Origin of the sequence: Rhodanobacter glycinis, from assembly GCF_006438785.1 — a bacterium.
GTDB lineage: Bacteria > Pseudomonadota > Gammaproteobacteria > Xanthomonadales > Rhodanobacteraceae > Rhodanobacter > Rhodanobacter glycinis_A.
The window spans coordinates 55,705-113,375 of record NZ_RCZB01000006.1 but is presented as its reverse complement, the minus strand read 5'-3'; the positions used below and the strand labels follow the sequence as shown (position 1 = coordinate 113,375).

The window sequence follows — 57,671 nt, the reverse complement described above, 5'->3', positions numbered from 1 at the left end:
CAGCACGCCACGCCAGTCCTGCTCGGGCGGACGATCCAGCCACTGCACGCGGGCGTTGAGTTCGACTGGGAGATTCGCGTGCAGCCGTTCGCGCTGACGCTCGCGCAGGTCGGCGCTGGGTTCGAGAATCAGATACTGCCGCGGCAGCGTGCCACCGGCCGCCAGCGCCTTGAGCGCCGCCTCGGCGAACGCGCCACTGCCACCGCCCAGCTCCAGAAAATCCGCGTCGTCGCCCAGCATCGCCAGGGTCGGCTGTACGGCATTGATCACGCATTGCGCGAACAATTCGCCCAGCTCCGGTGCGGTGACGAAGTCGCCGGCCGCACCGAACTTGGTGCGGCCGGCGCTGTAGTAACCCAGCCCCGGTGCGTACAGGCAACGCTCCATGTATTGCGAAAACGGCAACGGCCCGTGCGAGGCGATCAGCTCACGCAGCAATTGCAGCAGGTGATCGGAATGCGCGCGCTCGTCGGCGCCGGGTTCGGGGAGTCGCGATGGCATCGGTCTTGCCGGTAGTGAAAGAAGCGCGGCAAGCATAACGGATGGTATTTGGACGGGTTGCTCGCGAAGGCGCTTTGGTTGAGCTCCAGGCGAGCGCCCGCCCCTCATCCCAACCTTCTCCCCCATGGGAGAAGGAGGAGTCGCGCCTTCAGAAATCCTTCTGCACGCTCAGGTATACACCGCGACGCGGACCGAACTGCGGCGCGCCGACGCCGATGCCGCTGCCATCGCGAAGCTCGTAGCTGCGATCGAGCACGTTGAGTACGGCCAGCTGGGTGTGCAGCTTGCCGAAACGGTCGAAGGCGAAGTCGTGCGACAGGTTGAGATTCAGCTGGAAGTACGCCGGCAGCGAGGCACCGTTCGGCACCGCGCCGTCCTTGCGCAGACCACTGCCAAACAGGAAATCGGCACCGAGCCTGGTGTTGCTGTCCAGCGCATAGTTGATGCCGCCGGACGAAGTCAGTTTCTGGTCGTGGTCGAGGAAGATGTAATGGTTCTGGATATAGGCCAGGTCCTCCGGAGCGAAGTTGTACTGGCTGGTAATGATGCGCTCGCCGATGGCCTTGCCGATCGACGCGTTGAAGTAGGCCGACAACGGGCCCTGCGCATAGTTGGCAGTGAACTCCAGCCCTTTCACGCGGCCCTGCGCGTAGTTGAAGGTGGAGTAGACCAGCGCCGAGCCGAACTGACCCTCGTCCTGCAGACGCCGCACCTTGCGGTAGTAGGCATCCACGCCGACCGTCCAGGCAGAGCCTAGGCTCTGCGAGATGCCGGCATCGAAGTAGTCCGAACGCTCGGCCAGCGGCGTGTTGTTGCCCATGTCCGACACCGCATTGGTGGTGCCGTCGAATTTGGCGATATTGGCGCTGGCGATCATCTCGGTCGCCGGCGGCGTGAAGTAGCGCGAATAACCGGCGTGCACGGTGGTGCTGTCGGTCGCCTGCCAGACCAGACCGAGACGCGGGCTCAGCTGGCTTTCGGTGCGCGCCAGCTGGTACTGGTCACCGCGCAGGCCGTAGTTCAGCGTCCACTTGTCGCCGATGCTCCATTCGTCCTGCACATAGGCCGACCAGGTCTTCGCGGTGAGGCGGTTGTTGTCGAAGATGTTGATCGGTGTGGTGCCGGTCTGCTTGCCATCGGCATTGGCCGGGAACACCCATGCATCGTTGCCGCTGGCGGCGCGTTCGAAGCTGCCGTAAATGCCGTAGCGCAAGGTGTGGCTGCCGCCCATCGGCGTGGCGAAATCCGCCTGCACCGTGCTGGCGCGATTGCCGCGGGTGACGTTCGAGGCGACGCCGTTGAACATCAGCTCACCGATCTCGTCGGGCGCGTAGGCGACGCTGCTGTAACGCTGGCCTACCGACACCTGGTAGTCGGTCTGGCCCAGCTTGCCCTGCAGCGCCAGCACGCCGAAGCGGGTGTTCTCGCGCTGATTCGAGTTCAGGTCGGCGGAGTTGAAGTCGACCGTGTCGAGGTAGCCGAACTGCGGTGTCTGGCCCGGATTATTGGGAATCTGGAAGCGGTTGTTGGCCATGCCGAACAGCAAGCTCAAACGGGTGTCGTCGTTGATCAGATAGCTGATGTCGCCGAAGCTTTTCACCTGATTGGTGTGATCGTGGTTCGGTTTCCTGCTGGCCGTCGGGTTCTCGATGCCAGCGTCGCTTTCCAGATAATTGGCGGTGAGGAAGTAACTCCAGCGATCGTCGCTACCCCAGATCGACGCATTCGGATTGAGCGCGCCGAACGAGCCACTGGTAATGCCGACGCTGCCGCCATTGCCGAGGTCATGGCCGCTCTTGGTGGTGATGTCGACCACGGCCGCTGTACGCAAACCGTACTGGGCCGGCAGCGCGCCATCGAGCAGTTTCACGTTATCGATCATGCGCGCATCGAGACTTTGCCCGAAGCCGCCGATCGACTCGGGAATGATCACACCATTGATGCGGTATTGCAGGTTCGCGTGGTCGCCGCGCACATGCAGGCCGCCGTAGGAATCCTGCACCACACCGGGTGCCTGCAGCAGCACCTGGTTCATGGGTGTCGAGGCGCCCAGCGGCAGTTGCGTGATGGCTTTGTGGTCGATCACGTACTGGCTGCTGCCGGTGTCCGGCGACAGCGCGTTGCGCGCCTGGTCCAACTTGGCGGATACGTCGATCGCGCTCAGATTCTTGGTCACGGGCTGATCGTCGCCGGTGCCGCTGTCCGCCGGAACATCCATGCCGGTGACGGCAGCGGCTGTCGCCACCGGTGTATCGGTGGCTTGAACGGTGGTCGCGGCCAGCGCAGCGGCAAGACTCAGGGCGAGCAGGGTCAGCTTCATCAGTGGCTCCAGCAAGGGACGATGGGGAGGTAGTTTATGTAATGTTATAACATTACTAATCATTCGTCCCACGCACCAGCGCCGGAAGTCATGCTCGAGGTGAAACCCGCTGCCGACGGGCCTGCGCCAGCCATTGAGGTCGGCTTCACATGGCTCATCTAAACTGCAGGAACACACGCCGGTTCGCGGCGGCGATCCACGGAGCAGCGCATGGCCAAGCACAGCGAGCACGTTCCGGCCGTCATCGCACCGGTCGAGCACAACCGGGTGACCCAGGCGATCCTCGATTTCGTCAGCAAGGTGCCGGACAGCAAGGTCGGCAGCAGCAACGATCCCGCCAGCGAGGCACGCCGATTGGCCAATCGCGCGGCACAGCGCGCCGCACTCACCGCCGGTTCGCTGGCGCTGCCGCCGGGACCGCTGGGCTGGTTGACCCTGTTGCCGGAGCTAATCGCGATCTGGAAGATCCAGGGTCAGATGGTCAGCGACATTGCCGCCGCCTACGGCCGCAATCACACCCTCGGTCGCGAACAGATGCTGTGGTGCCTGTTTCGCCACACCGCCGCACAGGCGTTCCGCGACCTGGTCGTGCAGATGGGCGATCGATTGGTGTTCCGCCGCATGTCCTACGGCGTCGCACAGCGCGTGGCGAAACAGGTCGGTGTGAAATTGACCCAGCGAACGGTGAGCGAAGGTCTATCGCGCTGGCTGCCGGTGATCGGCGCACTCGGCGTCGGCGCCTACGCGTATTACGACACCGGGCAAGTCGCCAGTACCGCGATCGCGCTGTTCAGTGGCGATGTCGTGATGACCGACGAGGGCGATGAGGTTGCCACGGAAACCGTCAAACCGGCACCGCGCAAGAAAGCGTCGCCGGTGCGTCGTGCAATGGACAAACTGGTGGACAAGGCGACAACCGACGCCGCTCGCAAGGTGGCCCATGCCGCGCGCAAGGCCGCGAGCAGGAAACCGCGCAAGCCGAAGTCGGACTGATCGCTCGCCAGCGGATGACGCACTGCATGCTTTGCGGCAAGCTGTCCGCTGGACCGCCGCAGGAACCGACGCATGAAGCCACGCCATGATCGACCCGTCGCGCTGATCACCGGTGCCGGTCGCCGCGTCGGCGCGGTGATAGCACACACGTTGCATGCAGCCGGCTACGACCTGGCATTGCACTACCGGCGTTCCATCGACGACGCGCGCACGCTGGCCGACGAACTGGAGCAGCAACGCAGCGGCAGTACCTTGCTGCTGCAGGCCGAACTGGCCGAGCTGGCGTCGCTGCCGGTCATGATCGAGCAGCTGCTGGCGCACTATGGCCGGCTCGATGCACTGGTCAACAATGCCTCGGCGTTCTATCCCACGCCGCTGGGCACCGCGACAACGCAACAATGGAACGAGCTGTTCGCCTCCAACGCGCAGGCACCGTTCTTCCTCAGCCAGGCGGCGATTCCGGCCCTGCGCGAAACGCGCGGCGGCATCGTCAACATGATCGACATCTACGCCGAACGACCACTGGCGGAACACCCGTTGTATTGCATGGCCAAGGCGGCGCTCGCCGCGATGACCCGCTCACTCGCGCTGGACCTGGGTCCGGACATACGCGTCAACGGTGTAGCTCCCGGCGCCGTGATGTGGCCCAGCGACGGCAAGCCATATGCCGACCAGCAGGCGATGCTGACGCGCACGCCGCTGCAACGCGCAGGCACGCCGGACGATGTGGCCGGCGCGGTGTTGTGGCTGCTGCGCGATGCGCCGTTCGTCACCGGTCAGATCATCCGCATCGACGGCGGGCGCACGCTGTCGGTGTGACTGTCTCCCCTGCACGGGGAGGCAGTCCATCAGGTCACTTCTTCTGCTTGCTGCGGAACGCCTGTTCCAGCAACGCCTGATCGAAACCGACACTGGCCTCGCCCGATTCCGCGTAACGATACAGCGCGGCCGCGTAGATGCCCTGCAGCGACGACTGGATCAGGCCAAGCAGGATGAATCCCAGCACCACCAAGGTCACCGCCAGCACGATCGCCACGACCGACTGCAGCGCGAACGCGCCGCCGATCAGCACCGCGCCTGCCAGCACGGCCACGAGCATCAGCAAACCGAACACCACGCCGATGCCACCGTTGCCGATCAGGTTCTCGCCCCAGCTGCGCTTGAGCAGCTCCACGCTGCGCTTGACCGCATCGACCGGACCCACATCCTGGCTGGCCAGGATCGGCACCACCAGAAACGTCGCCACGGTCCACGCCAGTCCGAGGAAGCCGACTACCAGCCGGCCGATCAGGCCTAGGCGTTCCTGCACCATCCGCAGCACCAGGCCGACGGTGGCCGCAATCAGCGCGTAGCCAAAGATGTGCGGCAACCGTGAACGCGCCAGCGCAAACCCCGCTGCCACGCTGGTCGGTTCGCCACGCAGATGCATCAGCGCCACGCCGGTCAGCGCGGTCTGGAAGAAGATGATCACGAAGTACTGCACCAGATAGAACGCGAACATCAGCAGATACGTACCCGCCGACATGCGTTGATGGAAATCCTGCCCGGCATGCTCGCCACCGATCACCATCACCGCGAGCGGGATCAGGAAGCTCGCCGCCACCAGCAGCGTGCACAACCCCGACAGCAACGGAAAGACCAGCAATGACTTGTCCGAGCGCAATACCGTCGCACTCGCCTTCATCAAGGCCCAACTGCGTGCAAATTTCCCAGCCATGTGTCGCCCCCGCGTCCGTGGATTGCAAGGATGCCTTTCTAGCACCAGCCATCCACGCGCGACAGTGCAGGCCCTTCAGTCCGGCAGCGGCTCGACGGTCAGAGGCTCGTGCTCCGCCGGAAACGCGGCCCACAGCTCGGCCATGCTGAGGCCGCCCAGCGGGTGCCGGAACGCCGGCGCGATATCCGCGATCGGCCGCAGCACGAACGCATGTTGCAACTCCTTGCGCGGGATCTGCAGGTGCCACGGCCCATCAAGCACCAGTGCGTCATAGAACACGATGTCGATATCCAGCGTGCGGTCGGAATAGCGCGGCACATCCCGACGACGACCGTGACGATCCTCCAGCGCATGCAGCCAGTCGTTCAGCGCCTCGGGCGACAGCTCGGTATCCAGTCCCACCGCCAGATTGACGAAATCCGCACCGTCGAAGCCCACCGACTTGCTGCGATACGCCGGCGACACCGTGATCGCGCCGAAGCGCTCGCGCAGCGCGGCAATCGCTGCGGACAGGTAGCGCCGCGGTTCCAGGTTGGAGCCCAAGCTCAGATAGACGCGCGCCATCAGTCCGGCCATGTGCCGCGTTCGATCCGCACGCCCACCGCCTTCGCACCGCGCACCGCGCCAGGCTTGGACAGTTTCAGGCGCACCCAGCTGACCCCGAACTCCTCGCGGATGATTGCCGCGCAGCGCTCGGCCAGTGTTTCGACCAGGCCGAAGCTCGACTCGCTCACGTAGCCGACCAGGCGCTTGGACACGTCCTTGTAGTTCAGCGTGAGCGCGATGTCATCGCTGGCGGCCGGCACGGTGTTGTCGAACGCCATCTCGATATCGAACGACAGCGTCTGCCGCACGCGGCGCTCCCAGTCGTAGATGCCGATGACGGCGTCGATGCGCAGATCTTCGATGAAAACGATATCCATGGCGGTGATCACTGGGGCGGTAGCCGTACAGGGTCGCCGCGCCGGCGCGCGGATGCAAGTCTGTGGTTCGATGGCCGCCATGCGATCATGTGCGGATGACAACGTTCAACACGCTCCCGCTCAAACCCACCCTGCTCGCCAGCGTGGAAACGCTCGGCTACACCACGATGACGCCGGTGCAGGCACAAAGCCTGCCGCCGATGCTGGAGGGCCGCGACGTGATCGCGCAGGCGCAGACCGGCAGCGGCAAGACCGCGGCGTTCGGGCTGAGCCTGTTGCAATCGATCGATGTGGACACGATCCGGCTGCAGGCGCTGGTGCTGTGCCCCACCCGCGAGCTGGCCGACCAGGTCAGCAAGGCGATCCGCAAGCTGGCGGCGAACATACCGAACGTGAAACTGCTGACCCTGTGCGGCGGCATGCCGCTGGGGCCGCAGCTGGCGTCGCTCACGCACGACCCGCACATCGTGGTCGGCACACCCGGTCGCGTGCAGGAACACCTGAAGCGGGAGAGCCTGCATGGCGGCGGCATCAAGGTGCTGGTGCTGGACGAGGCCGACCGCATGCTCGACATGGGCTTCACCGAGGCGATCGACGACATCATCGGACGCATCGCCAAGCATCATCAGACATTGCTGTTCTCGGCGACGTATCCGGACGAGATTCGCGCGGTGAGCCAGCGCGTGCAGAAAAATCCGGTCGAAGTGACGGTGGACGCGCCGGTCGACGAGCAGCCGGCGATCGAGCAGCGTTTCCACGAAGTGGAGCCGGCGCAGAAACCCGACGCGCTGGCGCAATTGTTGAGCGGCGCGCACGCGGAGCATGCGCTGGTGTTCTGCAATATGCGCCGCGAAGTGGATGCGGTGGCGCAGGAACTGGATCGCCGTGGCTTTTCCGCGCTGGCGCTGCACGGTGACATGGAGCAGCGTGACCGCGACGAAGTGCTGGTGCGTTTCGCCAATCGCAGTTGCGCCGTGCTGGTCGCCACCGACGTGGCCGCGCGCGGGCTCGACATCGTGGCGCTGCCGCTGGTGGTGAGCTACGACATCGCCCACGATCCGGAAACCCACACCCATCGCATCGGCCGCACCGGTCGCGCCGGCCAGACCGGCCTGGCGATCACGCTGTGCACGCCGCGCGAGCGGCCGAAGGCGGCGAATATCGAGGAACTCAACGGCACACCGTTGCCGTGGCGTCCGCTGAAAGTCGCGCCGTCGCGCGGCAAGACCCTGCATCTGGCACCGATGAAGACCCTGGTGATCGACGCCGGTCGGCAGGACAAGCTGCGCCCCGGCGACATCCTCGGCGCGCTCACCGGCGACGCCGGGCTCGACGCCAAGGACATCGGCAAGATCGATGTGTTCGCCACGCGCGCCTATGTGGCGATCAGCCGCGCGCTGGCGAACAAGGCGCTCGAGCGCTTGCGCGCCGGCAAGATCAAGGGCCGCAATTTCCGCGTGCGCCCGTTGGACTGACCGCCACCGCACATTCTCAACCCTGCAAAAGTTGAACCGATGACCCGATTGCCTGGCCTCACCTCGACCTTCGCTCTCATCCTGCTGCTGGGCAGTGCCGCCGCACAGGCGGCCATACCCGTCTACGGCTACAAGGTCGTGCGCACGTATCCGCACGATACCGGCGCGTACACCGAAGGCCTGTTCTACAAGGACGGCTATCTCTATGAAAGCACCGGCCAGGCCGGCACCTCGACGGTGCGCAAGGTCGAACTGCAGAGCGGCGAGACGGTGCAGCGCTACAACGTGCCGTCGCAGTATTTCGGCGAGGGCATCGTGGACTGGAAAGACCGGCTGGTGCAGCTCACCTGGCAAACCCAGACCGGCTTCGTCTACGACCTGGCCAGCTTCAAGCTGCAGCGCACGTTTACCTATCCAGGCGAAGGCTGGGCGCTGACCCGCGACGAGCACCACCTCTACATGAGCGACGGATCGGCGGTGCTGCGCATACTGGATTCCGAATCGCTGGCCTCGACCGGCAGCATCCTGGTGACGGCCGAGGGCTCGCCGGTCACCAACCTCAACGAGCTGGAGTGGATCAAGGGCGAGATCTACGCCAACGTGTGGCTGACCAATCGCATCGCGCGGATCGATCCCGCGAACGGTCATGTCGTCGGCTGGATCGATCTCGACGGGCTGTTCGACATCAACCAGCTGCCGGATCCCGGCAACGACGTACTCAACGGCATCGCCTACGACGCCGCGCACGATCGCCTGTTCGTCACTGGCAAGCGCTGGCCGACATTGTTCGAGATCAAGCTTGTAAAGCAGCCCACGCCGTAGTGCCGCATCACGGGCATCGCCGGCGTCACCAGCTGCTGAGGTAAGCCGACAATGCCTGCACGTCGTCATCGCTCAGCGTCTGCGCCACACCATGCATCACCTTGGCGTTGCTGCTGCCGCCACGCATGCCGTGCTTGAAATCACCCAGCTCCTTCGTCAGATACAGGCCGGACTGGCCGCGCAGATGCGGAAACGTGGCCCATGGCGGTTGCGGAGCGCTGCTCGGATGCGGCTGCGGCCCAAGCCCTGCCGGGCCGTGGCAGCCCTGACAAGGCGGGATGCCTTGCGCGGGATCGCCAGTCAGATACAACTGCGCGCCGCGCGAACTGGCATCGGCTTGCCCTGCCGGCTTCGGCGCCAGCGAGGCGTAGTAGCTGGCCAGGTCGCGCATGTCGCCATCGCTCAACGCGGCGGCCTGGCCGGTCATCACCGGATCGCTGCGCTGGCCATCGTGGAATTCTTTCAACTGCGCGTAGAGATAGCTCGCCGACTGCCCGGCCAGATTCGGGAAGTTCGGCGCGACCGCCACACCCTGCGCACCATGGCACGCCGCACATACCGCGGCCTTGCCGGCGCCAACCCGGGCATCCCCGCTGATCGGCTGCATGCGGCGCTGGTCCAGCACGCTGGCCGGCGCCGCGGCCGTGGTGGCGGCGGGTTGCTGTGCGGCGACGTCGAGTGCGGCGGTCGACATCAGCAGGCAAGCCAACAGGAGACTGCTGCGATACGTCATCACGGCTCCTACAACTTCAAGTTCAACATGACGCCGACCAGGCTCACGCTGTAGTGCAGCTGGCCACCTTTGTCGGTATAGAGGCGGTGGTCGTAGCTGAGCGTGTTGTCGAGCCCGGCGTAATGCCAGTCGCTGAAGGCGCCGGTCTCGTAGCGGCCGTACAGGCGCACGCCGACGTTGCGATTGACGCGGAAACTCAGGCCCAGGTCGAGCGTATTGGTGCGGTACTTGTTGTCGGGAAAACCGGCGTTGGCCGCGGCCACGCCGGCGGGATCGCGATAGGCCAGCGCACCGATGGTGGCGTAGTTGTAGCCGGCGTGACCGAACGAGCCGGTGTAGTTGTAGCTGATGTCGGCGCGCGCGCGACCGAAGTCGTGACTGAAGCTCAAGCCCGCATTGCGATTGCTCTCGCGATCGAACTCCCACCACTGGTTGGCGTACGGATACAGCGGTCCACCGAGATTGGGGTTGGTCTGGCCGGGCGTGCCGAAGATGGCGCCGTTGTCCGGTCCATCCGCGTCGTTGACGTTGGAGATGCCCATGCGCGAGCTTTCCGCGCCGAGGTAGGCGTTCATCGTGGTTGCCGGGGTCGGCTGCCAGTCCCATTGCAGCGTGGTGCCGGTGGTGCGGGTGTTCTGCCGGCCGATCAACGCGTCGTACTGATCGCGGTTGCCGTAGAAGGTGGCCGACAGCGTGGCCGAGTCGCCCCACGGGTAGGTGACGATCGCACGCGCCTTGCTCTCGGTACGATTGGACAGGTCGTACTTGCGCATGTCGGCAACGGTGTGTGCCGGCAGGCCGGTAACCGGATCGACGAAGCCAGGCAGCGACTCGGAGAAGAACGGCACGTACGGGTCGTAGTTGTACTTGTCGCCGTCGCGCCTGGCGTACTCCCAGCTCAGCCGCACGGTGGCACCGATGACGTCACGACTGACCCAGTCGAACTTGATGCGCTGGTCGTCGACGCGCTTGCGCTCGCGGTACTTCGGCTGGTTGTGGTCGTAGGTGTAGGTGACGCCGAGCGAGGTCTTGCGCCCGAGCTGCCAGTCCGCGCCCAGTTCGAGGATCGAGTCGGTGTAGCCGAACGGCACGTTGCGTACGGTGACGTTGCGCGACCAGTACAGCGGATTGGTCGGATCGAAGATGCCGGTCTCGCCTGGCACCACGCTGCCCTGCGAGCCGTTCTCGGAGATGTAGCCGTACTGGCCGGTGAGCGGGTTGTAGGCGAGGTAGCGGGTCTTGTTGTCCTCGCGATACCAGCGCAGGCCGGCATGCCAGCCGAACGCGGGCGTGGGATGGAAGGTGACCCGCGCATCGAGCAGGCCGGTGTCGATGCGCGCATTCGCGCTCTTCTGCGACAGCGCCGCGGTGGTGTTCCAGTTCGCGCACTGAAAGGTGTAGTCGGCCGGCGGCGCGATGAAGATGCCGCCGATGCCGGTGCAGGTAGTCGGCGGCAGCAGCGCATCGTTCTGGCGCATCGTGCCCCAGGCGCCGGCCACGGTGAACTGGCCGTTCCATTTCAGTTCGCGCGACAGGTCCAGTCGGATGTTGTGGTAGTCGTTGTCCGGCTCGAGCGAGAACTGGCCGTCCTTGATGTCGGCCACCTGTGGCGTGCCCGCCACGTTGTACAGGGCGAACGGGCTTTCGAAATTCAGGTGGTCCTTGTGGTTGCGGAAGAACGAGCCGTTGTAGGTGGCGAGGAAGTGCCACAGCTTGCCGACGTTGCGCACACTGAGGTTGATGTCGGTGGTGCGGAAGTCGATCGGCCGCACCGTTTCCAGAATGCCGCCGTTGTCGGGGAACGGGTAGTTGAAGAACATCGAGCCGCCCCACAGGCGGGTGCCGCTGCGCTTCTCGTTGGTGATCGCGGCGGAGCCGATCCAGTTGCGATACAGCACGCCTTCGTAGCTGAGCCCCTCGCGCGTGCGGGTGAGCCCGATGTTGCGCCGGGGCGTGGCCGCCGACACGGCAGCCACCTGGGCCGGTGTGCTGGCGCCGGCGACCAGTGGCGCGGGCAGGGTCAGGTCGGTGCTGCCCACACCATTCCAGATCGGGTAGGCGCTGGTCGACACGGTATGCGGCATGTCGCGGTAGAACGCTTCTATTCGGTAACTTCCGTAGCGTCCGCCGCGCAGGCGATAGAACTGGTCGTCGCGGCTCAGCCGACTGCCACGGAACTCGACGTAGCTGCCGGTCTTGCGGTTGTCGAGCTGGAGTGCGAACAGACCCAGCACGGCGCCACTTTTCCAGTCGGCATATTGGCGGAAGTATTCCGCGTTGCGGTCGCCGCCGACATGCAGGTAACCGAACTCGACCAGCCCGGCATAAGTCCAGTCGCCCTGTCCCATGGGCTTGCCGGCGTCGACCATCGGCGGATACGGATACAGCGCGCCGGTGGGCGTGCGCAGCATGCCGGCGTGCAGATACGACATGCCGTCGGGATCGGCCGGGTGCAGCATCGGTGTCCATCCGCGCAGGTCGAGCGCATTGCCGAACTGCATGTCGCCCACCCGCATGGTGCCGCTGGTATCACCCGCCAGCACATCCGGGGTGCCGAACAGTCCCAGCAACAGGCCCAGCGCCAGGGCTGTCGGCGTCGTGCGATTTCCTGTCAGCGCAAGCATCGTCCGCCTCCGTCACTTGTGGAACTTCGGTCCGGAAGGATTGTTCGAGCCGTGGATATTGCTGTGGCAAGTCAGGCAGCCGCGCCCGATCAGTCGCTCGTCCGGATGCGGGCCGGTGCCGAGTCCGGCCGGTGTCTGCAGATCGTTCGGGTGCAGCGTCATGGTGTGGCATTGCTGGCACAGCATCGGGATCGGTGCGACCAGCAGGGTCTGCTGGTTGGAACCGTGCACGTCATGGCAGTTGAGGCAGTTCGCTCGCACCGGCGCGTGCTCGAACAGGAACGGCCCGCGCTTCTCGGCGTGGCAGGTGTAGCAGGTCTCGTTGACCGTGTCGGTCTTCAGTAGCGGCTTGGTGATGCTGCCGTGCGGGTTGTGGCAATCGGTGCAGGCCATCTGCCCTTCCGGCAGCGGCATGTGCGAGCGGCGGTTGAACTTGGCGCGGATGTCCTGGTGGCAGGTCGCGCAGACCTCGTTGATCGACGACTTCGCCAGCACGCCTTCGGGCGACAGCCGCACCATCGGGTTGTGGCAATCGGTGCAGGATAGCCCGCGGTTCTGGTGGATCGAACCGATCCAGTGCTGTCGCGCCCCGCCGGCATGGCAACCGAGGCACACACCGGCCTGGACTTGCGGTGGAGTCTTCGCGTCATGAGTGAACGCGATGATCGAGCCCGGCGCGGTCGGATTTTTCGCATGTTCGGAACCTGGCCCATGGCAACTTTCACAGGCAGCCTGTGGGCCGCTGTTCGCCGCACCGGCGCGGAACGAGGCCACGTGCAGCGTATGCGACGCCTGCATGTTTTCCTGTGCGTGACAGGCCACGCAGGTCTTCGCACCGATCGCGTCGGCATTCGGCGCCAGCGGATTGACCGGAATCGGGGCGGCGTCGAACGGCGTGGCGGCGCTGTCGTTTATCGGAGGCAGATGGGGGTTGTTCTGGCGCGCTGCGTTCGCGCCCATGTCGGTCGCCGGCAACATCTTCGCGATATCGCTCTGACTGAGTCCGCTGGAAGGGCTGTGCCGGGCGTCCGTCGTGCTGGAGCTGCCTGCAGCTGCCTGCCGGGCCTGGACACCGTGCGAACTCAGCAACATGCCGCCGACGCCCAGTGCTGCGCTCAACAAGGCCGCAAGAAACAACGAAATCACACGCATGGCTTGGAACCCCTTGGCTAGCGTGAACCAGCAATCGTCACCGGCCGGCACCGGTTCCGTTCGGTGCGCGCTCCCTTGGCGCATCTAGCCTTGTCCCGACCCGGAGTATTCACCTTGGGGCGGAAGCTTGATAAGCCCTTGGCATTGCGTTAAATGTCCATGATCAGCGAACAATTCCGTGCGATTGCGCGCTGCAGCAAGACATTGCGGCGCATCGCGCTAGCCTGACCCGGACCACCGGGGACATACCGTGCAGGATCTCACCGACATCTACTATTTTGTGCAGGTGGTGGAACTGGGTTCCTTCACCGATGCCAGCAAGGCGCTCGGTGTGGCCAAGTCGCAACTGAGTTTCCGCGTGGCGCGGCTGGAAGCCAGCCTGGGCGTACGCCTGATCCAGCGCACCACACGGCGCTCGCACGTCAGCGAGATCGGCCGGCGCTATTACGAGCAATGCCGGCTGTTGCTGGCTGCCGCCGAGCAGACCCAGCGCGTCATCGACGACGCCCAGGCCGCGCCACGTGGACGCATCCATGTGGCCTGTCCGGTGCTGTTCGCACAGTTGCTGCTGGCGCCGATCCTGGTCGACTTCCTCAGGCAGCACCCCGACGTGCAGATCGACCTCGATATCTGCCATCACCAGGTCGACGTGATCGCCGGCGGCTACGACATCGCGTTCCGGGTGCGTGATTCGATCAAGGACTCCAGCTTGATCATGCGCAGTTACGGTATGGACCCGCAGATGCTGGTGGCCAGTCCCGACCTGCTGCGCCGCCAGGGTCAGCCGCTACAGCCGATCGATCTCAAGCGTCTTTCCAGCGTCGGCGTGATCAACGCCGACGGCCGGCATTTCTGGCACCTGCAGGCCAGCGACGGCCGCACCCAGCAGATCGAACACCATCCGAGCCTGGTCAGCGATGACCTGCAGGTGTTGTATCAGGCGGTGATTGGTGGCGTCGGCATGGCGCAGTTGCCGCAGTTCGTCTGCCACGGGCCGATCGCCGAAGGACGGCTGATTCCTCTGTTGCCGGCGTGGTCGCTGCCGGCGGGCAACGTCCACGCGGTGTATCCATCCCGCCACGGCCATACCCCGGCGCTGCGCAGCTTCATCGAGTTCGTCGCGCAGCACATGCCGCAGGTATTGCGCCGTACACAGCTGGGCGTGCTGGCCGAGAACGTGCAGCCCGTGGTGCAGGAGAGTCTGCTCGCCGGCTGAAGCCGGAGCTTCTACGCGCGCAGCCAGCGCGCCGCGCCGCGGCCGGCAATCAGCCCGCTGGCGAAACAGGCGGTCAGCAGGTAGCCGCCGGTCGGTGCTTCCCAATCCAGCATTTCACCGGCACAGAACACGCCGGGTCGCTGGCGCAGCATGAGGTTCTCATCCAGCGCTTCCAGCCGCACGCCGCCGGCCGTGCTGATCGCTTCGGCCACCGGTCGCGGCGCGCGCAGCCTGAGTGGCAAGGCCTTGAGCTGCGCCGCCAGCGCCAGCGGATCGGCCAGCGTGGGCTTGTCGGTGAGCTCGAACACCAGCGCGCATTTGGCCGGATCGAGCCCGGCGCGACGGCGCAGCCAGTCACCGATGCTGTGCTTGCCGCGCGGCACGGCAAGGCGTTCGGCGAGTACCGGCTGGGTGTAACCGGGCACCAGATCCAGCTTCAACATGGCCTCGCCGCGCGCGGCAATCTGCTCACGCAACTCGGCGCCGATCGCGTAGATCAGGCTGCCTTCGATGCCATATTCGCTGAGCACGAATTCGCCCTGGCGCGAATGCGCAGCGCCGTCGCGGTCGATCCAGTGCGCCACCACCGGTTTGAGTGGAGCACCACCGAAGCGGCTGGACAGGTACTCGCTCCATGCCAGCTCGAAACCGCAGTTCGCCGGCTGCAGCGGCGCGATATCGACCCCCACCTCCTGCAGCGGTTTCACCCAGCCGCCATTGGATCCCAGTTGCGGCCAGCTGGCACCACCGAGCGCGAAAATCACCGCCTTGGCCGGCACCGCACGCTCGCCCTGCGGTGTGGCGAAATGCAGGGTGTCATGCGCCTGCCAGCCCAGCCAGCGGTGATGCATGTGAAACGTCACGCCGGATTCGCGCAGGCGCCGCAGCCAGCTGCGCAGCAACGGCGCCGCTTTCAGATCCGTCGGGAACACCCGGCCGGAGCTGCCGGCAAAGGTCTCCACGCCGAGCCCGCGCGCCCAGGCACGCAACGCGTCCGCATCGAACGCATCGAGCCAGCGCTGGATCTCCCGCTCGCGCGGGCCGTAGCGCTCGGCAAAGCGTGCCGGCGGCTCGGCGTGGGTCAGGTTGAGACCGCCCTTGCCGGCCAGCAGGAATTTTCTGCCGACCGAGCCCATCGCGTCGTACAGGTCAACGGTCAACCCCGCCGCGCAGGCAGCCTCCGCCGCCATCAGGCCAGCCGGGCCGCCGCCGATGATGGCCAATGGGGATGTGGCGGAATGAGTCATCCATGCATGGTCGCACGCCGGCGCGACCGGATGAGCCGATCACGACCATCGTCCGGTCGCGCTTTGACTCGTGCAGCGCAGATCATCGAGCACACATCCTGCGCCGAGATTTCCCCATAACGGCAGCCATCTGTTTGGGGGAATGCAGTGAACCCATGCATTCACTTCGCCGGAACCTCCTCTCGCAGCATGGTGATAACACCGTCATGAAAATGGACCTGCAATACCTTTCGCTGTCATTTTTTATAATATCGATCAAAACTCAATTAATTACGTTCGATGCAAAATATTGCTGGACACGTTTACGGATACAAAAAGCATCCTGCTGCCGTCGATTCATAATCCACCGTAGGAGCCATGCAAGTCATTTGTCGGCTTGTTTCCATGCGCCATATCGACAGCCATGAACCGAGCTGCCAAGCCATCCATGCATGTTCACGAGGGCACCCGAAAACATTCCTATACGCGAAAGTAATTGCGCCGGCGGCGTGCCTTGGATAATCCGTCGAATATGTGATGACAATCACCGGTAGCGCGAAAAAATCCTATTGACGGTTTTCAGGCATAAACCCTACCGTCAACTGGTTCGTCAATTGGGAGCTTGACGAATGATCCTGTGACAACGTCATGCCATTCAATCCATTCACCTCGACGTTGGCTTGAGTGCGAAAAAAACTGCGCGCCGCCCTTACGGATGCATGGGGGAGGATCGGCCGCCGTACGCACGGGATCGCCGGGCAATCCAGAAAACTGCCAGTGCCGTGGTGTCCACGGCACTGATTCCATGAGGTCCACGCGGTCTCAGCGGCTTCGTTCGCCTCGAAAAAACTTTGGGAGTTCCAAATGCCAAGCCATTTTCGTCTCAAGTTACTGGTCGCCGCCATCGGCATGACCGCCGCCATGTCGGTCAGCGCCACTACGACCGGCAGCGTGATCAGCAGCAATGCCTTCGTCGTGCTGACCCCGCACGCCACCCCGCTGCGCCAGGGTGATGTTGTCAGCGGCGCGCTGGCAACCTCGCAGCCGATCCATATCGAGGTTGCACTCAAGCTGCGCAATCCGGACCAGCTGCATACCTTCCTGACCACCGCCAAGACCTCGACGCTGTCGATGGTGCAGCACAAGATGTCGACCGAACAGTTCGTCAGCGCGTATTCGCCGACCTCCGATCAGGCCAACAAGGTGGCGGCCTGGCTGACCTCGGCCGGCTTCACCAACGTCAGCATCGCGCCCAATCGCCTGATGGTCTCGGCGGACGGTCGTGCGGATACCGCGCAGGCGACGTTCAAGACCACGTTCGCCCGGGTCAAGACCCGCGAAGGTCGTACGGCCTTCATGAACAACGGCAGCGTGCAGATTCCGGCCGCGCTGCAGGACAGCGTGCTGTCGGTGATCGGCCTGCAGAGCGTGCACCAGGCGCACACTTTCGCCAAACCCGTACAAGCGGGTTACACCACGCAGGCGGTTACCGGGCATAACCCGACCGAGTTCTCGTCGATCTATGGCGGCAGTGGCCTGCCCACCGCGGCTGGCGTCACCGTGGGTATCGTCACCCAGGGCAAGATCACCCAGACGATCACCGACCTGAACACGTTCACCTCGCAGAATGGCCTGGCCACGGTAACCACCCAGACGGTCAACACCAATGGCACCAGCACCGACGCCAGCGGCGTGGGCGAGTGGAACCTGGACAGCCAGGACGTCGTCGGCATGGCCGGTGGCCAGGTCGGCAAGATCATTTTCTACAACATTCCCACCCTGTCCAACGCCGACCTCACGGCCGACTTCAACACGATCGTGTCGGCCAATGCGACCAAGATCATCAACGTCTCGCTGGGCGAGTGCGAAACCTCGGCGCAGCAGGATGGCTCGGCCGCCGCGGACGACCAGATCTTCCAGCAGGCGATTGCGCAGGGACAGACCTTCTCGGTTTCCACCGGTGACTCCGGTGCCGACGAGTGCGGTGATGGCGGCACCACCCCGAGCGACCCGGCCAGCTCGCCGTACGTGGTGGCCGTGGGTGGTACGACGCTGAACGCCTCGACCACCACCTACACCAGCGAGTCCGTCTGGAGCGGTGGCGGCGGCAGCATCAGCAAGTTCGAACCCAAGCCGACCTGGCAGGCCGGCGTGCTCTCCGGCAACTTCCGTGGCGTGCCCGATATCGCGTTCGATGCCGATCCGAACAGCGGCTCGAAGATCATCCTCAACGGCGCCATCGCCCAGTACGGCGGCACCAGCCTGGCCGCCCCGCTGTTCGCCGGCGCCTGGGCGCGCCTGCTGGCCACCCACCCGACGCTCGGCTTTGCCGCACCGTACCTGTACCAGACCCTGACCGCCGCGGATTACCACGACGTCACCACCGGCAACAACGGCGGTGAGACCGCCACGGTCGGCTGGGATCTCGCCACCGGCTTCGGCAGCTTCAAGCTCGCCTCGGTGGCCGCCGACATCGGTGGTGGCGGCACCGGCAACGTGCCGCCGGTCGCGAACTTCAGCGACACGGTCAATGGTCTGGTGGTGAGCTTCACCGACAGCTCCAGCGACAGCGACGGCACGATCGCCTCGCGCTCGTGGAACTTCGGCGACGGCAGCACCTCCACCACCACCAGCCCGAGCCACACCTACGCCGCTTCCGGCACCTACAGCGTTTCGCTGACGGTCACCGACAACAGCGGCGCGACCAACACCAAGACGGCATCGGTGACGGTCTCCGGCGGCGGCGGTGGCGGCAACGTGCTGCAGAACGGCGTGGCCCTGACCGGCCAGGCTGCCGCGACCGGTGCCCAGCTCGCCTACACGGTGGTGATCCCGGCCGGCGCCAGCAACCTGGTGATCTCCGAGTCCGGCGGTACGGGCGACGCGGATCTCTACACCAAGTTCGGCTCAGCACCGACGCTGACCAGCTATGACTGCCGTCCGTACGTCACCGGCAACAACGAGAGCTGCAGCGTCGCCTCGCCGCAGGCCGGCACCTACTACGTCATGTTGAACGGCTATGCCGCGTTCTCCGGTGTCAGCGTCAAGGCAACCTGGAGCACCGGTGGCACGGGTGGTGGCAGCGTGTTGCAGAACGGCACGCCGGTCACCGGTTTGCACGCAACCACCGGCAACGCCGTGAACTACACGATGGTTGTGCCGTCCGGCGCCACCAGCCTCAAGTTCGCGATCTCCGGCGGTACCGGTGATGCCGACATGTATGTGAAGCGCGGTTCGGCGCCGACCACCAGCAGCTACGACTGCCGCCCGTACGTGGCCGGCAACAGCGAAACCTGCAACATCTCGCCGTCCACGGCCGGCACCTACTACATCATGGTGCGTGCCTATAGCGGTTACACCGGTGTCACGCTGACCGGCAGCTACACGCCGTAAGCCGCGCCGTCGCAGCACCGGCGCGCATGGAAGCGCACCGGCCATTCTGCAGGAGCCCAAGGCCCGGTCGGCAACGACCGGGCCTTTCTGCATCTGGACGTCTGGACGTCCACATACCTGTGATCCCCAAGCACGCAAGTCACCCGTCTGATGGTGCTTCCGCACGCCTGCCCACAACGTCAATCGAGCGGCACACCCAGGATACCCAGCTGGCGCAAGCCACCGGCGCCGGGTTGCAGGGCGCGGCCATGCGGCAGCGGGCGCAACCAGCCGGCCCGCAGCATCGCCGTGGTCAGCATCACCCCGAGCGGGCCACCCAGATGCATGCGACGCTCGGTCCAGTCCAGACAGCTGCGGCCATACAGCGACGGCACATCGGTCAGTTCCAGCCCGCTGGCGGTCAGTGCCGCTGCGCCATCGGGCCGCAGGAAAAGGCCGCGCGATCCGGTCTGCAACCAGTCGCGCCGCAGCAGCGTGGCGCAGAATGCAACGCCGAGCGCTCCGGCCAGATGCCGATAGCAGCAACGCGCCCGCCGCAGTTGCGCATCGGCCTTGGTCGGCCACGCACGCGGCGCGGTTGCACGCGCCAGCGAGAGCGACTCCAGCATCGCCGCGACCCGTTCATCGGCCAGCCGATAGTAGCGATGGCGACCCTGCGCGTACGCGGCCAGCAGGCCGCCATCGAGCAATCGGCGCAGATGCGCGCTGGCGGTGGCCGGCGTGATGCCGGCGGCATGGGCCAGCTCACCGGCCGGCCGGGCCGTGCCGTCGACCAGCGCCAGCAGCATCGCCGCACGCGCTGGTTCGGCCAGCAGGCTGCCCAGCTCGGCCAGCTGATATCGATTGAGGGGCGCGGCATCGTCCATGCGCGCAGTCTAGTCAAGCCGACGCGCGCACGCTTCGTCAGGCGGCGAAGCATTCGCGACAGCATGCACCGACACCATGACTGGTCACTGCTCGCGACACTTTCAATCGCGCTGGAACGCGGCCAACTCGGGATGGTGCAGGCTGAAGCCCTGCACGCGATTGACCCCAAGCAACATCAGCGCCTGCACGGTCTCCATGTCGGTCACCCATTCGGCGACCACCTCAAGGCCGAGTCGGTGGCCAATGTCGGTAACGGCCTTGACCATCAAATGGCTGACCGGATCGGTGAGCATGTCGCGCACGAAGCTGCCGTCGATCTTTATGATGTCCAGCGGAAGGTTCTTCAAATAGGTGAACGAGGACATGCCGGCACCGAAATCGTCCAGCGCAATGCGACAGCCCGCCGTACGCAATTGCTCCATGAAACGCACGACGTGGGACAGGTTGCGCACTGCCACGGTCTCGGTGATCTCGAAACAGACCCTCGACGGCTCAACCTTATATTGCTGCAGCCAGCCGACGATCAGCCCCGCCAGCGCCTCATCCTCGACACTGGCGCCGGAAAGGTTGATCGCCACCATGTGCAGGCCGGCACCGGCCGGATGCAGCCGGTCGAAGTGGGCCAGCGTGGTTTGGACCACCCAGCGATCGACTACCGGCATCAAGCCGTAGCGCTCGGCCGCCGGCATGAACACGCCCGGCACCACCAGCTGGCCGGACTCGTCGCGAAAGCGCAGCAGTACCTCGATGTCGGGCTCGCCACCGGCCACCAGCGGCAACGGCCAGATCTCTTGATACATCAGCACCAGGCGATGTTCGTCGACCGCCCAGCGCAGCCGGTTGGCCCACTCCATCTCGCCGTGCCGCCGCACGGTTTCGTCGTCGCGCTCGGAGTAGAAATGCACCCGGTTACGACCCATTTCCTTGGCCATGTAACAGGCGGTATCGGCATGCGTAAGCAGATCCTTCACCAGAATGTCCGGGCGATCGATCATCACGCCGCCAATGCTGGCGCTGATGGTGTAGCTGCGCTGCTCCCAGATGAACACATAGCCGTCGATGCACCGGCGCATGCGTTCGGCGATCTGTTCGGCGTCGGCGCGGTCGGCCACATCGGCAACCAGAACGCCGAATTCGTCACCGCCGAGCCGCGCCAGCACATCGGTGCCACCCAGTTGCTTGCGCATGACGATGGCCAGCTGTGCCAGCAACTGATCGCCGGCCAGATGGCCGGACGTGTCATTGATCAGCTTGAACTGATCGAGATCGAGGTACAGCAGGACCGCGGGCGGCGTGGCGCTATCGGTCAACGCCAGCGCGGCCTGCAGCCGACGCTCGAACTCGCGCCGGTTGTACAGCTCGGTCAAGGCGTCATGGCTGGCCTGGTGGCTCAGCAACTCGGTGAGCTGGCGCTGCTCGCTGATGTCGTTGGCCACCATCAGCAGCTTGTCGTGGCCGCTCAGCACGATCCGCGAGATCGCCACACTGGCCCAGAAGCTGGCCCCCTCGCCAAGGCGCAACTGCGCCTCGAGCCGGCCGCAGCCGCGGGTATCCGGGCCACGTAATCGCGTGCGCAGATTCCGATCCTCGAACAGGTCGGGCATGTCCCGTTCGTCCACACGTCCACCGAGACGATCGCGCGCCGCCTGGTTTGCGTAGGTGATCCGCCCGCTCTCAACCTCGGCCAGCAGCACCAGCACCGGCAGCAGGTCGTTCAGCGCGCGAAAGCGTTCCTCGCTCTCGCGGTAACGACGACTCATCTGCCAGCCCAGATCGAGTGCCCGCTGGCGCGTGCTGACGACGGAAAAAACCAGCATCGCCAGCAGCACGCTCACCAGCAGGCCGGCGGGCAAGGCAGACCGGCTCCATTCGATCGGCGCCGCACCGGAGTCGAGCGGCTGCATCACGATGTCCCACGCGCGGCCGCCATACACCAGCCGGCGTTCGAAGCGATATCCGCTCGCCGGGGCAGCCAGACCCGGCTGCGAATCGAATAGCAGCTGCGCGCCCGGATCGGTGGCGTCGGTGATCTTCAGATGCAGTTCGCGGGTCAGTCGATCCGGGAGTGCATCGCCGATCAGGTGGCTCACCCGAAACGACATCGCGATCGAACCGCGCATGCGCTCACGCCGCTCGTTGACTGTTTGTGGCGGGCGGCCCGAACTGAAGATGGGCAGCCGCATCGTGATGCCGTCGTCCGGCGCGCTGGACATGGCCTGCTGCACCGGGTGGAACGGGGCCGACAAGGTGACCCGGTCGCTGTCACGCGAGGCGAGCAGGCCCGCCAGGTTGCGTGGCTGCGCACCGACGTCGAGCCCAGCCACCGCCTCGTTCCCCGGCAGCGGGTCAACCCAGCGGGTTATGTAATGTTCGCCGTCGGGCCACACCTCGCGTTGCGCATAGGCCAGCGCAAGCAGGCTGGGAAATTGTTCGCGCGGGCGCATGTTGAGGTAGAAGCTGCCGAACTCTGCCGCGGTGACTTCATCCGAGGCGAGAAAAAGGGTCTGCACGGCACGCAGCAGCGCCTCGGCCGAATGCAACTTCGCCTGCAGGGCCGCATAGCTCTTGTTGGCCAGTTCATTGCGGACAAAGGTCCTTTCGGCTTTGTGGCGCTGCTCCTGCTGGTCGTGGACGACCAGTGTCACCGCGAGTCCCACCAACAGCGCCAGCAGGCTCCACAGATATGCCGCCAGGTGGCGCCGCGGAGACGCCGGAATCGCGGAATCGATCTCGTTGTGCCGCTCCGCCGTCGCAGCAAGGGGATTATTGAAATCCTGTTTCTCTGGCAAGGGAACCACCGCGCGACGCCGTTGCAGCCAAGGGTACACAAACACGCGGCGGGTATGGCAGGCGTGACGTGGGGCTTCCGATCAGGCCGGGCCACGCGGCACGGATCAATGCCGCGGACGCGGCCTGGCCCGGTGCGTGGGCGTGGCGGTCCATGGATCGTCCGGCCATGGATGGCGCGGGTAGCGCCCCTTCAATTCCTTTCTCACTTCCGGATACGTGCGCTCCCAGAAACCCTTCAGGTCCTGGGTTACCTGGATCGGCCGACCCGCCGGCGACAACAGGTGCAGGGTGACCGGGATGCGCCCGCCGCCGACACGCGGGGTGTCGGCGAGACCGAACAACTCCTGCAGCTTGACCGCCAGCACCGGTGGTTCGCCATCGGGGTATTCGAGTCGTCGTGACTGACCGCTTGGTACGATGAGGCTTTCCGGCGCCTGCGCGTCCAGCACGCGGCGCTGCTCGTGATCGAGTCGCGCCGCCAACGCCTGCGACAGCTCCTCCGGTTTCAACGCATCCAGCCGATGCTTGCCATCCAGGTAGGGCGCCAGCCAGTCGTCCAGGGTGGCCAGCAGTGCCGCATCGGACACATCAACCAGGCCCAGCTCCGGCATCCACGCGCGCAAGGCCAGCATGCGCGCGCGCAACCGCCGCGTCTGGTCGCTCCAGGGCAACACATCGATACCCTTGGTGCGCACAGCGCTCAGCAAGGCTGGGAGCGCATCCTGCGGCTGCACCGGCACGCTGCGACGTTCCAGCACGATCGCGCCGAAGCGCCGCTCTTCGAATGCCTCGGCCGCGGCGCGGTCGTCGTTCCAGCGCAGTGTGCGTTCGCGCGTGAACTGCGCAGGGTAGTCGCGTTCCAGCACGCGCGGATCGAGCGGTGCCGCCGCCAGGATCAGACTGTCGCGGGTGTCATAGCGCAGGTCCAGCGCGACCAGCCATGGTTCGCCATGCAGGGCGGTGTTTTCGTGCAGCCGCGCGCCGCGGCCGTTGGCCAGCGTGTAGCGCAGCGGGTTGCTGTCGTCGCGACGTGCCACGCGATCGGGAAACGCATGCAGCAGCAGTTCGCCCACGCGGTGACTGTCCGGCACCCCGCTGGCTGCGGTACGGACGTCCAGACGTCTGCGCCAACCCTTGCTGACCTGCTCGATCGCGGCCAGTGCGCCGGTGTCCACCTCGCCCCGCGTGGTTGCACCGCGGCGATCGCGCCAGGCGTGCAGCGCGGCCAGCCGCACGCGGAAATCGTCGCTGCGCGCCTGTTCGCCACGCAGCGGCGAGCGCGCTTCCATCAGCGCCAGCAGGTCGGCGATCAGCGCGCGCAGTTCAATCGGTGCACGCAAAGCCGCCGCGGCCAGCCGCGGGCTGGCGCCCAGCTCCAGCATCCGGCGGCCCAGCGCGGTGATGCGGCCGTCGGCGTCCAGGGCCGCGAGCCGGATCAGCAGTTCGCGCGCCTGCGCCAGCGCGCCGGCCGGTGGCGGCTCCAGCCAGCGCATGGCGGCAGTGCCATCTGCCGGCACGCCCCAGGCCGCCAACTCCAGCGCCAGTGATGACAGTTCGGCCTGGGTGATCTCGGCCTTGCGTGCCGACTCCAGCCGCTTGCTCTGCGGCCATAGTCGATATGCCGCGCCCGCCGCCACACGACCGGCGCGGCCGGCTCGCTGGTCGGCCGAAGCCTGCGAGATGCTGACCGTCTCCAGCCGGGTGAAGCCGGAGTTCGGATCGAAGCGCGGCTCGCGTGCGAGGCCTGCATCGATCACCGCGCGGATGCCCGGCAAGGTGATGCTGGATTCGGCCACGTTGGTCGCCAGCACGATCCTTCGAGTACCCGCTTCAGCCGGCGCCAGCGCAGCCTGCTGTTCGGCCAGCGAGAGTTCGCCGTGCAAGGCGACGATTTCGATCGACATGCCGTCCCTTCTCCCTCCGGCGACCCAAAGGGAGTCCCCTTGCGGGTGAGAAGGTGCCCCGACAGGGGCGGATGAGGGTACGGGCGGAGCTAGGTGCCACGCTCCGCCCGTACCCTCTCCCCCAACCCCTCTCCCGATGGGAGAGGGGAGTGTCTGCGCCAGCGCCGCCTGCGTGCGCGCGATTTCGCGACGGCCAGGCAGGAACGCCAGCACGTCGCCGTCGTTTTCTTCCAGCGCCTGTCGCGCCATGCGCGCCACATGGTGCTCGATGCTTTCCTGCGCGCGCGCGGGCGGATGCTCGATGCGCACCGGGAAACTGCGGCCGGGGCTGGAGATGCGTGGCGCATCCAGCCATTGCGCGACGCGCTCGCCATCCAGCGTGGCCGACATCACCAGCAGGCGCAGTTCCGGTCGCAAGGTGGCTTGCACGTCCAGCGCAAGGGCGACTCCGAGGTCGCCTGCCAGATGCCGCTCGTGGAATTCGTCGAACACGATCGCGCCGATGCCGGCCAGCTCCGGATCGTGCTGGATCAGCCGGGTCAAGATGCCCTCGGTGACTACCTCGATCCGGGTTGCCGCGCTCACCTTCGATTCGAAGCGGATGCGATAGCCGACCGTTTCGCCAACGGTTTCGCCGAGCTGCTGCGCCATGAATTGTGCGGCGGCGCGCGCGGCGATCCGGCGCGGCTCCAGCATCACGATCTTCTGCCCCGCCAGCCAGGCGGCATCGAGCAGGGCCAGCGGCACCTGGGTGGTCTTGCCGGCGCCGGGTGGCGCCTCCAGTACCAGTCGCGGGTGTGCGGCGAGCGAATCGCAGATCTGCGACAGCAGCGGCGTGATCGGAAAAACAGGCGTGGATGCAGTCATCCTCGCCGATGATAACGGCTGCCACGGACAGCCTGTGCAGGCGACCCGCGGCGAACCCTGGCCAACTCATTCAGCCCGACGCTTGCACCGCCTCGGTCATTGCGATGACGTCGAGCGCAGACACTCGGCTTGCTGCTTGCGTGCGGCGTCGACGCCACCCAGCCGGTTGCTGTGCTTGCGCGCCTCGATGATCACCTGCCAGTTGCGTTCGCACAGGTTGCCGTGACGCGAGCCCTGCTTCCACGACTGCATCGCCAGATCCTGCGCGGTGGCGTAATCGGATTGCTGCAGCGCCGTCTCGGCATGCTGCTGCAGCTGCTCGGGCCAGCCCGGCGCCGGTGCCGCGGCCGGCAACGGCGCGATGACGGCCGGTGCGGTGCTGGCGCCGGCCGCGGTGGCGCGCAGCGGTGCCAGCGACTCGAACTTGCTCTGGTAGTCGTCGGTGATCTGCCTGGCATCCTCGCCGCCGCGGATCACCCGCGGCGTGATCAGCACGATCAGCTCGGTGCGGTTGCGGTTGTGATTGGTGCTGCCGAACAGCCGGCCCAGGATCGGCACCCGGTTGAGGCCGGGAATGCCGGTGTCGGTATTGCCTTCGGCCTGCTGGATCAGGCCGCCCAGCAACACCGTCTGGCCGCTCTGCACCGCCACCTGGGTCGCCAGCTCGCGCTTGGAGATGGTCCGGTTGCCATTGACCAGCGGTACCGAGTTGTTCGGCTGGCTGACCTGCTGGCTGATGTTCATGTAGACCAGGCCGCCGGGATTGATCCGCGGCTGCACGTTGAGGATCACACCGGTGTCGATGTACTCGACCTGGCTGAAGCTGGTGGTGTTGCCGATGCCGGTGTTGACGCTGGTCTGGTTGACCGGGATGCGGTCGCCGACCTGGATGTGCGCCAGCTGGTTGTTCATCACCACCATCGACGGCGACGACAGCGTCTTGGTATTGCCGCTGGTCTCCATCGCGCGCACGGCGACCTGCAGATTGCTGTTGAGGAAGGAATAGAAGAACGGCTCGCCGCCGAACGCGTTGCCGCCCTGGCCCAGGCCAACCTGCCGATGCCGGTACGGCTGGCCCGGCACGAGCGCGCTGTTGCCGCTGCTGTCGGTGGTGGTGGTGCTGCCGGTCAACCCTTCCAGGTACCACTGCACGCCGAACTGGAATTCGCCGGTGAGGCTGACCTCCAGGATGCGCGTCTCGATCTGCACCTGCAGCGGCACGTTGTCGAGCTTGTGGATCGCCGCCTTGATCTCCTCCCACTGCGACGGACGCGCGCGCACCAGCAGCTGATTGCTGCCGTCAACCGAACTGATCCGCACGCTGCCGTCGCTGGAGCTGTACTGCTGGTCGTTCGCCGCACTGGCACCGTTGCCGCCCATGCTGCCATTGCCCAGGCCGGATGAGGTGCCACCCAGGCCACCGGTCGTGCCACTGCTGGTTCCACTGCCGTCGCGGCTGCCGGAACCGCTGTTGAGGCCCGAACTGCCGGAGGTGCCATTCAATCCGCCGCTGTTGGTCGAGCCGGCCGAACTGCCGAAGCTGCCCGCGGTGCTGCCCATGCTGCCGGCACCGTTGGCGTTGTCCGCGCTGCCCAGAGTTCCGCTGCTCAGGCCCGGTCCGACCTGACCACCGCTGTCGCCGCCGCCAGCACCGTTGGCATAGATCTGCGCCAGATACTTGGCCAGATCCGACGCCTTGATGTTGCGCACGTCATAGACAAACAGTTGTGGCTCGTTGCCGCCGCCGCGATCGATGCGGGCGATCCAGTCGCCGACCTCCTGCAGGTATTCCGGCTGGGTGCTGATCACCACCAGCGCGTTGGTGCGCTCGATCGGGATGAAGCGCAGCATGCCGGCCAGCGGCGTGTCGCCGTGCACGCCGAACATGCCGTCCAGCTTCGGCATCAGCTCGCCGACATTCGCGTACTGCAGGTTGAATACGCCCACCGACATGCCGCGCAGCCAGTCGACGTCGAACGTGCGCACCATGCTCTGGTAGTTGGCCAGTTCGTCCGGCGTGCCGGACATCACCAGCAGGTTGCGCGCCGGGTCCACCAGCAAGGTCGAGTCCGGCCGCGCGAACGGCTTGATCAGCTTCTGCATCTCGGTGGCCGAGATGTAGCGCAGCGGAAACAGCCGCGCCTGCAGGCCACCCTTCGGCGACGTGGCGCCGAGGCTGGGCACCAGGTTGCCGGCCACCGCGTCCTTTTCCGGCATCACCACATAGCCGCCGTTACGCCGGACCAGTGCGTTGTGCGTCCACGACAGCAGGGTCTCCAGGATCGGCAGCGCCTGACTCGAATCGACCGGCTCGGAGGTGGAGAACGAGATATTGCCCTGCACGCCCGGCACGATCGTGTAGTTCTGCTTGAGCAGGTCGCCGAGGATAGCCTTGACCACCGCCTGCACCGGCTGGTTCTCGAAGTTGAACGTCACCGCGCCGTCGCCCGTCGCTGCCGGGCGTGGCGTGCTCAGTGCGCCGGGCCGGATGAACTGGCCGCTGCCATGGCTGACCTCCGCTTTCGCGGCGGCTTCACCGCCGCTGGTGATGTCGTTGTTCAACGGCAGTGGGGCCGGCACCGGATCGTGCGTGCCGGCCATGGCCTCGCGTTGCAGTGCACCGTTGTCATGCGGCTGCGGCAGGCTGGCGCAGCCGGCCATGCCCACGGCAATGGCGAGTGCGGCGCTGCGCAGGACTTGCTGGGTGAGCGTGCGGGACATGGATCAACGTACTCCTTCGTGGGCCGCGGCGGCGCGGGCGGCCCGACGTTTCTGGATGTTCATGCGCAGCCGGTCGGCTGCCGATTCGGCTGGATGATCCGGCGTCGGACGCTGCGCTGGCGTGCCCATCGGCGGCGACATGATGCCGCGGCCGTTGCCGGAACGGTCGTCCGGCCGGCCCGTTCCGGCACCACCCGGCACCACGCGCATGAGCGCGTCGGCATCGGCGCCTTGCCGGTCCGGATTCGCCGCGGCGTCGGGCTTGCGCTCGTCGATCGCGGCACCCGCCGGCAACTTGAGTTCGGTGCGCCCCGCGGACGAGTCGAACAGGGCCGAACGCGGGTGCACTTCGACCAGCGTGACGCTGCCGTCGGGCAGTGATTCACCTTCGTGCAGGCGCACCTGCCTGTCGCCGTTCTTGTCGTGCAGCAGGGCCATGCGCAAGCCCGGCGTGAGAATGATGCCGGTCAGTTCGAGATCGCCGAGGCTGCTGCCACCGTTGGCAGCATGCGCCACCGGTTTGCGGTCGGGGCTGAACAACGGCTTTTGCCAGACCAGCGCAAACTGCTGCAGCGGCAACGGCTGCGGCAGGCTGGCGGCACTACCAGCCGGCGGCAGCGGCGCCAGCGATCGCGGCGCGTCCCACCGTGCACCGCGACCGACGCCACTGAGCAACAGCAACAGCGCGGCGCCCAACAGCACGGCGATCGCCACCAGGATCGGTGTCAGCTGGCGTTGGTTGGCGGCGTTCACGGCACGGCTCCCGCGTCATCGGTCGACCGGCTGGCGGGTGCCGGCGCACCGCGGGCCGGCCGCACATAGCCGGACAAGGTGAACTGCACTTCCAGCGGCGCGGCGTGATCCTGCTGCGCGGCCACCGGGTTGCGGTAGATGCTGAGATCGTCGATGAACAGATACGGCGTGCCTTGCTCCAGCGCCTGCAGCACCGCCGCCAGCGGTTCGATGTCGCAGCTCAGGCTGATGCTCACCGCCGCCTTGCGATACGGCTCGCCGGCGCTGGCCGGCGGGTTCGGCAACGGCATCTTCTGGCTCACCACGCAGCTGCCGCGCGCAGTGTTGCTACCCACTACATCGACTACGCGTTGCATCAGGTCGGCCGCCGCGGTGTTCGGGTCATCCGCGGCGAGGAACGCGCTGCTGGCGGCCTGGCCGGCACCCAGCGCAGCGATGCGCTTCTGCAACGTCGGCTTCTCGGCGATCGCGGCGGCATAGCGGCTGTGCGTGTCGCGCAGGTCGGCCATCTCGCTGCGGATCTGCTGCAGCGGCGCCACGAACCACCAGTGCAGCAGCACGACGTAGGCCAGCAGCAGCGCCAACAACAGCAACCCGATCGCCGCGATGCGACTGTCGCGGGCATTGAGTGCAGTCATCTTCATGGCGCGCCCCCAATGCCCGTCGTCGCCGACGTCGACTTGCCGACCTTCGGCTGATTCACCCGCGCGGTCAGGTAAAAGCGCTCCTTGCCGGTGGTCGGGTCGGGCTGGATGCTGCCCTGGAAACTGGCGTCGGTGATCAACGCGGAATCCTTCAGCGTGTCGAGCAGTTTCGCTGCCTGCTGGCTCTGTCCCTGAAAGCCGATCTGGCCGGTGTTGTCGACGCTGAAACGCTCCAGCCACGCACTGTCCGGCAAGCGCGTGGTGGCCTCCTGCAGGAGGCTGAGCATGCTGACAGTGTTCTTCTTGCGCTGGGCCAGGAAACCGGCGGCGCCGGCGTTGTCCTGCAGCTGCTGACGCAACGAAGCTACCTGCTGCGCCTCGCCACGCAGGCTCTCCACCTCAGCCTGCATCTGGGTGAGTGCTGCCTGCCGGTTGTGCAGCCACTCACCCAGCACGAGCAGCAGAAGCGCCACGCATGCGGTGGCCAGCGCCAGGTTCAGGCGCCGGCGCGGCCGCGCGCGACGCGGCATTTGTTCGGCCGGCAGCAGATTGACGCCGAGGCGATCGTTGCCAACGGCCACATCGACCGCATCGATCGGGACGCCTTGCGTGCGCAGGCGGGCCAGCAACGGATCCAGCGTACCGCGCGTGACCGCCACCAGTTCCGCATGGAAACGGCCGGCGGTGGCCGGGGTAGCGAGCTCGCGCACGGCGTAATACACCTGCGCCACGGTGAATGGCGTCTGCCGATCCATCTCGAAGGCGACGACCTGCAGCAAGTTGTCGCGGGCAGCCAGCGGCAACGCCAGGGTTCGCCGCAACACGAGGGCGGATGGCAACAGCAGTGCCAGGCGCCGATCCTCGCGATCCACGTTGCGCAACGCAGCGTCCAGTACAGCCGGTTGCGCGCGCGCATCGCCGCCCGTGCCATCGGTGCCGTCATCCCAGCTCGCCAGCAGCTCGCCCTGGCCACTGCGGCGCAAGGTCCATTGCGCCCCGGCGTGCTGCAGCAGATGCCAGTCCGCACCACTGCCGAACCAGCCACGCCAGCGCAGCGGCAGCAGATGGCGCAGCTCGCCGCCCCACCATGCCAGGAACACCGGCAGCGGCGAAGCACGCCAGCGGCGGCGTACGCGATCCGCCCACGGCCGCAACGACTGCGTTGCCGTACTCATTCCGCCTCCCCCTCCTGCCAGCGCAGCACTGCATACGGTTGCGCCTGCCCCGCCTGCAGGCGAATCGTTGCGCGCAGGATTGCGCGCGTGCCGTCGGCCAGCGCAGCCTCCGACCGGATACTATGCGTCGTTCCGTTGTTGAGAACCAGACTCGGATCGTTCGCGTTCTTCAGGCGTGCGGCCTGGATCGCATTCTGCTGCGGCGGCGTCATCCCCGGGATCGCGGCCAACGCCAGCGGCGGGGCAATGTTCGGATCCGGGCTCGCGCTGCCTGACCAGATCGTCACCACCGGCAGCACCTGCCGGTACAGCGCCGGCGTCATCCCCAGCACCATCTGCAACTCCTCGATGCTGGCGAATGGCCCGTTGCGCGGGCCGTAGTCGCGCCCGGCAGCCGCATAGACAGCGCGCTGGCTGTCGCCAGCTCCCTCGAGATCGACCGGATTGCGCCAGTCCACCACATGATCGGCCAGCGCCTGCGCCTCGGCCGGTTTCATCCCGGTGGCACGGAACAGACCCCGCAGTACCTCCGGCGAGGCGGCGTTGAGGTCGACCTTGCCGCCCTCGTCGATCGCCGACAGCGTGACCGTGGCGTTGTCGTACTTGAACGAGTAAACCCGGCCATCGCCGATCCAGCGTTGCTTCGCCACCGGATTCTGCAGGCCGTAGATGGCACGCATCAGGCCGGCCTCGGCAGCGTAGTGCGCCTGGGTCTGCGCAAACTGATAGCGCGCCTGCAGGCCTTCGGTGCGCGCCAGCGCCGCGTAACCGCCGAGCAGGATCGCCAGCAGCGTGCACGCCCACAGCACCAGCAGCAGGGCGACCCCGCGCTGATCGGCACGTCGCGGCAATGGCTGACGTCTCATCGGATGCTCCCGCCACGCAGGCCCATTCGTGGCAACAAGCTGGTCTGTACCGGATTGACCCGCAGCGGCACGTCAAGTTGCGGCCAGTCGACGTTGCCCTGCGACTGCAACTTGATCCGCACCAGTTGCGGCAGCCGCCGCCCATCTGCCCATGCGGCAGCCCACGGCAGCGCGGCGCCCTGACCATCGACACCGCGATAACTGAAACTGCCGTCCCTGATGTGATCGAGCAGCACCTGCGGCTCGCCCAGTGGCTGCGGCGGCCGTCCGTCTGGCGGCAGCAAGGCCAGGCTCAACTCCAGCCGCAGCCCGTCGTGGCCGTCGTCGACCAGTTGCAGGCGCTGCAATTGCGGTCCGAGCTTGCCGAGATAGCCGGGCAGCGGCGCGACATAGCGCATCTCGCGCGCGCTGCCGCTGAAATAGATCGGCTCGCCCTGATCGGTATGGCTGATCGGCTGGGCCAGACTCTGCGCCAGCTCACGCTGCAGGAACTGCTGGGCGGAACGGATCTGGTCGATCCGTTCGATCGCGGCGGTACCCGAACGCACGCTATGGGTGGCGGTGCGGATGCCCGAATACACGCCGACCAGCAGCAGCGCCAGCAGCACCAGCGAGGCGAGCACTTCGAGCAGGGTGAAGCCGCCAGCGTGTTTCATCGCCCGGCCTGCGGGTTGTTGACCACGTCTGGCCCGCCCAGCCGCAGGGTGCGGAAATGCGCCGAACGCGGGTGCGCCAACGGCCCCCACAGCACCTCCAGATCCAGCTGATAGAGATGCAGTGGTGCATCCGGTGCCGCGTTGCCGGACTGATTCCATGGCGTCACGTTGAGCTGCCAGCGGTACTGCTGGTCGAATTTTCCCGAGCTGCTGCCCGGCTTGATCGGTTCACCCACGAACGCGCTGTCGAGCAGGCTGCGCGCCCGCATCGCGGCCCCGCTGTGTTCGGCCGCGTTGTGGGTCAGGCTGATCGATGCACCGGCCACTTTCATCAACGCGGTGAACGCGATCGCCAGCAGCATGATCGCGGCAATCACCTCGAGCAGGCTGAAGCCCCGCTGCGATCCTGCATGCGAGCGGATCATCGCGCCGCCACCGTATCGACCACGCGCACTTCGCCGGTCAGCCACGACACGTTGACATGCCACTGGCGCTTGCCGCTCTGCAAGGTGATACGTCCACCGGTGGAACTGCCGTCAGGGAAGAAGCGTATGCGTCCAGTATGGTCGTTCGGCTGATCCTCCTTCGCGCTGGTGATGCTCACGTGCAGGCCCTTCGGCAGGTGCACATCCTGCTGCTTCACGTTGCTATAGCTGTTGGCGCGGGTGTCCACATCGAAGCTCTGCTCCTGCCCGCGCACGATCGCCTGCGCGCGGGTCGCCCGCAATGCGCCGGCCAGCTCGCTGCTGGCCGCACGCACGCGCGCACTGGCCAGGCCTTGCGTCACCGAGATCGACACCGCCGCCGCGGCAATGCCGATCAACAGGATCACCGCCAGCATTTCCAGCAAGGTGAATCCGTGGGCGCGCGCGGCCTTCATGCTTACTGCCAGTTACCCACGTCCTTGCTGTAACCGTCGCCGCCGGGTTTGCCGTCCTGGCCGTAGAAGACCAGGTCGAAGCTGCCGTTCTGGCCCGGATACTGGTAGCCGAACGCGTGGCCCCACGGATCCTTCAGTTCGGACTCCTTCGCGTATGGCCCCTGCCAGTTCGGCGCGCTGGCCGGCTTCACCACCAGCGCATCCAGTTGCTGCGGCGGCGAGCCGTTGTCGAGTGCGTAGTTCTCGATCTTCTGGCTCAGCGTCGTCAGCTGCGCCTTGCCTGCGCCGTACTTGCCCTTGTCGACGTTCTTGCCGACCTGGGTCACCACCACCGCGCCGATGATGCCGATCAGCACGATCACCGCGAGCATTTCGAGCAGGGTGAAACCGGCGTTCAAGCCGATGCGTCGTGGTTGCCTGTACTGCATGGGTATCACCTCGAATCTGCGAATGGAATGGCTATTGAATATTGCTGGTCAGGCTGAGCAGCGGCAGCAGGATCGCGGCCATGATGATCGCCACCATCACCGTCATCACGATGGTCAGCGCCGGCACCAGCGCCGCCAGTAAACGATCGATCGCACGTTTGGACTCAAGTTCAAACGTGTCGGCCACTTTCAGCAGCATGGTGTCGAGCTGGCCGGCTTCCTCGCCGACCTGCACCATCTGCATCGCCAGTCGCGGGAACAGTTTCGACTGCCCCAGCGCGAGGCTGAGCCCGGCGCCGCCCTTGACCTGTTCATGCGCCGCGCTCAATGCCGTATCCAGCGCGAGATTGCCGGTGACCTGGCGCGCGATGGTCAGCGCGCTCAGCAGTGGCACCCCGTTCTTCAGCAAGGTGCCGAGCGTGCGCGCGATCCGCGCGGTTTCCACCTTCAGCAACAGCGGGCCGATCAGGCGCAGACTCAGAAGTTTGGTGTGCCAGGCCAGCCGCGCGGCCGGATCGCGCAGATGCGCGCGCCAGGCGAACACGCCGCCACCGAGCAGCAGCAGGATCAGCCACCACCACGCCTGCAGCGTGTTGCCGAGCACCAGCACGGCCTGGGTGATCCACGGGATCGGCACCTGCATATCTTCGAAGATCGGCACGAACTGCGGCACCACGTAAGCCAGCAGCAGCACCAGCGAACCGAGTACACCGACCATCAGGAACGCGGGATAGATCAGCGCATTGACGATGCTGCCGCGCATCGCCTGCGCGCGCTCCAGATAATCGGCAAGCCGGCGCAGGGTTTCTTCCAGCGAACCGCCCGCCTCGCCGGCGCGCACCAGGCTGACGTACAGCTTGGGGAATACACCGTGCTCCTCGTCCAGCGCCGAGGACAAGGTGTTGCCGCCGCGCACGCGGTCGCGCACGCGCTCGATCAGCTTCTTCGCGCTCTCGCTCTCGGGCAGGTCGAGCAGGATGCTGAGCGCACGATCCAGCGGCTGGCCGGCGCCGAGCAGGGTCGCCAGCTGATGGGTGAACTGGGCCAGCTGATCGCCAGTGAACGGACCACGCTTGAACAACGCCGCCAGACCGCTGCCGCCGGCCGCGCCATCGGCCGGTCGCGCTTCCAGTGGCGTATGGCCCTGATCCTGCAGACGGCCGATCACTTCCTCGACGCTGGCCGCTTCCATCTGACCCTGCAGCGTCTCGCCGGCGTCGTTGACCGCCTTGTAACGGAACTGCGCCACCTCAGCCTTCCTGCGTTACACGCAGGACCTCTTCCAGCGTGGTGATGCCGGCCACCGCCTTGGCGATGCCATCCTCGTACATCGTGCGCATGCCTTCGGCGCGTGCCTGCCGTTCGATCTCGCCTTCGTTGGCGCGTTGCATCACCAGCCGACGCAGCGGGTCGCTCATGGTCAGGAATTCCATGATCGCGCGACGGCCGCGATAGCCGCTGGGGTTGGCCGCGCTGCTGCCGGGTTTCCACAAGCGGATCGGTCGCTCGTCGGTGTACTTCTCCAGCTCGAACTGCGCGATCACTTCCGGCAAGGCCTCATAGGCAATCGCGGTTTCAGGATCGAGCCGGCGCACCAGCCGCTGCGCCAGGATGCCGTTGATGGTGGAGCCGAGCAGGTAATCCTCCACGCCCATGTCGAGCAGGCGCGTGATGCCGCCGGCGGCCGAGTTGGTGTGCAGGGTGGACAGCACCAGATGGCCGGTGAGCGCGGACTGGATCGCGATGCGGCAGGTTTCCAGATCGCGCATTTCGCCGATCATGATCACATCCGGATCCTGGCGCATGATCGAACGCAGCGCGCCGGAAAAATCCAGCCCGATCTGCGGCTTCACCTGGATCTGGTTGATGCCTTCGAGCTGGTATTCGACCGGGTCCTCGACCGTGATGATCTTCACGTCGTTGGTATTGATCTGCGACAGCGCGGTGTACAACGTGGTGGTCTTGCCCGAGCCGGTCGGGCCGGTGACCAGCAGGATGCCGTGCGGCTTTTCCAGCACATCGACGAAGCGCTGCTTGAAGCTGTCGGTGAAGCCCAGCGATTCGAAATCGAATACCACCGATTCGCGATCGAGGATGCGCATCACCACCGACTCGCCGAAGCTGGTCGGCACGGTCGACACGCGCAGGTCGAGTTCCTTGCCCTGCACGCGCAGCTGGATGCGGCCGTCCTGCGGCAGCCGGCGCTCGGCGATGTTCAAACGCGCCATGATCTTCACGCGCGAGATCACCGCCGCCGTGGACGACGACGGCGGCGCTTCCACTTCATGCAACACGCCGTCGATGCGATAGCGCACCTTCAGCCGGTTCTCGAACGGCTCGATGTGCACGTCCGACGCACGCTGCTCGACCGCGCGCTGAAGAATCAGGTTGACCAGCCGGATGACCGGCGCCTCGGACGCCAGATCGCGCAGATGCTCGACGTCGTCCTCTTCCGCCGCGCTGCCATCGAGGTTCTCCACGATCGTGCCCATCGCCGAGCGCCCCGTGCCGTAATAACGTTCGATCAGCCCGTCGATTTCCGAGCGCAGGCCCACGCGCAACGCCACCGGACGCCCGGCAGCGAGTTCCACCGCCTGCAAGGGATACGGATCGGCCGGATCGGCCACGATCAAGGCGAGGCCGTGCACGTCGTCCTGCACCGGCACCACATGCTGCTGCTTGAGAAAACGCAGCGACAGGTCGAGATCCGCCGGCGGCAGCTCCGGTGCATCGCGTGCAGACAGCAGCGGTACCTGCAGCAGTTCCGCCCACGCTTCGGCCAGGTCGCGTTCGGACACCAGCCCGAGCCGCGCCATCAGGGTGGTCAGCGTGCCCTCGGCCGATTCCTCGTGCAGACGGCGTGCGCGGCCCAGATCACTGTCTTTCAAACGACCGCGCGCAACCAGCCATGCACAGACGTCCGCCTCGCGGTCATCCACTGCCATGCCTGTCCCGCCGACCGCCGGCTCGATCACTGCCGACATCCTCCACCCCACTCAGTTACCGCGAAACCGTTGACGCCACCCCCTGCAGCGAAACGGCAAACGCCATAGTTATCACATCCGGCCCGCAACATGCGAGCGCTGCCTGGCAGTCCCCGGCCTCGTGAAAAAGCCGGCGCCACGCGGACACCGGCTCGGATTTCAGAACACATCGCCTCGACTTACCAGCCGATGCCCACGCCTACGCCACCGGACGCTTCCTTGCCACTCATCGCGGCGCCGAAGGTCAGGTTCGCCTTCGGCGACAGCTGGCGCGAGTAACCCACCGACAGGGCGGCTTCGCCCTGATAACCGCCCACGCCCACGCCCAGCCGGTTGGACGCGTCGATGCCCTGCGTGCTGAACGCCATCTGCGACATTGCCGTGCCCATCGCCCCCACCCGGCTCAGACGCTGGTTGACCACGTGGAGCTGACCATTGACCTCATTGCGCAATGAACTGAGATCGCTGCTGCTCACGAAACCCGCGGCTTTCTGATCGGTATAGGCCTTGGCCGTCTGCAGGGTCTGCTGATCGTTGGCATCGGCATAGCTTTTGGCAGTGACCAGCGCGTCCTGCACCTGGCCCAGGTTGGCCGCATCGGTAGTCTGGGTGCCAGCCGCCACATTGGTCACCTGGCGCTGGGCGGTGGCACTGCCCACCGACACCGTATTCGCCCGATTGGCCACCGAAGCCTGGCCCAGGGCGACCGCGCCGGACGCGGTCACCGAGCTGCCTTCGCCCACCGCCACCGCATTGGTGGCGGTCGCCGCGACGGTGGTATTGGCGCCGACCGCGGTGCTGCCATCGGCATTCACCTTGGCGTTACCGCCAATGGCCGTATCGTTCGGGCCCGCCGCATAACTGTCGCTACCCACCGCGGTGCCGTGATCGCCGCCGGCAGCCGCATGGGCACCGATCGCCACGCCGTGCGAACCCGCCGCCACCGAAGCATCGTCGCTGCCATTTCCGGCCGCGTCGATGGCGACCGCACCGAGATCCGCCGTGTTCTGCTGCAGCGTGCCGATCTGCCCTTCGATGCCGCTGACACGGGTGTCGAGAGCGCCAATCGCCTGGGTGTTGGTGTCGACCTGGCCACTGATCTGACCCAGTTGCGCGAAGTTCACCGCATCCGTGGCATCGGTACCGGCCGCGACGTTGACGATCCGGCGTTCGCTGCCGACAGCACCGACCGAGATCGTGTCGATCTGATCGGCTATCGAACCCGCACCCAGCGCGACGCTGTTGTCGGCGAAAGCCGAGGCACTGGCGCCCAGGGCAAGGCTGCGGATGCCGTCGCTTTCGGCACCGACACCAGCCGCCAGCGAGCGATCGCCGATGGCCGACGAGCTGTATCCGAGTGCGGTGGACAGGAAACCTTGCGCCACGCTGAAGCCACCAAACGCGGCGGCACCCGAATTCAGCGCACCGCTGTCGTAGCCCAGCGAGATCGACTGTTGGCCTATCGCACCGCCATAGCCGCCAGAATCCTGTGCGCCCGCCGCGATGGCATAGGCGCCCTCGGCGTAACTGTCTGCACCAAGCGCCGTGGCACTCGCGCCGCGCGCCGCGGCGTTGTTGCCCACGGCGGTAGCCGAGTCCGCATCGGTATAGGCCGCACCGCCGATCGAGGTGGCCCCTGCGCCCTGCGCCCGGGTGCCGTTGCCGACGGCGGTGGCGTTGTCGCCCACACCGACGCTCTGATAGCCCAGGGCGATGCTGCCGCGGCCTTCCGATGCGGCCAGCGAGCCGATCGCGATGGAGCCTTCGCCCTGCGCCTCGGTGGCCAGGTTGTTGTTGGCCGGATCCGGATCGCCGCCGCCGATGGCGATGCTGCCGCGGTCGGACGCCTGCGCATTGGCACCCAGCGCCACGCTGTTGTAGCCGTCCGCACCGGCGTTGCTGCCGCCGGCAAACGCGCCCTGTGCGGTCGCATACGCCAACGATCCGATCGCGGTGCTGTCCGCGCCGGCAGCGCCGGCGCCGGCACCGATCGCGGTCGCACCAAAAGCGCTTGCCTCGGTGGCGTAAGTGCTGCCATCGGTGTCGGTATAGATACCGCCGACTGCCGTGCTGGAATCGGCGGTGGCGCTGGCATTGGAGCCCATCGCACTGGCGTTGTCGCCAATCGCCACGGCGCCGACGCCGCAGGTAAACGCGCCATCGCCGGTCGGCGCTGCCGGCACCGTGGTGGTGACGCCGTCCGTTGTGTAGGTGCACGAGGCGGCGGCAGTGGCCGCCTGCACGGTCAGCGGCGCCAGCGGCAGCACGACGGCCAGGGCGATGGCGCCCAGGAGGGCAATGCGACGCGGGGATCTTGCGTTGCGGCCGCGGCTGGCGGCCAGTTCGGACGCCACGACCACGGCGCCGAGCGACGCGTTCCATGCCTTGCTGTGGATCTTGTTCATTGGATGCTCTCTCCATGTCTTGCGCGGCCGTGGCGATGGCTCGCACGACGGCGCAGACAGTTGTCTGATCGGATTTTTTCGATGGCGATGACCGGTCGTGCACGGCACGACCGGTGATGACTGCCTGACGATGCGCATGCGGCAGCGCGAGCGCTGCCTCACATGCGCGCGCTTACATGGGGGACCGGCAAGTCACCCCGACCACCGCGAAAGCCGCGGCGACATCCGCCTCGCTGTAGCTGCGATCCAGCGCTGACTGCTCGACGCCGCAGGCACCGCTGTCGAAGGTTTCCGCCGGCTGCCAGTACAGCGCGTTGGCATCGTGGAATACCTCGAATGCCTTCCGTGTGTCCCACCCACTGGTCCTGGCCAGGGTGCAGAACGCACGGTTGTAAACGCCGCTGCTGTAGTGCACGTCGATGCCGTCGCGGTAGTCGGCGGCATTGTCGATGGACGCACCGTCGCTGCTCGGCGTGCACATGTCACGCAGCGCCGGCATGCCCAGCAGCGGTACGGTGGCCGGCTTGACGATATCCGCGCCGACCATGAAATCGTTGCTGCCGCGATCGAAGAATTTCACTGCCTCGCCAGCCATGTCCGAGAAAGCCTCGTTCATGCCGCCGGACTGGGCGTCGTACTGCAGCCCCGAATGCTGTTCGGTGAAGCCGTGGCTGATCTCGTGCCCGGTAATGTCCAGCACCACGAACGGGTAGAAATACTGGTCGCCATCACCGAAGACCATTTCACCACCGTCCCAGAACGCATTCTCGTAGTTGGTGCCGTAGTGCACCCACATCGACAGTTTCATCGGACTGCCGTCGCCGTTCTGCAGCGGCGGCTTGCCGAACCACGTGTTGTACATGTCGTATACGACACCGCCGAAATGGTGCGCATCGTTGATCGGCGAATAGGCGCCATTGATGGCGTCGCCAAAACTGTCCCAGGCCGCCGGATTGGATCCTGCGCAGCCGAACGACCACAACGTGGCGCGCTGGCCGCCGGCCAGGTTGTAGGTCGCCACGTCGTCGTTCTGCAGATAGCAGACATTGCCCACGCGCTGGGCGCTGAGCAACTCCAGGCCCGGGCCTGAATTGTCGTAGTGGTACAGCCCGGTCAGTTCATTGCCGCCCGGACCCGTGGCCAGCACACTGGTCGGCGCGGGAGCGGGTGGACGACGTCCATCGGTGAGGCCTTCCCACTGCTTGATCACCGCGCCGGTATTGGCATCGATGATGGCGGTGGGGCGCGACGGGTGGCCCTGTACGGTCACCACATACGAGGTCTGGTAAACCAGTTTCGGCGCGCCCTGACCCTGCGGATAGACGAACAGCTTGCTCATGGCGTTGGTCACGGCGAGACCGGCATGACCCATCCGGGCCTGCAGCGTTGTCGGCGCCTGTTGCGCCGACAGTCGCGGCAGCACCGACATCAACTGCATGCCGATGTCGCGCTCGGCAGCGCCCTCGGCAGAAAGCACCGCGCCACTGACGTTGCGCTCGACCACCAGGCTGCGCCCATAGACCGGCACGCCCTTGTAGGTCTGCTGTTCGCGGGTCTTGACCGTGCCGCGCGCGGTGCGGATTTCGCGCTCGGCTACGAACGCGGAGCCCGCGCCGAGGCTGAGCCGGCTTGCCAGCGCAGATGACGCAACCTGCCCCATGGGCGTCGCGTGAATATCAACCTGGGTCGCTGCCATGCACCACGGCATCGCGGTGCCGCCCATGACCATGAGCAGTGCACCAGCGAGTTTCTTCTTGAGCATCTGTTTCCCCTCTGCAAACAGGTTCCACCACCGGCGCCTCTGCAGGCGCTGGTGGATCAGGATTGGGTGTGGTCGGCCGACTCCCCCCGGAACTGCCGACCCGCGCAAACTACGGCGGCGCGCAAACTCGCGTCAATGCGAAAAATTCCGAGGCAGCTATCGCATTCCGGAAACTCCCTGCGACAATGATCGCTTTGCAGGTCTCGCATGCAGCTCGTCGATATCGGCGTGAACCTCGGCCATGAATCCTTCCGCCACGACCTTGCGGCCGTGCTGGAACGTGCATCGCTGCACGCAGTGCAGCGCATGATCGTCACTGGCGCATCGCGCGCAGGAAGCGTCGATGCGCTGGCGCTGGCGAGGGCACACCCGGGCGTGCTGTACGCCACCGCCGGCGTGCATCCGCATCACGCCATCGACTACGACGACGCCACCGATGCGCTGCTGCGCGAACTCGCCCGCGACCCGCTGGTGCGTGCCGTCGGCGAGACCGGGCTGGACTACAACCGCAACTATTCGCCGCCGGAAGTACAGCGGCAGGTGTTCGAGCGCCAGCTGCAGATCGCCGTGGATATGCGCAAGCCGCTGTTCCTGCATCAGCGCGATGCACATGCGGATTTCATCGCGCTGTTGCGGCGCTACCGCGATCGCGTGCCGGCCGCGGTGGTGCATTGTTTCACCGATACCGGCGAGGCGCTGCGCGACTACCTGGCCCTGGATTGCCACATCGGCATCACCGGCTGGATCTGCGACGAACGGCGCGGCACGCATCTGCGCGAACTGGTGCGCACGATTCCGGCCAACCGGCTGATGATCGAGACCGACGCGCCCTACCTGCTGCCACGCACGGTGAAGCCGCCACCGGCACATCGGCGCAACGAGCCAATGTTCCTGCGGCACATCTGCGCAGAGATCGCCCGCGATCGCGGCGAGCCGGCGGATGTCACCGCAGCGAACAGCACGGCGACTGCCGAGGCATTCTTCGCACTGAACGCGTAAAGCGGAGACTCGCTGCCACAAGAGCTGCCACCTGCGCGTCGGTGGTCAGTCCAACAACCGGCTCTGTCCCGGCGCCAAACCATTCAACGCGTACTCGCCGATGCGTGTGCGGATCAACCGCAGGGTCGGGAATCCCACTGCGGCGGTCATCCGCCGCACCTGCCGGTTGCGGCCTTCGCGGATAGTGAGGCTGAGCCAGCTGGTGGGAATGCTCTTGCGGAAACGCACCGGCGGGTCGCGCGGCCACAGCCAGTCAGGCTCGGCGACGGACACCGCATCGGCCGGCAGGGTCGGCCCATCGTTCAACACCACGCCAGCGCGAAGCGCCTGCAGCGCCGCTTCACCGATCTGCCCGTCGACCTGTACCAGATAGGTCTTGACCTGCTTATGGCGAGGGTCGGTAAGTCGGTGCGCCAGCGCCCCATCGTCGGTCAGCAACAACAGTCCCTCGCTGTCGTGATCCAGACGTCCGGCCGCATAGACGTCCGTTTGCCTGATGTACTCGGCCAGCGTGGGACGGCCGGCCGGGTCGGTGAACTGGCATAGCACGCCATACGGCTTGTTCAGCGCAATCAACACGGCTGCGACGAGGGAAACGGAGGCATCGATTGGCTGTTTAGTGCGTTTCGCCAGCCTGTGCCGCGGGCTTGACGAAGCGCAGGGTCATCCGGTCGGACTCGCCGATCGCGATGTACTTCGCGCGATCCTGCTCGCCCAGCGTGAGCGTGGGCGGCAATGTCCAGACACCTTTTGGATAGTTCTTCGTATCCTTCGGATTGGCATTGATCTCGCTGCTCTCGTCCAGCGTGAAACCAGCCTCGGTGGCCAGTTTCACCACGTAACGGGTGGGCAGGTAACCGCTCTGCTTTACCGTGTCCAGCGAGGCAGCGTCGTCGGCGCGGTGATCGACCACACCAAGCACGCCACCAGGTCGCAGCACCGCGAAGAACGCCTTGAACATCGCCGGCGCGGTATCCGCCATCACCCAGTTGTGCACGTTGCGGAACGTCAACACCCGATCAGCCGAGGCGGGCGCGCCGAACACCGGCGCCTTCGGGTCGAACTCGACGATGCGGGCGTTACCGTAGTGCGCCGCATCGGCCGCAAACTTCCGATGCAGCGCGCTGTCGTCGCGACGGGCCTCGCCATCACGGGACGAAGCGGCCACCGCGGCAATGTAGTGGCCGTTGTCGTGCAGCAATGGCGCCAGGATCTCGCTGTACCAGCCACCGCCGGGTGTGATTTCCACCACGGTCTGATCCGGCCGCACGCCGAAGAACTGCAAGGTGGCCTTGGGGTGGCGGTACACGTCGCGGGCACGGTTGGCTTCCGCGCGCCAGCTGCCGGCCAGCACGCTGTCCAGCTGGGCGGCGGTGAAATCGCTGGCGCTGGTGGGCGGCACCAGCATATCGGCCGGCTGGTCCGGCTCGGTCGATGCGGCATGCGCCATCTGGACACCGGCGAATACCGGCAAGCCGGGCAACGCCGCCAGCAGCAGCGCCGCACTCAGGCGAGCCGCGCCGATCCTTGCGATTTTCATTCTGCGATTCATCGAGATTCCCTTGGCGCTTCGCCATCCAGACTGGCGCAATATGGTCAAAACAATGTGCAGACCCGGTGGATGCCCGGGCCGGCATGCCGGTCCGGAATGCCCGCCGCCCGGCTACGACGGCCTATTCTAGCGGCGCGCCGGATCCTGGTCGCGCCAGAATTAGTAGTGAATCACCGAGCGGATCACCTTGCCCGCATGCATCAGCTCGAACGCCTCGTTGATGCGCTCCAGCGGCAGCACCTCGGTGATCATCTCGTCGATCTTTATCTCGCCGGCCAGGTAACGCTCGACGTAACCGGGCAGCTGCGAGCGGCCCTTGACGCCGCCGAACGCCGAACCCTTCCAGACCCGCCCGGTGACCAGTTGGAACGGCCGCGTGCTGATCTCCTGGCCCGCGCCGGCCACGCCGATGATGATCGACTCGCCCCAGCCCTTGTGGCAGCACTCCAGCGCCGAGCGCATCACGTGCACGTTGCCGATGCACTCGAACGAATAGTCCACGCCGCCGTCGGTGAGTTCGACGATCACCTGCTGGATCGGCGTATCCGGGTAATCCTTCGGGTTGATGAAGTCGGTGGCGCCGAGCAACTTCGCCATCTCGAACTTCGCCGGGTTGGTGTCGATCACCACGATGCGCCCGGCCTTCGCCATCACCGCGCCCTGCACCACCGACAGGCCGATGCCGCCCATGCCGAACACCGCCACCGACGCACCCGGCTCGACCTTCGCGGTGTTGAGCACCGCGCCGATACCGGTGGTGATGCCGCAACCGAGCAGGCAGACCTTTTCCAGCGGCGCGGCCGGGTTGATCTTCGCCAGCGAGATCTCCGGCAGCACGGTGTATTCGCTGAACGTGCTGGTGCCCATGTAGTGCAGCAGCGGCTTGCCGTTCAACGAGAAACGCGAGGTGCCATCCGGCATCAGGCCCTGGCCCTGGGTGACGCGGATCTTCTGGCACAGATTGGTCTTGCCCGAGCGGCAGAACTTGCACTCGCCGCATTCGGGCGTGTACAGCGGAATCACGTGATCGCCGACCTGCAGCGAGGTCACGCCTTCGCCAACCTCCTCGACGATGCCGCCACCTTCGTGGCCGAGGATCACCGGGAACATGCCCTCCGGATCGGCGCCGGACAGGGTGAACGCATCGGTATGGCAGACGCCGGTGGCCACGATGCGCACCAATACCTCGCCGGCCTTGGGCCCGGCCACGTCGACCTGTTCGATGCTGAGCGGTTTGCCTGCTTCCCAGGCGACGGCGGCGCGTGACTTCATGGCTCAACTCCTGACAAACCGGTTACAGAACACGGAATGATGCCGTGCGCGGGCGTTTTGCGAAACCGGTTCAGTCACTGGCCGCCGCATCACCGCTCCCCGGCACCGGCAGATGCCGGCAGTAGTCGTCTGCCTCGGCCAGCAGCCACGCACGAAACACCTGCAGCCCGGGGTGCTCGCCCGAACGCGTCGGGTAGACCAGCCAGTACGCATCCTCCACCGGCAGGTAACGCGTGCCCAGCACCTGCAGCCGGCCCGCGTCGATCAGCGACTTCGACATCACCATGCGCCCCATCGCCACGCCGAGGCCTTCCAGTGCGGCATGTCGCTGGGCCTCGAAGCTGTCGAAATGCGCCACGTAGCGATGCGGTGCGGCGCCACCGAAACGCGCGAACCAGTCCTTCCAGCGATTGGAAGGGTTGGGGTCGCCCAACAGCGGCCACTGCGCAAGATCGTTCGGATCGGCATCGCCCATTCTCGCCACCAGCGCCGGTGCGCCCACCGGCGCGATCCATTCGCCAAACAGGCGCTCACTGTGCAGGCCTTCCCATTCGCCGCGACCATAGCGAAGTGCCGCATCCACCGGCTCGCGCTCGAAGTTCACCAGCGTCGAACCCGATTGCAGGTTGAGTTCCAGCTCCGGATGCGCCGCCACCAGTCGCGGCAACCGCGGCACCAGCCAGCCGGACATGATGCCGGGGCTGGCGCTCAGGGTCAGCGTCTCGTCGCGCCGTTTCCGGTAGTGCGAAAGGGCGTGCTGGATGCCGTCGACATGCTCGCCGACCGCATCCAGCAGGCTGCAGCCTTCGACCGTCAGCTTCACCCCGCGCGGCCCCCGTTCGAACAGCTGCCGTTCCAGTCGTTCCTCCAGCTGGCGCATCTGATGGCTGAGCGCACTGACGGTGAGGTTGGCCTGTGCCGCCGCGCGCGACAGATTGCCCAGCCGGGCGACTTGCACAAACTGTTGCAGCAGAGCCAGCGGCGCCTTTCCCATATTGAATTTCCCTCAAGCCTGGGTTGCAAATATATCGCTTTTTGGCGGCCTGCCGCGCGCGTACCTTGAGCACACCCCAAGCCACTCTCCCCCGGAGATTCCGATGAATTCGATCTGGAAAGACCTGCTTTTCCTGCACGGCCATCTCGCGCACAAGGAGGATTTGATCTGGAGCTCCGATGTGCGCACCGAGGCGGATCGCGACAAGGTCGACGCCAGCAAGATCAAGTCAGCTGCGGTGAAATGCTGCGTGGCGGTCTGGCCGCGATTGGCGGGGCCGCGCTAACCCACACCTGGCCCGGGCCTGCTGCCTGGCTGGCGCGAATACGTCACGCCGCTTTTCGCGGACGCGTGCATGCTTGCCGCTCCCCATCGTCCGAGGCGATCCGTCGTGCAAAAGCGTCCACTTGGTAAATCGTCGTTGTCCGTCACCCCGCTCGCCTTCGGCGGCAACGTGTTCGGCTGGAGCGCCGATGAAAGGCGCTCGTTCGAACTGCTCGATGCGTTCGTCGACGCTGGCGGCAACCTGATCGACACGGCGGACGTCTATTCCGCGTGGGTGCCGGGCAATCGCGGCGGCGAATCGGAAACCATCATCGGCAAGTGGCTGAAGAAGAGCGGCAAACGCGCGCAGGTGGTGATCTCGACCAAGGTCGGCAAGTGGGCCGAACAGCCCGGCCTGTCGCCGGTAAACATCCGCCAGGCGGTAGACGGTTCGCTCAAGCGCCTGCAGGTCGACTGCATCGACCTGTACCAGGCGCACGAAGACGATGCCAGCGTGCCGCTGGAAGAAACACTGGATGCGTTTGGACGGCTGATCGATCAGGGCAAGCTGCGCGTGATCGGCGCCTCCAACTATGGCGCCGCGCGCTTCGCCGATGCACTGGCCGTGTCCAAACAACACGGTCTGCCGCGCTACGAAAGCCTGCAACCGGAATACAACCTGGTCAACCGCGCCGGCTACGAGAAGGAGCTGGAGCCGCTGATCCAGCGCGAGAACATCGGCGTAATCAGCTATTACGCACTCGCCAGCGGCTTCCTCAGCGGCAAATATCGCAGCGCCGCCGATCTGGCCAAGAGCGCCGCACGCGGCGGTGCGGTGAAGAAATTCCTGACTCCGCACGGCCTGCAGGTGCTCGCCGCACTCGATGCCGTGTCAGCGGTACAGCACGCCACTCCGGCCCAGGTGGCGCTGGCCTGGCTGATCGCCCGGCCCGGCCTTACCGCACCGATCGTCAGTGCCACCAGCGTCGAACAACTGCACGAGTTGCTCGGCGCCACGACGCTGCAGCTGGGTCACGACGAGATTGCGCAGCTGGATCTTGCAAGCGCCTGACCCACGACTCGTCGATGCCGCCCAGTTCCATCGACTGCAGGAGCGCACACTGTGCGCGAGGCTCTTGCGGCATCGCGCAAGCGTGATCGCACGCAGGGTGCAGTCCTGCCGGTAGCTCGCTTCGCTCACTCCGGCGCTTCGACTTCGTAACCCTCGGCCTGCAGCTTTGCCAGATAGCCATCCGGTTTCAGCAGCTCGTCGATCGGCAGCACCGCGAACGTCTGCGCGTTGCCGGCCAGCGCCGCGCGGGCGGCTGCCAGCCAGACCGCCGCCTGCTTTGCCGGCACGGCATCGAGCCCCAGGCTGCGTGCAAAACCCGCGTCGGTGAGCGCCGCAACGCAGGCATCGCGGCGGGCGCTGTCGGGCAGCTCGCGCAGGGTCTGCAGATCGCCGGTGGCCCAGGCGTTGGCGCGGGCCTTCATCGCCGGCATGTCCTGCTCGATGCTGTCCAGCGTGCGGATGAAGCAGGTGGTGTCATGCGGCGCGGAAGCCTTGAATGCCTTGATCGCAACGCGCGGATGCTCGATGACCACCTGATAGCTGGTCGACACCTCCTCGACACCATGGCGCGAGGCCAGCGCGTCGATGCTGGCTTGCACCCCGCCAGTCCTGCTCAGGTCATTGGCCCTGATCGCCTTCTTGTACAGCTCCTGTGCGGCGAAGATCGGCCGCCAGCGCTCGATGCCGCGATCATCGCCGAGGTACTTCTGCTTGAGCACCAGCCAGCGCGCGTACACCGACGGCGGCAGCACCTGCTGCAGGGTCTGCCCATCGTCGTTCTTGCGCGCGCTGTAGGCCGACGGCAGCAGAAACATCTTGCCGAAAAACCCGACATCGGCCTTGAACTTCACCGACGGCGGCAACAGCACCTGCCGCGATCCACTGAGCACCTGCTCCAGCTCGCGCGATTGCCACTGCATGCTGCGCGGCAGGGGCGACAGCGTGCCGAGCACCCACATCACATGGTCGCCCGTTGCCGGATCTTTCCTGGACACTTTCCAGAGGCCGGGACCGGGTTGCACGCCGGTGACTACCACGGCCGCCAGATCGGCCACGTGCGGTGGCGGCGCGGCGCTGGTCGACACCGATTGTGCGGCGACCGGCGCAAGGCCACCCAGCGCCGACAGAAAAATCGCGGACAGCAGACGCATTCGAGTGGCTCCCGTTTTACCGGCCGTCATTGTGGCAGGGCCATCCTGAGCCGCAGGCTGCTGCCGTGCGGACACCGTGGAACTTTGGCGCAGACGCATGACAGAAACGGGGCGCCATGGCGCCCCGTTTCTGTTCGGCCGCATGGACGGCCAATCGTGGATGAAACGTCAGCGCGGAGCGAGTGTCGCCAATACCGCGTTGAAGGTCGCGCTGGCGCGCATCGCCCGACTGACCTTTTCCAGGCTCGGGTGGTAGTAGCCGCCGATATCCACCGGCCTGCCCTGCACGCCGTTCAGTTCGCCCACGATGGTTGCCTCGTTCTCCTGCAATGCCTTGGCCAGCGGGACGAACTTCGCCTTCAGTGCGGCGTGCGTGTCCTGCGAGGCCAGCGCCTGCGCCCAGTACATCGCCAGGTAGAAATGGCTGCCGCGGTTGTCGAGTTCGCCGACCTTGCGCGACGGCGACTTGTTGGTATCGAGGAACTTGCCATTGGCCTGGTCCAGCGTCTTGGCCAGTACATCGACCTCGACGTTGCCGTAGCGGTTGCCCAGATGTTCCAGCGAGGCCGCCAGCGCGAGGAACTCGCCCAGCGAATCCCAGCGCAGGTAGTTCTCCTCCACGAACTGCTGCACGTGCTTGGGCGCGGAGCCGCCGGCACCGGTCTCGAACAGGCCGCCGCCGGCCATCAGCGGCACGATCGACAGCATCTTGGCGCTGGTGCCCAGCTCCATGATCGGGAACAGGTCGGTGAGGTAGTCGCGCAGCACGTTGCCGGTGACCGAGATCGTGTCCAGACCCTGGCGGATGCGCTCCAGCGAGAAGCGCGTGGCCGCCACCGGATCCATGATGCGGATGTCCAGACCGCTGAGGTCGTGATCCTTCAGGTAGCGCTCGACCTTGCTGATCACCTGCGCATCGTGAGCGCGCACCGGGTCCAGCCAGAACACCGCCGGGGTGTGCCGCGCACGACTCACCGCCAGCTTCACCCAGTCCTGGATCGGTGCGTCCTTGGTCTGGCACATGCGCCAGATGTCACCGGCCTCGACGTCGTGCTGCAGCAGCACGCTGCCCGCTTCGTCGAGCACCTTGACCACGCCGTCGCCGGCGACCTGGAAGGTCTTGTCGTGCGAGCCGTACTCCTCGGCTGCCTGCGCCATCAGGCCCACGTTCGGCACGCTGCCCATGGTCGCGGGGTCGAACGCACCGTGCGCCTTGCAGTCCTCGATCACCGCCTGGTAGACGTCGGCGTAGCAGCGATCGGGGATCACCGCCTTGACGTCCTGCAACTTGCCCTGCGCGTTCCACATCTTGCCGGAGTCGCGGATCATCGCCGGCATCGACGCATCGACGATCACGTCGCTGGGCACGTGCAGGTTGGTGATGCCCTTGTCCGAATTGACCATCGCCAGGCCCGGGCGCTGCGCGTACTCGGCGTCGAGGTCGACCTTGATCGCAGCCTGCTGGTCAGATGGCAATGTGCCGATGCGCGCGTACAGGTCGCCGATGCCGTTGTTCGGATTGAAGCCGATCTGCTTCAGCACCATGGCATGCTTGTCGAGCACATCCTTGTAGAACTCACTGACCGCCACGCCGAACATAATCGGGTCGGAAACCTTCATCATGGTCGCCTTCAGGTGCAGCGAGAACAGCACGCCCTGCTGTTTCGCGTCCGCCATCTGCGTGTCGATGAAACTGGCCAGTGCGCGCCTGCTCATCACCGCGCCGTCGATGATCTCGCCGGCCAGCAGCGCGGTCTTCGGCTTCAGCACGGTGTGGCTGCCATCCTTGCCGAACCATTCGATGCTGACGTTGCCGGCCTTCTCGATCAGCGCCGATGTCTCGGTGCCGTAGAAATCGCCGCCGTCCATATGCGCCACGTGGGTCTTCGAATCCTTGCTCCACGCGCCCATCTTGTGCGGATGCTTGCGTGCGTAGTTCTTCACCGAGGTCGGCGCACGGCGATCGGAATTGCCCTCGCGCAGCACCGGATTCACCGCACTGCCCTTGACCCGGTCGTAGCGCGTCCTGATGTCTTTCTCCGACGCGTCCTTCGGCTCGTCCGGATAGTCCGGCAGTGCGTAGCCCTGACCTTGCAGCTCCTTGATCGCCGCCTTCAATTGCGGCATCGAGGCGCTGATGTTGGGCAGCTTGATGATGTTCGCCTCGGGCGTGGTGGCGAGCTGGCCCAGTTCGGCCAGATCGTCGGCCATCCTCTGCCCGTCCTTCAGCGCTTCGGGAAACAGCGCGATGATGCGCGCGGCCAGCGAGATGTCGCGCGTCTCCACCGTGATGCCGGCCGTGCCGGTGAACGCGGCGATGATCGGCAGCAGCGACTGCGTGGCCAGGAAGGGGGCTTCATCGGTCAACGTGTAGATGATCTTTGGCGTGGAAGACATTGTCTGCATGGACCTCGTTGGCTACGGCAATCTAGGATGGATGCTGCTGCTCCGGGCCGGTGCGCAGCGCATGGCGCCTGCAGCGACCGGGTGGTCGCAGCGCCTGGCAAAGGGCTCGGAACTCGCGAAAGCCTCCCATTGTCGCGTTTTCGCCGGGGTGGGGAAAGCACGCGGCCACGCAGCCGCTCGCATGAGCTTGCGCAGAACATCCAGTTACGTACTGTGTCGCCGCGCCACCTGCTGTCACTGCAGCCACAAACATGCCGGCGACCGCACCGTGAATCAGCGTCGCCCGCAACGACAAGGGCGCGGCCTGGCCGCGCCCTTGCTGGACTACCCATCGCCGAGGCGATTACTTGACCGTGAAATCCTTGCTGGCGACCTGGCTGCCATTCAGGGAAATATCGACCTTGTAGTTGCCGGCCGGAAAGCCGCTGGGCTTGCTGATCATGAACGCCGTGGTTTCCGGGCCCGTGGCATTGAGGGTCTTGCTGTCCTCGTGCACGATCTGGCCGTCCTGATAACTCCACTTTGCCGCCAGCGTGGCGTTGCCGCTGCCGCTGGTGTCGACCGACGCGTAGATGGTGTCCTTCGGCGCAAAGCTGGTACCGCTGGCGAGGATCTTGTTGCTGGCGTCGACCGTTGAGCCCAGTTCGACCGAGCTGAGCGTGACGGCGGCGGCGGCGTCGCTGGCAGGCGCCATGCCCGCCGTGGAAGCCGGTGCCGGAGCCATCGTCGGCGCACTGGCCGCGGGCGGCGGCGTGGCCGGCGAAGCCGATTCGTCCTTCTTGCCGCAGGCGCTCAGCGCCAGTGCGGTGGCCAGCGCGGCAGCAAGGATCAGGGGTTGGCGCGTCATCTTCATTTAGGTATCTCCTGTTTGGAACAAGGGAACTCAGGGCTTGGCGGGGATCTTCAGCATCTGGCCGGTCTTGACTCGGTCCGGATCCGAAAGCTGATCGCGATTGGCGTCGAAGATCGTCTTCCACGCACTCGCCTTGCCGTAGAAATGCTGGGCGATCTTGCTCAAGTTGTCGCCTGCCGTCACGGTGTAGATCGTGGTCTCGTCAGCAGTCGAACCGACATGCGATTGCACATCGCTGAAATCGGCCTTCGCTGCCGGTGCATCCGGCGCCGTGGATTGCACCCCACCTTGCACGTCGGAGAAATCCGGCTTGTTGGTTTCGTTGCCCATGAACGCATCTCCGTTTCGGAAGGGGGGCCAGTGATAGCCACCTTGCGGTTAACGGGTTGTGAGTGAGTTGACGATGCATTCAGCTAGGCGCCTGCGCCGCAGGCGTTACGCCGTTCACGCTGAAGCGGTGTCTGCGACACCCGCGTTGGACAACTCAGACCTGAGCCACCGGCCGTCGACGCGCGGCCTTGCGCCCCTGCCGCCTTGCCCACCACGCTTTTCGCCGCTCGGCCAGGCACGAGAAGATCACGTACAGCGCCGGCGTGCTGAGCAGGGTGAGGCTTTGCGAGATCAGCAGGCCGCCGATCAGCGCAATGCCGAGCGGGCGGCGCAGCTCGCTGCCTTCGCCGAGACCGATGGCAATCGGCATGGCGGCGAGGATGGCGACCATGGTGGTCATCATGATCGGGCGGAACCGCACAATGCAGGCTTCGCGCGCGGCCTCCAGCGGGCTCTTGCCGTGTTCGCGTTCGGCGACCAGGGCGAAGTCGATCATCATGATCGCGTTCTTCTTGACGATGCCTATGAGCAGCACCAGCGCGATTTGCGCCACCACCGACAACTCGGTGCCGGTGAGCCACAGCGCCAGCAACGCGCCGGCACCGGCGGCCGGCAGGGTGGACAGGATGGTGATCGGATGCACCAGGTTTTCGTACAGCATGCCGAGCACGATGTAGACGGTGAGCACGGCGGCCAGGATCAGCCAGCCCATGCCGCTCTGCGCATCCTCGAAGCGCCGGAAATCGCCGCCCATGTTGAGCTTGATGTCGCCGGGCATGCGCATGTTCTTGACGGTGGCGTCGATGATCGCGGTGGCCTCGCCCATGCTTACGTCGGGCGCGAGATTGAAACTGAGATCCATCGTGGTGTACTGGTTCTGATGGCGGATCTGCGAGGGTGCCAGCCCTGCTTCCTGGCGGGCGAACGCGGTGATCGGGATCATCTTGCCGCTGCTCGAGCGCACGTAGATGCGGTTGAGCGCTTCCGGCGTGGCGGTCTGGTCGGGCAACGCGTTGACTACCACCTTGTACTGGTTGATGTCCGAATAGATGGTGGATACCTGGCGCTGGCCGAACGCGTCGTACAGCGCGCCGTCGATGGTGCCGATCGACACGCCCAGGCGCGCGGCCTTGTCGCGGTCGATCACGATGTTCTGGCGCAGGCCGGCTTCGTCGACGTCGGTGCCGACATCCATCAGCTTGGGATTCTTCTTCAGCTCGGCCTGCAGTTTCGGCAGCCATTCCTGCAGTCCGGCCAGGTCGTTGCCCTGCAGCGACACCTGATACTGCGCACCCTGGCTGGTCCCGCCACCACCGCTGGGCAGATCCTGCACCGGCCGCAGGCGCAGGTTGAGATCCGGATAGTTCGCCGCCTTGGCGCTCAGCCGCGCCAGCACCGCAAAGGTGTCGTCCTTGCGGCCGTCGGCGCGGGTTTTCAGGTCGATGTTGAACGAGCCGCTGGTGCCCTGCCGGCTGCTGCCCAGGCGCGAACCCACGGTAGCGACATCCGGATCGGCCATCAGCATGGCGGTGAGCCGCTGCAGGCGCTGCTTGCTTTCGGCGAACGAGACGGTGGCGCTGGAATTGGCGCGGCCCCAGATCAGGCCGGTGTCCTGCGCCGGGAACAGGCCGGTCTTGACCACGCCGAACAGGTAGAACGTCGCCACGATCAGCGCCAGCGGTGTCAGCGAAAACAGCAGGGCATGGCGTAGCGAAAAGTTCAGCGCCCGGCTGTAGACGCGCAGCATGCCGGCATGGAACCCGTCCAGCGCGCGGGCAAGCCGCGAGGGCGGCCGTGCGTCCCGTCGGCTGTCGTGGTGGCCGCGCAGGAAATGCCCGCACAGCGCCGGCGTCAGCGTCAGCGATACCGTTGCCGATACCACGATCGCGGCCACCAGGGTCACCGCGAACTCATGCATGAACATGCCGGTGACACCGCCTGCGAACAGCAGCGGAATGAACACGGCGATCAGCGAAGCGGTGATCGAAACGATGGTGAAGCCGATCTCGCGCGCGCCGGCCAGAGTGGCCTGCATGCGCGACATGCCCTCGTCGATGTGGCGGATGATGTTCTCGATCACCACGATCGCGTCGTCCACCACGAATCCTATGGCGATCACCAGCGCCAGCAAGGTGAGGTTGTTGAGCGTGTAGCCGAGCACGTACATCACCACGAACGCACCGGCCAGCGACAGCGGCACCGCCACCGCGGCGATCAGCGTGGGTGCCAGCCGGCGCAGGAACAGCGCCATGGTCAGGATCACCATCGCCAGCGAGATCAGCAGCGTCGCCTGCACCTCGTGCAGCGAGGCGCGGATGGTCGGCGTGCCATCGAAGAACGGAGTCAGCTCGGTGCCCGGCTGCAGGTATTCGCGCAGCAACGGCAGCTGGTCCTTGACCAGGTCCACCGTGGCGATGACGTTCGCGTCGGCTTTCTTGTAGACATACATCAGCACCGCCGGCTTGCCGTGGAACCAGGCCGCCTGGTACGCATCCTGCTGGCCGGCGTAGACGTGGGCCACGTCGGCCAGACGCACCGGCGTCCCGTTATGGCTGGCGATCACCAGCTGGGCGAAATCCTCGGCACTGTGCAGCTGGGTGGTGGCGCTGACCGCCATGGTGGTGGTGTCGTTGGAGAGGAATCCCTCCGGTGAGGTCACGTTCGCCGCGCTCAGTGCGTTGCGCAGCTGGTCCGGCGACAGGCCCATCGCGTTCAACGCACGCAGGTTCACGTCGACGCGGATCGCCGGCGTGGCCGCACCGGCGATCTCCACCGACGACACGCCCGGCTGCTGGCGCAGTCGCTGTGCCAGCAGCGAGTCGGCAGCGTTGTAGAGGTCGGCAGCGGACTGGGTGTCCGAGGTCAGCGCCAGCGCGATGATCGGGTCGTCGTTCGGGTTGGCCTTCTGGTAGCTCGGCGCACCGTTGAGGCCGCTGGGCAGGTCCGGCGCGGCCGCGTTGATCGCCGCCTGCACGTCGCGCGCGGCCGAGTCCAGGTCGGTGCCGGTCCGGAACATCATGAACACGAACGTGCTGCCTTCGGAGCTGGACGAGCGCATGGTGTCGATGCCGGGCACCTGGCCCAGGTGCCGCTCCAGCGGCGCGGCCACGGTGGAGGCCATGGTGCTGGCGTCTGCACCGGCCTGGCTGGCCTGCACGAAGATCGCCGGGAACTGCATGTTCGGCAACGCCGCCACGCCGAGCAGGGCGTAACAGATCATGCCGACCGCGAACAGCCCGATCGCCAGCAGCGACGTGCCGATCGGGCGGCGGATGAAGGTGCCGGAGATGTTCATCGATTCAACATGATCGGGGGATGGGCGGCGGTATCGCCGGCGGCGCGGGAGCGAATCATCCCACCCTCAACGTCCAGGCCGCGAAAAGGTTGATCGGCGAGATGAACTCCGCTCAGCGAAGATCGACCCCTCCCCGACCCTCCCTGCGTTCGCAGGGGAGGGAGCAAAGGAGCTTGCACTACTCCGGCGCTCCTCACTCTTGCGGCGCGGGAGCAAAGTGGCTTGTGGTGTCCCGGCAACACCGGTCTTGCGATGCGTGACCGGACCGACCCATGCGGCGTCTGCGCGGCTCCTCCCCCTGCGCAGCAGGGGGAGGTTCACGCTCTGCCATCTGCCTGCGCATGCATCAGTGCACGTCGCTCGCGGCGCGCGGCCAGCCAGTCGGAGAAACGTTCCATGTACAGGTAGATCACCGGCGTGGTGTACAGCGTGACCAGCTGCGACAGCAGCAGGCCGCCGACGATCGACACGCCCAGCGGCCGGCGCAGCTCGGCGCCGATGCCGTTGCCCAACGCCAGCGGCAATGCGCCGAGCATCGCCGCGGCGGTGGTCATCATGATCGGACGGAAGCGCAGCAGGCAGGCGCGGCGGATCGCGTCGCGCGCATTCATGCCGGTGCGCCGCGCCTCGATCGCGAAGTCGATCATCATGATCGCGTTCTTCTTGACGATGCCTATCAGCAGCACGATGCCGACGATGCCATCCACCGACAGGCTCATGCCGCACAGGATGAGCGCGAGCAGCGCACCGACGCCGGCTGGCGGCAGCGTGGAGATGATCGTCAGCGGGTGGATGTAGCTCTCGTACAGCACGCCCAGCACGATGTAGATCACCACGATCGCGGCCAGCAGCAGCAACACCTCGTCACCCAGCGAGGAGGTGAACTCGGCCGCCTTGCCGACGAATTCGCCGCGCACCTGCGGCGGGAATTTCAGCTGCGCCTCGACCTCGTGGATGGCCGACACCGCATCGGACAGCGAGTAGCCCTGCGCCACGTTGAACGCCAGCGTCACCGCCGGGAGTTGCTGCTGATGGCTGACCACCAGCGGCGCGCTGGTGATCTTCGCACTGACCAGCGAGGACAGCGGGATGGTGCCGCCGCCACCGAGCTGGAAACCCACATTGCCGCTGTTGCCGATGCCCGACGGCGTCGCCGAGTTGCTCGATTTGAGCTGGCCGAAACTGGTCGCGTCGCTGCCGGTCAGCGCACCATTGCCGTTGCCGCGCACGGTCAGCTTGTTCAGCAGGTCGTCGCTGGAGCGGAACTCCGGCGCCACTTCCAGCACCACGCGGTACTGGTTGAGCTGGGTGAAGATGGTGGAGATCTGGCGCTGGCCGAACGCGTCGTACAGCGTGTCGTCGATGCTCTGCACCGGCACGCCGAGGCGGCTGGCCTTTTCGCGGTCGATCGTGAGCTTCAGCGCGTTGCCGTTGTCGGCCAGGTTGTTGTCGACGTCGGACAGCTCCGGCCGCTGACGCATCGCCTGGGTCATCTGCCCGGCGTACTGGGCCAGCTCCACCGAGTTCACGTCCGACAGCGAGTACTGGTATTCGGTGGCGGCCACGCGGCTGTCCAGCGTCACGTCCTGCACCGGCTTCAGGTACAGCGCCACACCCGGTATGCCCGCCACCGTCTGCTGCAGGCGCGGCAGCAACGCGTCCAGGCCGTCGCGGTCGCCGCGATCCTTCAGCACGATGCTGAGCTGGCCCTGGTTGAGCGTGGGGTTGATCGTGCCGGCGCCGATGAAAGCGGCCACGCCGGCCACCGCGGGATCCTTGCGCAGCGCCTCGGCGACCGCCTTGGTGCGGTCTTCCATCTGCGGGAACGCGATGTTGTCGTCGGCTTGCACCACGCCGGTGATCAGGCCGGTGTCCTGCTCGGGCAGCAGACCCTTGGGGATCACGATGTACAGGAACACGGTGAGCACCACCGCGGCACCGGCCACCAGCATGGTCAGCTGGCGATGGTCGAGCACCCAGTCCAGTGTGCTGGCATACAGGTCGACCGTACGCGTCCACAGATCGCGCTTGCCGCTGGCGGCCTGGCGTTCGTGGGTGTCGTCGCCCGGGGGTAGCTGGTCCGGCTTGAGCAGGTAGGCGCACATCATCGGCGTCAGCGTCAGCGACACCAGCATCGAGATGGTCACCGCAATGGTCAGCACCCAGGCGAATTCGTGGAACAGCCGGCCGGTGACGCCAGGCATCAGCAGCAGCGGCAGGAACACCGCCACCAACGACACGGTCAACGACAGCACGGTGAAACCAATCTCTTTCGCACCGAGCTCGGCCGCCTCCTTGCCGCTCTTGCCCTGCTCGATGTAGCGCACGATGTTTTCGATCATCACGATCGCATCGTCGACCACGAAACCGGTGGCCACGGTGAGCGCCATCAGCGACAGGTTGTCCAGCGACATGCCGGTGAACGCCATCACGCCGAACGTGCCCATCAGAGACAGCGGCACCGCCACCGACGGAATGATGGTGGCCCACAGCCGGCGCAGGAACACGAAGATCACCGCGACCACCAGGAAGATGGTCAGCAGCAGGGTGAACTGCACATCGTGCACCGAGGCCTGGATGGTCACCGTGCGATCGGCGAACACGTCCAGGTGCACATCGGCCGGCAATGCGGCACGCAGTTCCGGCAGCACCGCACGGATCTGCGCCACCGTCTGCACGATGTTGG

44 protein-coding genes (2 of these 44 only partly in view) are annotated in these 57,671 nt (G+C 66.0%); 9 read left to right on the top strand and 35 right to left on the bottom strand.

Annotated features, from left to right (window positions below; translation table 11 throughout):
• On the bottom strand, positions 1 to 501 hold the 5' end (the start) of the coding sequence (locus EAH75_RS17620) for a class I SAM-dependent methyltransferase (protein ID WP_140806381.1). It extends 693 nt beyond the left edge of the window; 501 of the gene's 1,194 nt are visible here — the first part of the coding sequence; its start codon is at positions 499 to 501; the stop codon falls past the left edge of the window.
• A gap of 148 nt (positions 502 to 649) precedes the next feature.
• Positions 650 to 2,821 carry a TonB-dependent receptor gene (locus EAH75_RS17615; RefSeq protein WP_140806380.1) on the bottom strand — a complete coding sequence of 724 codons (2,172 nt, stop codon included), beginning with the start codon at positions 2,819 to 2,821 and terminating at the stop codon, positions 650 to 652.
• Positions 2,822 to 3,031: 210 nt separating this feature from the next.
• Between EAH75_RS17615 and EAH75_RS17610 the strand changes: the two genes are divergently transcribed.
• Positions 3,032 to 3,814, top strand: a complete 783-nt coding sequence (locus tag EAH75_RS17610) for a hypothetical protein (RefSeq protein ID WP_140653810.1) — start codon at positions 3,032 to 3,034, stop codon at positions 3,812 to 3,814.
• 72 nt (positions 3,815 to 3,886) lie between these two features.
• On the top strand, positions 3,887 to 4,633 hold the full coding sequence (locus EAH75_RS17605; protein ID WP_140653808.1) for a pteridine reductase: 747 nt from the start codon (positions 3,887 to 3,889) through the stop codon (positions 4,631 to 4,633).
• Between the two features lie 34 nt (positions 4,634 to 4,667).
• Here EAH75_RS17605 and EAH75_RS17600 read toward each other — a convergent pair whose 3' ends face one another.
• The 3 genes from EAH75_RS17600 to folB all read right to left on the bottom strand — a co-directional run bounded on the left by EAH75_RS17600 (position 4,668) and on the right by folB (position 6,454).
• A complete protein-coding gene (locus EAH75_RS17600) occupies positions 4,668 to 5,531 on the bottom strand; it encodes a DUF6159 family protein (protein WP_140806379.1) in 864 nt (287 codons plus the stop codon).
• A gap of 75 nt (positions 5,532 to 5,606) precedes the next feature.
• Complete coding sequence (folK, locus tag EAH75_RS17595; protein ID WP_140653971.1) at positions 5,607 to 6,095, bottom strand: 2-amino-4-hydroxy-6-hydroxymethyldihydropteridine diphosphokinase; 489 nt, start codon at positions 6,093 to 6,095, stop codon at positions 5,607 to 5,609.
• A complete protein-coding gene (gene folB, locus EAH75_RS17590) occupies positions 6,095 to 6,454 on the bottom strand; it encodes a dihydroneopterin aldolase (RefSeq protein WP_140653803.1) in 360 nt (119 codons plus the stop codon). Before folB ends, folK begins: the two co-directional genes overlap by 1 nt.
• Positions 6,455 to 6,549: 95 nt before the next feature.
• Here folB and dbpA point away from each other — a divergent pair, with 95 nt between their 5' ends.
• Together dbpA and EAH75_RS17580 are read left to right on the top strand one after the other, a co-directional pair.
• Positions 6,550 to 7,929: an ATP-dependent RNA helicase DbpA gene (dbpA, locus tag EAH75_RS17585; protein WP_140653801.1), complete on the top strand. Its 1,380-nt coding sequence runs from the start codon at positions 6,550 to 6,552 to the stop codon at positions 7,927 to 7,929.
• 39 nt (positions 7,930 to 7,968) lie between these two features.
• Entirely contained in the window at positions 7,969 to 8,751 is a 783-nt protein-coding gene (locus tag EAH75_RS17580) for a glutaminyl-peptide cyclotransferase (protein WP_140653799.1), read from the top strand.
• A gap of 25 nt (positions 8,752 to 8,776) precedes the next feature.
• Here the strand turns inward: EAH75_RS17580 and EAH75_RS17575 are convergent, their stop codons facing one another.
• The 3 genes from EAH75_RS17575 to EAH75_RS17565 are packed head-to-tail and all read right to left on the bottom strand — an operon-like array spanning position 8,777 to position 13,260.
• Entirely contained in the window at positions 8,777 to 9,484 is a 708-nt protein-coding gene (locus EAH75_RS17575; protein ID WP_140653796.1) for a c-type cytochrome, read from the bottom strand.
• Between the two features lie 8 nt (positions 9,485 to 9,492).
• A complete protein-coding gene (locus EAH75_RS17570) occupies positions 9,493 to 12,108 on the bottom strand; it encodes an MtrB/PioB family outer membrane beta-barrel protein (RefSeq protein WP_140806378.1) in 2,616 nt (871 codons plus the stop codon).
• Between the two features lie 12 nt (positions 12,109 to 12,120).
• Positions 12,121 to 13,260 carry a DmsE family decaheme c-type cytochrome gene (locus EAH75_RS17565; RefSeq protein ID WP_140653792.1) on the bottom strand — a complete coding sequence of 380 codons (1,140 nt, stop codon included), beginning with the start codon at positions 13,258 to 13,260 and terminating at the stop codon, positions 12,121 to 12,123.
• Between the two features lie 250 nt (positions 13,261 to 13,510).
• Between EAH75_RS17565 and EAH75_RS17560 the strand changes: the two genes are divergently transcribed.
• Positions 13,511 to 14,476, top strand: coding sequence for a LysR substrate-binding domain-containing protein (locus EAH75_RS17560; RefSeq protein WP_140653790.1), 966 nt, complete (start codon positions 13,511 to 13,513; stop codon positions 14,474 to 14,476).
• Positions 14,477 to 14,487: 11 nt separating this feature from the next.
• On the opposite strand, the gene EAH75_RS17555 is transcribed toward EAH75_RS17560, so the two are convergent.
• A complete protein-coding gene (locus EAH75_RS17555; protein ID WP_140653788.1) occupies positions 14,488 to 15,723 on the bottom strand; it encodes a TIGR03862 family flavoprotein in 1,236 nt (411 codons plus the stop codon).
• Between the two features lie 843 nt (positions 15,724 to 16,566).
• Here EAH75_RS17555 and EAH75_RS17550 point away from each other — a divergent pair.
• Positions 16,567 to 19,095 carry a pre-peptidase C-terminal domain-containing protein gene (locus EAH75_RS17550; RefSeq protein ID WP_140806377.1) on the top strand — a complete coding sequence of 843 codons (2,529 nt, stop codon included), beginning with the start codon at positions 16,567 to 16,569 and terminating at the stop codon, positions 19,093 to 19,095.
• Positions 19,096 to 19,274: 179 nt separating this feature from the next.
• Here EAH75_RS17550 and EAH75_RS17545 read toward each other — a convergent pair whose 3' ends face one another.
• From EAH75_RS17545 to EAH75_RS17455, 16 genes are all read right to left on the bottom strand, one after another.
• Positions 19,275 to 19,961: an ArsR/SmtB family transcription factor gene (locus EAH75_RS17545; protein ID WP_140653783.1), complete on the bottom strand. Its 687-nt coding sequence runs from the start codon at positions 19,959 to 19,961 to the stop codon at positions 19,275 to 19,277.
• A 102-nt stretch (positions 19,962 to 20,063) separates the two neighbouring features.
• Positions 20,064 to 22,634, bottom strand: a complete 2,571-nt coding sequence (locus EAH75_RS17540) for a bifunctional diguanylate cyclase/phosphodiesterase (RefSeq protein WP_428993523.1) — start codon at positions 22,632 to 22,634, stop codon at positions 20,064 to 20,066.
• Positions 22,635 to 22,856: 222 nt separating this feature from the next.
• Positions 22,857 to 25,523, bottom strand: coding sequence for an ATP-dependent helicase HrpB (gene hrpB / locus EAH75_RS17535; RefSeq protein WP_140806373.1), 2,667 nt, complete (start codon positions 25,521 to 25,523; stop codon positions 22,857 to 22,859).
• A 96-nt stretch (positions 25,524 to 25,619) separates the two neighbouring features.
• Positions 25,620 to 28,244 carry a type II secretion system secretin GspD gene (gspD, locus tag EAH75_RS17530; protein WP_140806372.1) on the bottom strand — a complete coding sequence of 875 codons (2,625 nt, stop codon included), beginning with the start codon at positions 28,242 to 28,244 and terminating at the stop codon, positions 25,620 to 25,622.
• A gap of 3 nt (positions 28,245 to 28,247) precedes the next feature.
• Positions 28,248 to 28,997 carry a general secretion pathway protein GspN gene (locus EAH75_RS17525; protein ID WP_140806371.1) on the bottom strand — a complete coding sequence of 250 codons (750 nt, stop codon included), beginning with the start codon at positions 28,995 to 28,997 and terminating at the stop codon, positions 28,248 to 28,250.
• Entirely contained in the window at positions 28,994 to 29,641 is a 648-nt protein-coding gene (gene gspM, locus EAH75_RS17520) for a type II secretion system protein GspM (protein WP_140653773.1), read from the bottom strand. The genes EAH75_RS17525 and gspM overlap by 4 nt, the downstream gene beginning before the upstream one ends.
• A complete protein-coding gene (locus EAH75_RS17515) occupies positions 29,638 to 30,816 on the bottom strand; it encodes a PilN domain-containing protein (protein ID WP_140653772.1) in 1,179 nt (392 codons plus the stop codon). The genes gspM and EAH75_RS17515 overlap by 4 nt, the downstream gene beginning before the upstream one ends.
• The gene (locus EAH75_RS17510) at positions 30,813 to 31,682 is read right to left on the bottom strand and encodes a general secretion pathway protein GspK (protein ID WP_140653770.1); all 870 of its coding nucleotides are present in this window, start codon (positions 31,680 to 31,682) and stop codon (positions 30,813 to 30,815) included. Before EAH75_RS17510 ends, EAH75_RS17515 begins: the two co-directional genes overlap by 4 nt.
• On the bottom strand, positions 31,679 to 32,338 hold the full coding sequence (locus EAH75_RS17505) for a prepilin-type N-terminal cleavage/methylation domain-containing protein (RefSeq protein WP_140806370.1): 660 nt from the start codon (positions 32,336 to 32,338) through the stop codon (positions 31,679 to 31,681). Before EAH75_RS17505 ends, EAH75_RS17510 begins: the two co-directional genes overlap by 4 nt.
• Complete coding sequence (locus EAH75_RS17500) at positions 32,335 to 32,763, bottom strand: type IV pilus modification PilV family protein (RefSeq protein ID WP_140653766.1); 429 nt, start codon at positions 32,761 to 32,763, stop codon at positions 32,335 to 32,337. Before EAH75_RS17500 ends, EAH75_RS17505 begins: the two co-directional genes overlap by 4 nt.
• Positions 32,760 to 33,218, bottom strand: coding sequence for a GspH/FimT family pseudopilin (locus EAH75_RS17495; protein WP_140653764.1), 459 nt, complete (start codon positions 33,216 to 33,218; stop codon positions 32,760 to 32,762). The genes EAH75_RS17500 and EAH75_RS17495 overlap by 4 nt, the downstream gene beginning before the upstream one ends.
• 2 nt (positions 33,219 to 33,220) lie before the next feature.
• A complete protein-coding gene (gspG, locus tag EAH75_RS17490) occupies positions 33,221 to 33,646 on the bottom strand; it encodes a type II secretion system major pseudopilin GspG (RefSeq protein WP_140653762.1) in 426 nt (141 codons plus the stop codon).
• Between the two features lie 31 nt (positions 33,647 to 33,677).
• The gene (gspF, locus tag EAH75_RS17485) at positions 33,678 to 34,895 is read right to left on the bottom strand and encodes a type II secretion system inner membrane protein GspF (protein WP_140806368.1); all 1,218 of its coding nucleotides are present in this window, start codon (positions 34,893 to 34,895) and stop codon (positions 33,678 to 33,680) included.
• A 1-nt stretch (position 34,896) separates the two neighbouring features.
• Positions 34,897 to 36,630, bottom strand: a complete 1,734-nt coding sequence (gene gspE, locus EAH75_RS17480) for a type II secretion system ATPase GspE (RefSeq protein ID WP_140653758.1) — start codon at positions 36,628 to 36,630, stop codon at positions 34,897 to 34,899.
• A 179-nt stretch (positions 36,631 to 36,809) separates the two neighbouring features.
• The gene (locus tag EAH75_RS19660; RefSeq protein WP_161596315.1) at positions 36,810 to 39,035 is read right to left on the bottom strand and encodes a YadA family autotransporter adhesin; all 2,226 of its coding nucleotides are present in this window, start codon (positions 39,033 to 39,035) and stop codon (positions 36,810 to 36,812) included.
• A gap of 172 nt (positions 39,036 to 39,207) precedes the next feature.
• The gene (locus EAH75_RS17455) at positions 39,208 to 40,797 is read right to left on the bottom strand and encodes a M4 family metallopeptidase (RefSeq protein ID WP_140806367.1); all 1,590 of its coding nucleotides are present in this window, start codon (positions 40,795 to 40,797) and stop codon (positions 39,208 to 39,210) included.
• Between the two features lie 207 nt (positions 40,798 to 41,004).
• On the opposite strand from EAH75_RS17455, the gene EAH75_RS17450 reads away from it, so the two are divergent.
• A complete protein-coding gene (locus tag EAH75_RS17450; protein WP_140806366.1) occupies positions 41,005 to 41,796 on the top strand; it encodes a TatD family hydrolase in 792 nt (263 codons plus the stop codon).
• A 45-nt stretch (positions 41,797 to 41,841) separates the two neighbouring features.
• Here EAH75_RS17450 and EAH75_RS17445 read toward each other — a convergent pair whose 3' ends face one another.
• From EAH75_RS17445 to EAH75_RS17430, 4 genes are all read right to left on the bottom strand, one after another.
• The gene (locus EAH75_RS17445; protein ID WP_140806365.1) at positions 41,842 to 42,375 is read right to left on the bottom strand and encodes a pseudouridine synthase; all 534 of its coding nucleotides are present in this window, start codon (positions 42,373 to 42,375) and stop codon (positions 41,842 to 41,844) included.
• 37 nt (positions 42,376 to 42,412) lie between these two features.
• Positions 42,413 to 43,336, bottom strand: a complete 924-nt coding sequence (locus tag EAH75_RS17440) for a class I SAM-dependent methyltransferase (protein WP_241668986.1) — start codon at positions 43,334 to 43,336, stop codon at positions 42,413 to 42,415.
• Between the two features lie 171 nt (positions 43,337 to 43,507).
• Positions 43,508 to 44,620, bottom strand: coding sequence for an S-(hydroxymethyl)glutathione dehydrogenase/class III alcohol dehydrogenase (locus EAH75_RS17435; protein ID WP_140806363.1), 1,113 nt, complete (start codon positions 44,618 to 44,620; stop codon positions 43,508 to 43,510).
• 70 nt (positions 44,621 to 44,690) lie between these two features.
• Positions 44,691 to 45,614 (bottom strand): LysR substrate-binding domain-containing protein, encoded by a 924-nt coding sequence (locus tag EAH75_RS17430; protein ID WP_140653746.1) that lies wholly within the window; start codon positions 45,612 to 45,614, stop codon positions 44,691 to 44,693.
• 103 nt (positions 45,615 to 45,717) lie between these two features.
• Here EAH75_RS17430 and EAH75_RS17425 point away from each other — a divergent pair, with 103 nt between their 5' ends.
• Both EAH75_RS17425 and EAH75_RS17420 read left to right on the top strand, forming a co-directional pair.
• Positions 45,718 to 45,900, top strand: coding sequence for a hypothetical protein (locus tag EAH75_RS17425; protein WP_140653743.1), 183 nt, complete (start codon positions 45,718 to 45,720; stop codon positions 45,898 to 45,900).
• Positions 45,901 to 46,005: 105 nt separating this feature from the next.
• Entirely contained in the window at positions 46,006 to 46,950 is a 945-nt protein-coding gene (locus EAH75_RS17420; protein ID WP_140806362.1) for an aldo/keto reductase, read from the top strand.
• 125 nt (positions 46,951 to 47,075) lie between these two features.
• Here EAH75_RS17420 and EAH75_RS17415 read toward each other — a convergent pair whose 3' ends face one another.
• The 6 genes from EAH75_RS17415 to EAH75_RS17390 all read right to left on the bottom strand — a co-directional run.
• Positions 47,076 to 48,101, bottom strand: coding sequence for a TraB/GumN family protein (locus EAH75_RS17415; RefSeq protein ID WP_140653738.1), 1,026 nt, complete (start codon positions 48,099 to 48,101; stop codon positions 47,076 to 47,078).
• A gap of 168 nt (positions 48,102 to 48,269) precedes the next feature.
• Positions 48,270 to 50,498, bottom strand: coding sequence for an NADP-dependent isocitrate dehydrogenase (locus EAH75_RS17410; protein ID WP_140806409.1), 2,229 nt, complete (start codon positions 50,496 to 50,498; stop codon positions 48,270 to 48,272).
• A gap of 352 nt (positions 50,499 to 50,850) precedes the next feature.
• Positions 50,851 to 51,360 carry a hypothetical protein gene (locus EAH75_RS17405; RefSeq protein ID WP_140653736.1) on the bottom strand — a complete coding sequence of 170 codons (510 nt, stop codon included), beginning with the start codon at positions 51,358 to 51,360 and terminating at the stop codon, positions 50,851 to 50,853.
• A 30-nt stretch (positions 51,361 to 51,390) separates the two neighbouring features.
• On the bottom strand, positions 51,391 to 51,690 hold the full coding sequence (locus EAH75_RS17400) for a LysM peptidoglycan-binding domain-containing protein (RefSeq protein WP_140653734.1): 300 nt from the start codon (positions 51,688 to 51,690) through the stop codon (positions 51,391 to 51,393).
• Positions 51,691 to 51,844: 154 nt separating this feature from the next.
• Complete coding sequence (locus EAH75_RS17395) at positions 51,845 to 54,985, bottom strand: efflux RND transporter permease subunit (RefSeq protein WP_140806360.1); 3,141 nt, start codon at positions 54,983 to 54,985, stop codon at positions 51,845 to 51,847.
• Positions 54,986 to 55,302: 317 nt separating this feature from the next.
• Positions 55,303 to 57,671, bottom strand: the 3' portion of a protein-coding gene (locus EAH75_RS17390) for an efflux RND transporter permease subunit (RefSeq protein ID WP_140806359.1). It continues 871 nt past the right edge of the window; 2,369 of the gene's 3,240 nt are visible here — the last part of the coding sequence; the start codon falls outside the window, past its right edge; its stop codon occupies positions 55,303 to 55,305.

Bases quoted from the DNA above. Each gene is read 5' to 3' on its own strand.
- EAH75_RS17615 (WP_140806380.1), bottom strand. From the start codon at position 2,821: ATGAAGCTGACCCTGCTCGCCCTGAGTCTTGCCGCTGCGCTGGCCGCG.
- EAH75_RS17610 (WP_140653810.1), top strand. From the start codon at position 3,032: ATGGCCAAGCACAGCGAGCACGTTCCGGCCGTCATCGCACCGGTCGAG.
- EAH75_RS17605 (WP_140653808.1), top strand. From the start codon at position 3,887: ATGAAGCCACGCCATGATCGACCCGTCGCGCTGATCACCGGTGCCGGT.
- EAH75_RS17600 (WP_140806379.1), bottom strand. From the start codon at position 5,531: ATGGCTGGGAAATTTGCACGCAGTTGGGCCTTGATGAAGGCGAGTGCG.
- folK (WP_140653971.1), bottom strand. From the start codon at position 6,095: ATGGCGCGCGTCTATCTGAGCTTGGGCTCCAACCTGGAACCGCGGCGC.
- folB (WP_140653803.1), bottom strand. From the start codon at position 6,454: ATGGATATCGTTTTCATCGAAGATCTGCGCATCGACGCCGTCATCGGC.
- dbpA (WP_140653801.1), top strand. From the start codon at position 6,550: ATGACAACGTTCAACACGCTCCCGCTCAAACCCACCCTGCTCGCCAGC.
- EAH75_RS17580 (WP_140653799.1), top strand. From the start codon at position 7,969: ATGACCCGATTGCCTGGCCTCACCTCGACCTTCGCTCTCATCCTGCTG.
- EAH75_RS17575 (WP_140653796.1), bottom strand. From the start codon at position 9,484: ATGACGTATCGCAGCAGTCTCCTGTTGGCTTGCCTGCTGATGTCGACC.
- EAH75_RS17570 (WP_140806378.1), bottom strand. From the start codon at position 12,108: ATGCTTGCGCTGACAGGAAATCGCACGACGCCGACAGCCCTGGCGCTG.
- EAH75_RS17565 (WP_140653792.1), bottom strand. From the start codon at position 13,260: ATGCGTGTGATTTCGTTGTTTCTTGCGGCCTTGTTGAGCGCAGCACTG.
- EAH75_RS17555 (WP_140653788.1), bottom strand. From the start codon at position 15,723: ATGACTCATTCCGCCACATCCCCATTGGCCATCATCGGCGGCGGCCCG.
- EAH75_RS17550 (WP_140806377.1), top strand. From the start codon at position 16,567: ATGCCAAGCCATTTTCGTCTCAAGTTACTGGTCGCCGCCATCGGCATG.
- EAH75_RS17545 (WP_140653783.1), bottom strand. From the start codon at position 19,961: ATGGACGATGCCGCGCCCCTCAATCGATATCAGCTGGCCGAGCTGGGC.
- hrpB (WP_140806373.1), bottom strand. From the start codon at position 25,523: ATGACTGCATCCACGCCTGTTTTTCCGATCACGCCGCTGCTGTCGCAG.
- gspD (WP_140806372.1), bottom strand. From the start codon at position 28,244: ATGTCCCGCACGCTCACCCAGCAAGTCCTGCGCAGCGCCGCACTCGCC.
- gspM (WP_140653773.1), bottom strand. From the start codon at position 29,641: ATGAAGATGACTGCACTCAATGCCCGCGACAGTCGCATCGCGGCGATC.
- EAH75_RS17515 (WP_140653772.1), bottom strand. From the start codon at position 30,816: ATGAGTACGGCAACGCAGTCGTTGCGGCCGTGGGCGGATCGCGTACGC.
- EAH75_RS17510 (WP_140653770.1), bottom strand. From the start codon at position 31,682: ATGAGACGTCAGCCATTGCCGCGACGTGCCGATCAGCGCGGGGTCGCC.
- EAH75_RS17505 (WP_140806370.1), bottom strand. From the start codon at position 32,338: ATGAAACACGCTGGCGGCTTCACCCTGCTCGAAGTGCTCGCCTCGCTG.
- EAH75_RS17500 (WP_140653766.1), bottom strand. From the start codon at position 32,763: ATGATCCGCTCGCATGCAGGATCGCAGCGGGGCTTCAGCCTGCTCGAG.
- EAH75_RS17495 (WP_140653764.1), bottom strand. From the start codon at position 33,218: ATGAAGGCCGCGCGCGCCCACGGATTCACCTTGCTGGAAATGCTGGCG.
- gspG (WP_140653762.1), bottom strand. From the start codon at position 33,646: ATGCAGTACAGGCAACCACGACGCATCGGCTTGAACGCCGGTTTCACC.
- gspE (WP_140653758.1), bottom strand. From the start codon at position 36,630: ATGTCGGCAGTGATCGAGCCGGCGGTCGGCGGGACAGGCATGGCAGTG.
- EAH75_RS19660 (WP_161596315.1), bottom strand. From the start codon at position 39,035: ATGAACAAGATCCACAGCAAGGCATGGAACGCGTCGCTCGGCGCCGTG.
- EAH75_RS17455 (WP_140806367.1), bottom strand. From the start codon at position 40,797: ATGCTCAAGAAGAAACTCGCTGGTGCACTGCTCATGGTCATGGGCGGC.
- EAH75_RS17450 (WP_140806366.1), top strand. From the start codon at position 41,005: ATGCAGCTCGTCGATATCGGCGTGAACCTCGGCCATGAATCCTTCCGC.
- EAH75_RS17440 (WP_241668986.1), bottom strand. From the start codon at position 43,336: ATGAAAATCGCAAGGATCGGCGCGGCTCGCCTGAGTGCGGCGCTGCTG.
- EAH75_RS17435 (WP_140806363.1), bottom strand. From the start codon at position 44,620: ATGAAGTCACGCGCCGCCGTCGCCTGGGAAGCAGGCAAACCGCTCAGC.
- EAH75_RS17430 (WP_140653746.1), bottom strand. From the start codon at position 45,614: ATGGGAAAGGCGCCGCTGGCTCTGCTGCAACAGTTTGTGCAAGTCGCC.
- EAH75_RS17425 (WP_140653743.1), top strand. From the start codon at position 45,718: ATGAATTCGATCTGGAAAGACCTGCTTTTCCTGCACGGCCATCTCGCG.
- EAH75_RS17415 (WP_140653738.1), bottom strand. From the start codon at position 48,101: ATGCGTCTGCTGTCCGCGATTTTTCTGTCGGCGCTGGGTGGCCTTGCG.
- EAH75_RS17410 (WP_140806409.1), bottom strand. From the start codon at position 50,498: ATGTCTTCCACGCCAAAGATCATCTACACGTTGACCGATGAAGCCCCC.
- EAH75_RS17405 (WP_140653736.1), bottom strand. From the start codon at position 51,360: ATGAAGATGACGCGCCAACCCCTGATCCTTGCTGCCGCGCTGGCCACC.
- EAH75_RS17400 (WP_140653734.1), bottom strand. From the start codon at position 51,690: ATGGGCAACGAAACCAACAAGCCGGATTTCTCCGACGTGCAAGGTGGG.
- EAH75_RS17395 (WP_140806360.1), bottom strand. From the start codon at position 54,985: ATGAACATCTCCGGCACCTTCATCCGCCGCCCGATCGGCACGTCGCTG.